The sequence below is a fragment of the Ensifer sp. YR511 genome, from assembly GCF_900103045.1.
In the GTDB taxonomy this organism is placed as follows: Bacteria; Pseudomonadota; Alphaproteobacteria; order Rhizobiales; family Rhizobiaceae; genus Ensifer; species Ensifer adhaerens.
In genome coordinates this window covers 1-54468 of the sequence record NZ_FNGR01000031.1, presented here as the reverse complement: position 1 = coordinate 54468, position 54468 = coordinate 1, and the positions used below count along the sequence as shown (strand labels likewise).

61 protein-coding genes and 2 pseudogenes are annotated in these 54468 nt (G+C 59.6%); 33 read left to right on the top strand and 30 right to left on the bottom strand.

Going from position 1 to position 54468, the window contains the following annotated elements; translation table 11 throughout:
• Positions 1 to 132 precede the first annotated feature (132 nt).
• Positions 133 to 510, bottom strand: a complete 378-nt coding sequence (locus tag BLU15_RS31580) for a hypothetical protein (protein ID WP_034800313.1) — start codon at positions 508 to 510, stop codon at positions 133 to 135.
• 678 nt (positions 511 to 1188) lie between these two features.
• On the opposite strand from BLU15_RS31580, the gene BLU15_RS39150 reads away from it, so the two are divergent.
• From BLU15_RS39150 to BLU15_RS41025, 10 genes and pseudogenes are all read left to right on the top strand, one after another.
• The gene (locus tag BLU15_RS39150) at positions 1189 to 1734 is read left to right on the top strand and encodes a nutrient deprivation-induced protein (RefSeq protein WP_162728928.1); all 546 of its coding nucleotides are present in this window, start codon (positions 1189 to 1191) and stop codon (positions 1732 to 1734) included.
• Positions 1727 to 2146, top strand: a complete 420-nt coding sequence (locus BLU15_RS31570; protein ID WP_034800315.1) for a phage holin family protein — start codon at positions 1727 to 1729, stop codon at positions 2144 to 2146. The genes BLU15_RS39150 and BLU15_RS31570 overlap by 8 nt, the downstream gene beginning before the upstream one ends.
• Positions 2143 to 3078, top strand: a complete 936-nt coding sequence (locus BLU15_RS31565) for a DUF3618 domain-containing protein (protein WP_090300822.1) — start codon at positions 2143 to 2145, stop codon at positions 3076 to 3078. The genes BLU15_RS31570 and BLU15_RS31565 overlap by 4 nt, the downstream gene beginning before the upstream one ends.
• A 497-nt stretch (positions 3079 to 3575) precedes the next feature.
• On the top strand, positions 3576 to 4544 hold the full coding sequence (gene coxB, locus BLU15_RS31555; protein WP_244546869.1) for a cytochrome c oxidase subunit II: 969 nt from the start codon (positions 3576 to 3578) through the stop codon (positions 4542 to 4544).
• Positions 4541 to 7050 (top strand): annotated as a pseudogene (gene ctaD, locus BLU15_RS31550) (cytochrome c oxidase subunit I). The gene coxB and the pseudogene ctaD overlap by 4 nt, the downstream one beginning before the upstream one ends.
• Positions 7050 to 7430, top strand: coding sequence for a hypothetical protein (locus BLU15_RS31545; protein WP_090300818.1), 381 nt, complete (start codon positions 7050 to 7052; stop codon positions 7428 to 7430). Before ctaD ends, BLU15_RS31545 begins: the two are co-directional and overlap by 1 nt.
• A complete protein-coding gene (locus BLU15_RS31540; protein ID WP_090300817.1) occupies positions 7427 to 8056 on the top strand; it encodes a cytochrome c oxidase assembly protein in 630 nt (209 codons plus the stop codon). The genes BLU15_RS31545 and BLU15_RS31540 overlap by 4 nt, the downstream gene beginning before the upstream one ends.
• Positions 8056 to 9123: a c-type cytochrome gene (locus BLU15_RS31535; protein WP_244546868.1), complete on the top strand. Its 1068-nt coding sequence runs from the start codon at positions 8056 to 8058 to the stop codon at positions 9121 to 9123. The genes BLU15_RS31540 and BLU15_RS31535 overlap by 1 nt, the downstream gene beginning before the upstream one ends.
• Before the next feature lie 48 nt (positions 9124 to 9171).
• The gene (locus BLU15_RS31530) at positions 9172 to 10506 is read left to right on the top strand and encodes a PQQ-dependent sugar dehydrogenase (protein ID WP_060520201.1); all 1335 of its coding nucleotides are present in this window, start codon (positions 9172 to 9174) and stop codon (positions 10504 to 10506) included.
• 108 nt (positions 10507 to 10614) lie between these two features.
• A complete protein-coding gene (locus BLU15_RS41025) occupies positions 10615 to 11010 on the top strand; it encodes a DUF6894 family protein (RefSeq protein ID WP_371590207.1) in 396 nt (131 codons plus the stop codon).
• A 294-nt stretch (positions 11011 to 11304) separates the two neighbouring features.
• Here BLU15_RS41025 and BLU15_RS31525 read toward each other — a convergent pair whose 3' ends face one another.
• The 3 genes from BLU15_RS31525 to BLU15_RS31515 form a co-directional block, all read right to left on the bottom strand.
• A complete protein-coding gene (locus BLU15_RS31525) occupies positions 11305 to 12282 on the bottom strand; it encodes a quinone oxidoreductase family protein (RefSeq protein WP_090300815.1) in 978 nt (325 codons plus the stop codon).
• 55 nt (positions 12283 to 12337) lie between these two features.
• Positions 12338 to 12904 carry a TetR/AcrR family transcriptional regulator gene (locus BLU15_RS31520; protein ID WP_090300813.1) on the bottom strand — a complete coding sequence of 189 codons (567 nt, stop codon included), beginning with the start codon at positions 12902 to 12904 and terminating at the stop codon, positions 12338 to 12340.
• Between the two features lie 799 nt (positions 12905 to 13703).
• Entirely contained in the window at positions 13704 to 14192 is a 489-nt protein-coding gene (locus BLU15_RS31515; protein ID WP_034800331.1) for a GNAT family N-acetyltransferase, read from the bottom strand.
• Between the two features lie 686 nt (positions 14193 to 14878).
• On the opposite strand from BLU15_RS31515, the gene BLU15_RS31510 reads away from it, so the two are divergent.
• The 3 genes from BLU15_RS31510 to BLU15_RS31500 all read left to right on the top strand — a co-directional run bounded on the left by BLU15_RS31510 (position 14879) and on the right by BLU15_RS31500 (position 16681).
• A complete protein-coding gene (locus BLU15_RS31510; RefSeq protein WP_143034301.1) occupies positions 14879 to 15193 on the top strand; it encodes a hypothetical protein in 315 nt (104 codons plus the stop codon).
• 8 nt (positions 15194 to 15201) lie between these two features.
• The gene (locus BLU15_RS31505; protein ID WP_060606875.1) at positions 15202 to 15612 is read left to right on the top strand and encodes a PAS domain-containing protein; all 411 of its coding nucleotides are present in this window, start codon (positions 15202 to 15204) and stop codon (positions 15610 to 15612) included.
• Between the two features lie 178 nt (positions 15613 to 15790).
• Positions 15791 to 16681, top strand: a complete 891-nt coding sequence (locus BLU15_RS31500; protein WP_090300810.1) for a hypothetical protein — start codon at positions 15791 to 15793, stop codon at positions 16679 to 16681.
• Here BLU15_RS31500 and BLU15_RS41020 read toward each other — a convergent pair.
• The 6 genes from BLU15_RS41020 to BLU15_RS39695 form a co-directional block, all read right to left on the bottom strand.
• Positions 16627 to 16911 carry a hypothetical protein gene (locus BLU15_RS41020; RefSeq protein WP_090300809.1) on the bottom strand — a complete coding sequence of 95 codons (285 nt, stop codon included), beginning with the start codon at positions 16909 to 16911 and terminating at the stop codon, positions 16627 to 16629. The genes BLU15_RS31500 and BLU15_RS41020 overlap by 55 nt on opposite strands.
• A gap of 48 nt (positions 16912 to 16959) precedes the next feature.
• Complete coding sequence (locus BLU15_RS39700) at positions 16960 to 17475, bottom strand: hypothetical protein (protein WP_176960410.1); 516 nt, start codon at positions 17473 to 17475, stop codon at positions 16960 to 16962.
• 64 nt (positions 17476 to 17539) lie between these two features.
• Positions 17540 to 17773 carry a DUF982 domain-containing protein gene (locus BLU15_RS31485; protein WP_034800350.1) on the bottom strand — a complete coding sequence of 78 codons (234 nt, stop codon included), beginning with the start codon at positions 17771 to 17773 and terminating at the stop codon, positions 17540 to 17542.
• Between the two features lie 87 nt (positions 17774 to 17860).
• A complete protein-coding gene (locus BLU15_RS31480) occupies positions 17861 to 18043 on the bottom strand; it encodes a hypothetical protein (protein ID WP_089046034.1) in 183 nt (60 codons plus the stop codon).
• Between the two features lie 86 nt (positions 18044 to 18129).
• Positions 18130 to 18378, bottom strand: coding sequence for a DUF982 domain-containing protein (locus BLU15_RS31475; RefSeq protein WP_034800356.1), 249 nt, complete (start codon positions 18376 to 18378; stop codon positions 18130 to 18132).
• Between the two features lie 27 nt (positions 18379 to 18405).
• Positions 18406 to 18579, bottom strand: a complete 174-nt coding sequence (locus BLU15_RS39695; protein WP_176960412.1) for a hypothetical protein — start codon at positions 18577 to 18579, stop codon at positions 18406 to 18408.
• A 235-nt stretch (positions 18580 to 18814) separates the two neighbouring features.
• On the opposite strand from BLU15_RS39695, the gene BLU15_RS31470 reads away from it, so the two are divergent.
• Positions 18815 to 19099 (top strand): hypothetical protein, encoded by a 285-nt coding sequence (locus BLU15_RS31470; protein ID WP_143034300.1) that lies wholly within the window; start codon positions 18815 to 18817, stop codon positions 19097 to 19099.
• 604 nt (positions 19100 to 19703) lie between these two features.
• Here the strand turns inward: BLU15_RS31470 and BLU15_RS31465 are convergent.
• The 10 genes from BLU15_RS31465 to BLU15_RS31440 all read right to left on the bottom strand — a co-directional run bounded on the left by BLU15_RS31465 (position 19704) and on the right by BLU15_RS31440 (position 25540).
• Positions 19704 to 19964 carry an acyl carrier protein gene (locus tag BLU15_RS31465; RefSeq protein ID WP_090300806.1) on the bottom strand — a complete coding sequence of 87 codons (261 nt, stop codon included), beginning with the start codon at positions 19962 to 19964 and terminating at the stop codon, positions 19704 to 19706.
• A gap of 35 nt (positions 19965 to 19999) precedes the next feature.
• Positions 20000 to 20185 (bottom strand): DUF3606 domain-containing protein, encoded by a 186-nt coding sequence (locus BLU15_RS31460; RefSeq protein WP_060606866.1) that lies wholly within the window; start codon positions 20183 to 20185, stop codon positions 20000 to 20002.
• A gap of 398 nt (positions 20186 to 20583) precedes the next feature.
• A complete protein-coding gene (locus BLU15_RS40720; RefSeq protein ID WP_255381443.1) occupies positions 20584 to 20709 on the bottom strand; it encodes a hypothetical protein in 126 nt (41 codons plus the stop codon).
• A 514-nt stretch (positions 20710 to 21223) separates the two neighbouring features.
• Positions 21224 to 21355 carry a hypothetical protein gene (locus BLU15_RS40715; protein WP_255381441.1) on the bottom strand — a complete coding sequence of 44 codons (132 nt, stop codon included), beginning with the start codon at positions 21353 to 21355 and terminating at the stop codon, positions 21224 to 21226.
• A gap of 67 nt (positions 21356 to 21422) precedes the next feature.
• Complete coding sequence (locus tag BLU15_RS40320; protein WP_090300846.1) at positions 21423 to 21608, bottom strand: hypothetical protein; 186 nt, start codon at positions 21606 to 21608, stop codon at positions 21423 to 21425.
• 384 nt (positions 21609 to 21992) lie between these two features.
• Entirely contained in the window at positions 21993 to 22118 is a 126-nt protein-coding gene (locus tag BLU15_RS40710) for a hypothetical protein (protein ID WP_256386711.1), read from the bottom strand.
• Positions 22119 to 22315: 197 nt separating this feature from the next.
• Positions 22316 to 22438, bottom strand: a complete 123-nt coding sequence (locus BLU15_RS40705) for a hypothetical protein (protein ID WP_256386710.1) — start codon at positions 22436 to 22438, stop codon at positions 22316 to 22318.
• Between the two features lie 291 nt (positions 22439 to 22729).
• Positions 22730 to 23041 (bottom strand): hypothetical protein, encoded by a 312-nt coding sequence (locus BLU15_RS31450; RefSeq protein WP_090300805.1) that lies wholly within the window; start codon positions 23039 to 23041, stop codon positions 22730 to 22732.
• Positions 23042 to 23622: 581 nt separating this feature from the next.
• Positions 23623 to 23856: a hypothetical protein gene (locus tag BLU15_RS41015; protein ID WP_060529252.1), complete on the bottom strand. Its 234-nt coding sequence runs from the start codon at positions 23854 to 23856 to the stop codon at positions 23623 to 23625.
• A 1447-nt stretch (positions 23857 to 25303) separates the two neighbouring features.
• Positions 25304 to 25540: a hypothetical protein gene (locus BLU15_RS31440; RefSeq protein ID WP_090300803.1), complete on the bottom strand. Its 237-nt coding sequence runs from the start codon at positions 25538 to 25540 to the stop codon at positions 25304 to 25306.
• A 1799-nt stretch (positions 25541 to 27339) separates the two neighbouring features.
• Between BLU15_RS31440 and BLU15_RS31435 the strand changes: the two genes are divergently transcribed.
• From BLU15_RS31435 to ligD, 3 genes are read left to right on the top strand one after another with little or no spacing between them, the layout of a single operon-like run.
• Complete coding sequence (locus BLU15_RS31435) at positions 27340 to 27669, top strand: hypothetical protein (RefSeq protein ID WP_034800371.1); 330 nt, start codon at positions 27340 to 27342, stop codon at positions 27667 to 27669.
• Positions 27666 to 27884, top strand: coding sequence for a hypothetical protein (locus BLU15_RS31430; RefSeq protein ID WP_051659543.1), 219 nt, complete (start codon positions 27666 to 27668; stop codon positions 27882 to 27884). Before BLU15_RS31435 ends, BLU15_RS31430 begins: the two co-directional genes overlap by 4 nt.
• A complete protein-coding gene (gene ligD, locus BLU15_RS31425; protein WP_090300802.1) occupies positions 27885 to 28859 on the top strand; it encodes a non-homologous end-joining DNA ligase in 975 nt (324 codons plus the stop codon).
• Here ligD and BLU15_RS31420 read toward each other — a convergent pair.
• Both BLU15_RS31420 and BLU15_RS40700 read right to left on the bottom strand, forming a co-directional pair.
• Positions 28856 to 29185, bottom strand: coding sequence for a hypothetical protein (locus tag BLU15_RS31420; RefSeq protein ID WP_034800375.1), 330 nt, complete (start codon positions 29183 to 29185; stop codon positions 28856 to 28858). The two genes, ligD and BLU15_RS31420, sit on opposite strands and share 4 nt — an antisense overlap.
• A 324-nt stretch (positions 29186 to 29509) precedes the next feature.
• On the bottom strand, positions 29510 to 29644 hold the full coding sequence (locus BLU15_RS40700; protein WP_112772938.1) for a DUF982 domain-containing protein: 135 nt from the start codon (positions 29642 to 29644) through the stop codon (positions 29510 to 29512).
• 421 nt (positions 29645 to 30065) lie between these two features.
• Between BLU15_RS40700 and panD the strand changes: the two genes are divergently transcribed.
• Both panD and BLU15_RS31410 read left to right on the top strand, forming a co-directional pair.
• The gene (gene panD, locus BLU15_RS31415; RefSeq protein WP_060606845.1) at positions 30066 to 30518 is read left to right on the top strand and encodes an aspartate 1-decarboxylase; all 453 of its coding nucleotides are present in this window, start codon (positions 30066 to 30068) and stop codon (positions 30516 to 30518) included.
• 411 nt (positions 30519 to 30929) lie between these two features.
• Positions 30930 to 31226, top strand: coding sequence for an antibiotic biosynthesis monooxygenase (locus tag BLU15_RS31410; RefSeq protein ID WP_060581446.1), 297 nt, complete (start codon positions 30930 to 30932; stop codon positions 31224 to 31226).
• A gap of 78 nt (positions 31227 to 31304) precedes the next feature.
• Here BLU15_RS31410 and BLU15_RS31405 read toward each other — a convergent pair whose 3' ends face one another.
• The 5 genes from BLU15_RS31405 to BLU15_RS31390 all read right to left on the bottom strand — a co-directional run bounded on the left by BLU15_RS31405 (position 31305) and on the right by BLU15_RS31390 (position 34218).
• Complete coding sequence (locus tag BLU15_RS31405) at positions 31305 to 31496, bottom strand: hypothetical protein (protein WP_034800379.1); 192 nt, start codon at positions 31494 to 31496, stop codon at positions 31305 to 31307.
• A gap of 30 nt (positions 31497 to 31526) precedes the next feature.
• The gene (locus BLU15_RS31400; RefSeq protein WP_060606839.1) at positions 31527 to 31805 is read right to left on the bottom strand and encodes a hypothetical protein; all 279 of its coding nucleotides are present in this window, start codon (positions 31803 to 31805) and stop codon (positions 31527 to 31529) included.
• A gap of 91 nt (positions 31806 to 31896) precedes the next feature.
• Positions 31897 to 32019, bottom strand: a complete 123-nt coding sequence (locus tag BLU15_RS40695) for a hypothetical protein (protein ID WP_256385321.1) — start codon at positions 32017 to 32019, stop codon at positions 31897 to 31899.
• A 418-nt stretch (positions 32020 to 32437) separates the two neighbouring features.
• Positions 32438 to 33520 carry a DNA polymerase IV gene (gene dinB, locus BLU15_RS31395; protein WP_090300801.1) on the bottom strand — a complete coding sequence of 361 codons (1083 nt, stop codon included), beginning with the start codon at positions 33518 to 33520 and terminating at the stop codon, positions 32438 to 32440.
• A complete protein-coding gene (locus tag BLU15_RS31390; protein WP_090300799.1) occupies positions 33520 to 34218 on the bottom strand; it encodes an SOS response-associated peptidase in 699 nt (232 codons plus the stop codon). The genes dinB and BLU15_RS31390 overlap by 1 nt, the downstream gene beginning before the upstream one ends.
• 233 nt (positions 34219 to 34451) lie before the next feature.
• Between BLU15_RS31390 and BLU15_RS31385 the strand changes: the two genes are divergently transcribed.
• The 3 genes from BLU15_RS31385 to BLU15_RS31375 are packed head-to-tail and all read left to right on the top strand — an operon-like array spanning position 34452 to position 39914.
• The gene (locus tag BLU15_RS31385) at positions 34452 to 35213 is read left to right on the top strand and encodes an ImuA family protein (protein WP_060529251.1); all 762 of its coding nucleotides are present in this window, start codon (positions 34452 to 34454) and stop codon (positions 35211 to 35213) included.
• The gene (locus tag BLU15_RS31380; protein ID WP_090300797.1) at positions 35128 to 36651 is read left to right on the top strand and encodes a Y-family DNA polymerase; all 1524 of its coding nucleotides are present in this window, start codon (positions 35128 to 35130) and stop codon (positions 36649 to 36651) included. The genes BLU15_RS31385 and BLU15_RS31380 overlap by 86 nt, the downstream gene beginning before the upstream one ends.
• Positions 36648 to 39914: an error-prone DNA polymerase gene (locus tag BLU15_RS31375; protein ID WP_090300795.1), complete on the top strand. Its 3267-nt coding sequence runs from the start codon at positions 36648 to 36650 to the stop codon at positions 39912 to 39914. The genes BLU15_RS31380 and BLU15_RS31375 overlap by 4 nt, the downstream gene beginning before the upstream one ends.
• 84 nt (positions 39915 to 39998) lie before the next feature.
• Here BLU15_RS31375 and BLU15_RS31370 read toward each other — a convergent pair whose 3' ends face one another.
• Positions 39999 to 41252 carry an ATP-binding protein gene (locus BLU15_RS31370; RefSeq protein ID WP_090300793.1) on the bottom strand — a complete coding sequence of 418 codons (1254 nt, stop codon included), beginning with the start codon at positions 41250 to 41252 and terminating at the stop codon, positions 39999 to 40001.
• 278 nt (positions 41253 to 41530) lie between these two features.
• Here BLU15_RS31370 and BLU15_RS31365 point away from each other — a divergent pair.
• A pseudogene (locus tag BLU15_RS31365) lies at positions 41531 to 42769 on the top strand (OB-fold nucleic acid binding domain-containing protein); the annotation flags it as partial.
• 802 nt (positions 42770 to 43571) lie between these two features.
• Here the strand turns inward: BLU15_RS31365 and BLU15_RS31360 are convergent.
• Positions 43572 to 44888 (bottom strand): aspartate aminotransferase family protein, encoded by a 1317-nt coding sequence (locus BLU15_RS31360; RefSeq protein ID WP_090300791.1) that lies wholly within the window; start codon positions 44886 to 44888, stop codon positions 43572 to 43574.
• Between the two features lie 2 nt (positions 44889 to 44890).
• Positions 44891 to 45940 carry a phosphotransferase gene (locus tag BLU15_RS31355; RefSeq protein ID WP_090300789.1) on the bottom strand — a complete coding sequence of 350 codons (1050 nt, stop codon included), beginning with the start codon at positions 45938 to 45940 and terminating at the stop codon, positions 44891 to 44893.
• Between the two features lie 181 nt (positions 45941 to 46121).
• Here BLU15_RS31355 and BLU15_RS31350 point away from each other — a divergent pair, with 181 nt between their 5' ends.
• The 10 genes from BLU15_RS31350 (at position 46122) to BLU15_RS40690 (ending at position 54068) form a co-directional block, all read left to right on the top strand.
• Entirely contained in the window at positions 46122 to 46802 is a 681-nt protein-coding gene (locus BLU15_RS31350; protein ID WP_034800404.1) for a GntR family transcriptional regulator, read from the top strand.
• 76 nt (positions 46803 to 46878) lie between these two features.
• Complete coding sequence (locus BLU15_RS31345) at positions 46879 to 47619, top strand: SDR family NAD(P)-dependent oxidoreductase (RefSeq protein WP_034800406.1); 741 nt, start codon at positions 46879 to 46881, stop codon at positions 47617 to 47619.
• A 196-nt stretch (positions 47620 to 47815) separates the two neighbouring features.
• Positions 47816 to 48868, top strand: a complete 1053-nt coding sequence (locus BLU15_RS31340; protein ID WP_034800408.1) for an ABC transporter substrate-binding protein — start codon at positions 47816 to 47818, stop codon at positions 48866 to 48868.
• A 90-nt stretch (positions 48869 to 48958) separates the two neighbouring features.
• The gene (locus tag BLU15_RS31335) at positions 48959 to 50038 is read left to right on the top strand and encodes an ABC transporter ATP-binding protein (protein WP_090300788.1); all 1080 of its coding nucleotides are present in this window, start codon (positions 48959 to 48961) and stop codon (positions 50036 to 50038) included.
• Complete coding sequence (locus BLU15_RS31330; protein WP_060585502.1) at positions 50035 to 51213, top strand: ABC transporter permease; 1179 nt, start codon at positions 50035 to 50037, stop codon at positions 51211 to 51213. The genes BLU15_RS31335 and BLU15_RS31330 overlap by 4 nt, the downstream gene beginning before the upstream one ends.
• Positions 51214 to 51215: 2 nt before the next feature.
• The gene (locus BLU15_RS31325) at positions 51216 to 51998 is read left to right on the top strand and encodes an ABC transporter permease (RefSeq protein ID WP_090300786.1); all 783 of its coding nucleotides are present in this window, start codon (positions 51216 to 51218) and stop codon (positions 51996 to 51998) included.
• A gap of 59 nt (positions 51999 to 52057) precedes the next feature.
• Positions 52058 to 52309 (top strand): helix-turn-helix domain-containing protein, encoded by a 252-nt coding sequence (locus BLU15_RS40310; RefSeq protein WP_318267004.1) that lies wholly within the window; start codon positions 52058 to 52060, stop codon positions 52307 to 52309.
• Positions 52310 to 52607: 298 nt separating this feature from the next.
• Positions 52608 to 52928 (top strand): SIS domain-containing protein, encoded by a 321-nt coding sequence (locus BLU15_RS31315; RefSeq protein ID WP_090300784.1) that lies wholly within the window; start codon positions 52608 to 52610, stop codon positions 52926 to 52928.
• Between the two features lie 22 nt (positions 52929 to 52950).
• Positions 52951 to 53535, top strand: a complete 585-nt coding sequence (locus BLU15_RS31310) for a tyrosine phosphatase family protein (RefSeq protein WP_060606803.1) — start codon at positions 52951 to 52953, stop codon at positions 53533 to 53535.
• Positions 53536 to 53936: 401 nt separating this feature from the next.
• Positions 53937 to 54068 carry a hypothetical protein gene (locus BLU15_RS40690; protein ID WP_255381413.1) on the top strand — a complete coding sequence of 44 codons (132 nt, stop codon included), beginning with the start codon at positions 53937 to 53939 and terminating at the stop codon, positions 54066 to 54068.
• The last annotated feature ends 400 nt before the right edge of the window (positions 54069 to 54468 follow it).

The following is a 54468-nucleotide window of genomic DNA, read 5'->3' as shown; positions in this document are numbered from 1 at the left end:
TGCTGCGGATAGTCGACGTGCCATCGTGAGCCGAGCCTCACTGGCACGCCCGATGTCTGGCGCCGCAAATCTCGTTTAGCGTTGGCCCTCGAACGCCGTCCGCCGAGACCCATCGGTTAGAAGGTGCCATGCTTATTTTCTGGCGCTTTTGCCTCTTTGCATCAGAAGCTGCATTTCTTCAAATCGGCGTCGGCGTTCGCCATCTTCCTGGTCGGAAGAGTAGCAAGTCCGGGAGACGCAGAAGCGTAGGAGTTTTGTGATCGGATTTGGCTGATCGAATTCGCAGTCGAACGTATCTGACATTTCGGCCTTCTTCGTATCCGATCTCTCAGAATATTTGAAGCGGACGCCAGGGGGCTTAAGCTCAGGGAACGATTGCACGACCCCGACATTCAGCGTGTCGGTCATGAAAAAATTCCTTGCGACCGACGTGCAGGCCGATTCAAGTTCGGCACTTTGGGCAAAGGCTGGGCCAGCGATAAGAACTGCGGTGACAGGAAGCCATTTCATTTTCCTCTCCATTCGCACCTGGTCCACACGAAAAGGTTGTTGCGTGAACCCGAAAAGACCGGGAAAAGTTCCAATCCATGAGCAAAATGCGGACAACCGATAGAAACCCACGCCTGGTCCAAGAAAATCTCCTACCACCACGACCTCATCGAGGTTTCAAGGAGCGAATGGAGGGACGCCGAGCTTAGTTCAAGGTGGGCCGCCAGTCGATGTCGTCATGCTGGACAAGAACCTTCAGGGGATAGCGGGCTTCCGGTAGCAGACGCCTGCAAGGAGAAATCGATAGCGTTTCTTATCTTGAGGTTCGGGAGCGCCCAAACTGCCCCAATTCTCTCCAAGCCGTTTTCGAGCTAGGCCCTCATCGAAGGGGGTTGAGGCCCTTCTTGAGCAAAGCAAAAGGAACGGCATCTTCCTCACATGGATCGGACAGTAGAGCCCTAAGCTCGCAGCACCGCAGCGTCCGTCGGAGGACGCTGCGGTGCTGTGCAGGGGCTGAGAGAGTCCCTGCGCAGGGCGGGGTTGTTCCACGAGATCGATCGCAGTCGCCCAGCGTCTTCATTGGGGCCTTCGGATCGAACAAACGCCCAGCCGAGTGGCCGTATGAGGCAGGGAACAAGATTGCGATCCGCTGGTTGGAGCGCAACGAAGGGCCCGCGTCAGAGAACCAGGAGGTTTATGATGATCGAAAACCCGGAGAACCGTAGACAACAACAACAGCAACCTATTTCGCCCTCACAAGAAGGCGGCCCTTATTCTGGGGGGGGCGAGAGCGATGCAGGTCGGCCCCGCGTCGACCAGAACGTCGCGAGTGACGATCTTTCGGGCCAGGCAAAAGCGGCAGCAGCCAAAGTCGTGGATGACGAAAAGGGGGCATTGGCGCGCCAATTGCGTGGTCTTGCTGGCGCCATGGAGAAGGTGGGATCTGAACTTCGCGATTCCGATCAACCGGGGCTTGGCCGCTACACCCAGGACCTTGGAAATTCGATCGGACGGCTGGCCCGCGAATGCGAAGACCGGGATCTCGGTGAAATCGCGTCGATTGCAGAAAACTATGGGCGGAAGCAGCCCCTTGCCTTTCTTGGCATGGCAGCGATTGCGGGACTGGCAGCGAGCCGATTTCTGATCGCTTCGGCAAAGCGAACGGCCACCAAGACATCGAACTCCTCGTCATCCCCCCGCGCAGGCGACGATTGGTCATTTGAAAAGGACTTCCGCGATGCATAACCCCCGAGACGACCGCTCTTTACCCGACCTGATGACGGGACTGGTGACCGATATAGCCGGACTGTTTCGCAAGGAGATCGACCTCGCCAAGGCCGAGGCAAGCGAGAATATTGACCGGGCGATCGGCAGCATCGAGACGCTCATGGTTGGCCTTATCTTTGCTATTGCCGCGATCGGCGTGCTTCTGAGCGCTGTGGTCGAGGGTCTGGGCGCCTTTTTGATGCAGCAGGGAATGCAAGAGGCAAATGCCCATGCGCTCTCAGCGGTCGCCGTTGGTCTTGTCGTCGGCGTCCTCGCGTGGGTTATGATTTCGCGCAGCCTTGCCAGGCTCGGAAACCGCAGCATTCGGTTTGAAAAAACGACGGCGTCGCTCCAGCGCGACCTCGACGTGGCCAAGGAGACAGTGAAATGAACGTCGACATGCATTCGTCCGCCGACCTTCAACGGGAGATCGAGACCGACCGTCAAAGGATTGAAGAAAAACTGCATGCCATTCAAGAGCGAATGTCGCCTGGCGAATTAATGGATGAATTCATCGCCTATGCCAGAAGGAGTGGAGGTGCCGACTTCCTCAACAATCTGGGTGGGGCAATGAAGGCGAACCCGATCCCGGTCGCATTGACAGGGATCGGTCTTGCATGGCTCCTTGCCGATCCCGCCTCGCGAGCGCCTCAAGCGTCGGGCGTTGAGAAGGGAGTGGATGATTACCCGCTTGCGAGAGTAAAGGGCAACTTGCGACGGGTCGGACCGATCGAGGCAAATTTTGGCGAGCGCTACAGCCATTTTGAGGATGAGGACGGCAGTCGTTTTCGCGCGAAGACCGATGCGGCCGGCCGAAGGGCCGGTCACTTCGTCGATCCAAGTGGAACCGTCTATCGCGGTTTCGCCGATACGTCGGGCCAGGCGATTGCGGAAATCCGGGATGAGGCAGGCAGTTTGTTCGATGAAACAACCGGCTGGGCATCAGCGACATGGCGTGAGGTGAAGGGGGCGGCCAGCGGTGTCTCCGGTGCCGTTTCAGATGCCGCCCGGTCAGCAGCCGACAGCATTCGGAGCGCCCATGAGAGTGCTCAGGATCACGGGGCGCAGCTGAATGCCGCCATGCTCAAGACATTTCGAGATAAGCCTCTGGTTGGCGGAGCGCTGGCCTTTGCGATCGGTGCGGCCATCGGAGCGGCACTCCCCGCAACGGACTTTGAGGATGAGACCGCTGGCGAGGTTTCGGATCGCGTTCGCGGCCAGCTTCAAGCAACGGCTGGTGCAGCTGCCGAGGGCGCGATCGAGGGTGCCAAGAGCGCCTTGGGAGAGGCCAACAAGCCTGAAAACGAAAACCCTTCTGGCTGACGGCCGGAAATTGTCACTGACCGCAACCTTGCGGACGCCCGCTGTTTGCTAGGGGCAGAGGCGATTCCCGCGCGCGCTGAGGATTTGCGATCTTGGCGTTCAGGAGAATGCCGATCGCGTCGCGAAGTCTTCTCTGCTTTTGGGAGTGGCGGCAGCCGTCCTTCGGTTCCTGCGGCAATGCGGCGCGCCTCGCTCGATCGAGCGAAACGCCGTCATGCGATGGGCAAATTCGATAATGCGCACGAATTTGTCCGCTCTTGTGCCGAGCGCACAATCGCAGATTGCATCCTTACCGCTCAGGCCGTAAGCGGCAACGAGCATCGGAACCTCCCTGTCGAGAGCGGTGCGTAGCTTCACCGTTCAACACGTACCAATCCCGAGAAGTTAAAATCGGCGCGGGAACGCTTTCTGGAACTTTGCGGGGAGGCTCGGGTTAAGCGATCAACTCTTCTGGAAAGGACAATAAAACGCCACGCCTCCGATCTCAAAGACGAAGATTGCTCCAAAGGCTGCCCTTAATCGCGATTGCTCTGCCTGGCTGCCAGGGCACTCAATCCGCGTTGAGCCCTGCGGGTTCGGAAGCAGAGGCGACGTTCACCCTGTTTGTCGTCATGTCCATCGGCGCAGCCGCGATCTGGTTCGCCGTGGTCGCCGTCGTCTGCTTTGCCGTGCGCAGTCAAAGACGAGTTTTCGCAGAGCCTGCCGCAAGCCGGCTCGTCCTGTGGGGCGGCGGCGTGTTCCCAACTGTGACGCTCTTTGCCCTTTTGACATATGCATTCTGGTTAATGCCGACGCTTAGACCTTCGCCGACTTTTCGCGATGCTACGGATTTTCGGGTCGAAGTCACCGGCAGGCAATATTGGTGGCAGGTGGTCTATGTCCATCGCAGCCTCACAATCGCAGTGGCAAACGAGATCCGCTTGCCGGTCGGTCGGCGAATAGAATTTTTACTGAAGAGCGATGACGTGATCCATTCCTTCTGGATACCCTCTCTCGGGGGCAAGATGGATATGATCCCGGGTCGCGAAAACCGCCTTTCGCTGATGGCGCAAAGAACGGGGGTATTTCGCGGCGCGTGCGCCGAATTTTGCGGGACGTCTCACGCATTCATGGCGCTCACCGCAGTGACCATGGAACCCGACGCGTTCGACGCATGGCTTGCCAGCCAGGCGAAAGCCTCGATAAACGTCGCGGGAGAGGGGCGCGCTCTCTTCTTGCGCCATGGCTGCGGCTCCTGTCATCGCGTTGCGGGCACGGAGGCCGCAGGCGCGGCTGGACCCGATCTTTCTCACCTAGGGTCTCGGCAGATGCTGGGAGCCGGGATCGTCGCCAACACCGAGGACAACATTGCTGGCTTCATCGCGAACCCGGGTGCGATCAAGCCTGGTGCAGCCATGCCCGCTTTCTCCATGCTGGCGCCGCAAGATATCCGTGCAATCGCCGCCTGGCTGAAAGGACTGAGATGACCGAGCCGGGCGCCCGCGCGAGTGAAGAGGAGCGCGCAGCGCAGAGCGAGCGGCTGCGCAAAGTATGGGAGAATCCGCACGGCTGGCGCTACTGGACGAGCGTCAACAACACGCAGGTTGGGCTGTGGTATGCGTCCACCGCCTTCATCTTTCTGCTCTTTGCCGGCGCGCTGGCATTGATTATGCGGGCGCAATTGGCCATGCCCGACAATGATCTGGTTTCGGCGGACTTCTACAATCAGCTATTCACGCTGCACGGGACCGTCATGATGTTCCTGTTTGCCGTGCCAATCTTCGAGGCAGTGGCGATTTTTCTGTTGCCGCCGATGATCGGGGCTCGAGAGTTGCCGTTTCCGCGACTGGGCGCGTTCGGGTTCTGGAGCTTTTTTCTCGGGGGCATCTTTGTGTGCGGCTCGATTTTCTTTGATGCAGCGCCTTCCTCCGGTTGGTTTATGTATCCGCCGTTGGCAACCGACGAAAAACTTTCCGGCATTGGCGCCGACATCTGGCTGCTAGGCCTCTCTTTCATCGAGGTGGCTTCGATTGCAGCGGCGGTGGAGCTCATCGTCGGGATCATGAAATGTCGCGCACCCGGCATGCGCATCAATCTGATGCCGCTCTTCGCCTGGTATCTGCTGATTGTCGCCGGCATGATCCTCTTTGCATTTCCGCCGCTGATTGCCGGCGATATCCTCTTTGAAATGCAGCGCATGTCCGACTGGCCCTTCTTCGATCCGGCACGCGGCGGCGATCCGCTGCTGTGGCAGCACCTTTTCTGGATCTTCGGCCATCCGGAGGTCTACATCATCTTCCTGCCGGCGATTGCCTTGATGGCGATGATCGTTCCGACCTTTTCGGGGCGTCCGATCGTGGGTTACTCCTGGATCGTGCTTGCCGCGGTCGGCACCGGCTTCCTGTCATTCGGCTTGTGGGTACACCACATGTTCGCGACAGGACTGCCCCAGATATCGCTTGCCTTCTTTTCGGCCGCTTCCGAGGCAGTGGCAATCCCAACGGCGGTTCAAGTCTTCGTCTTCATTGCCACCATGCTTGCTGGCCGCGTCATCCTTTCTACTCCAATGCTGTTCGGGGCAGGCGGCATCGCCATTTTCGTCATCGGCGGGCTAACCGGCGTCATGGTGGCAATTGCGCCCTTCGACTGGCAAGCGCACGACACTTACTTCGTGGTTGCCCACCTCCACTATGTCTTGATTGGAGGGATGCTGTTCCCGGTCGTTGCGGGGATCTACTACTATTACCCCCTTATCGATGCAAAACGCCTGTCCAATACGTTCGGACGCATTGCCTTCTGGCTGATGTTTGTCGGTTTCAACGTCACCTTCTTTCCAATGCATCTGACCGGCCTTTTCGGCATGCCGCGTCGGGTTTTTACCTATCCGGCCGACCTTGGGTGGAACCTCTTGAACCTTGTGTCGTCTGTCGGCGCCATCGTGTTTGCCTTCGGCGTTTTGATCGTGGTGTGGGATGTCCTGCGCCCTAAGCACCGGGAGCCTCGCGCCGAACAAAACCCGTGGAATGCCGGAACGCTTGAATGGGTCAGCGAGCCTGAGGAAAACTGGGGTGTGCGCTCCGTTCCCTTCGTTTCGAGCCGCTATCCACTTTGGGATCAACCGTCGCTTGCCCGCGAGATCAGCGAGGGGCGATGGTATCTTCCCGACGCCAAGGAAGGGCGTCGCGAAGGCCTGGTCACCTCCGTGCTCGATGCACGGCCGGAACAGGTCTTGCGCGTTGGCGGCACCTCAAAGGTCACCATCCTCTCGGCCTTCTCGCTCGGTGCCGTGTTCATCGCCTTGACGTTTAAGTGGTGGATCGCAGGGGCAATCGCCGCCTTCACCTGTTTCTGTGCGATCCTCTATTGGCTCTGGACGGGGACCGGGGAAATTCCCGAGAAGCCGCAGAAGGACGTCGGCGTTGGGCTCGCCTTGCCGCTTTACGCATCCGGTCCGTCCTCAGTCGGCTGGTGGGCCATGTTCATCACGATGGTGGGCGACAGCACCGCCTTTGCGAGCCTGATCTTCGGCTATTTTTTCTATTGGACGATACACGAAGACTTCACGGCGGGATCAGCTGGTCCCGGAATGATGTGGCCACTGGTTTCGGCAGCGCTCTTTGTCTTTGCGTGGCTCGCCACCTTAGCTGCAAGACATTTCAACGCCCTCGCGCGTACGGCGTTCGCGCGTGCCGCTTTGATCGTGGCGCTCGCCCTGACGGTCGTCGCATCCGCGGCTGGCATCGCGGGGCCCTGGTTGCACGCCATGAACCCGACCGCCCATGTTTACCCGGCCATCGTCTGGGTGCTGGTTTGCTGGACAGTCGCTCATGCTTGTGTCGGCGCTGTCATGCTTGCTTATTGTCTTGCGCGAAGCCTTGCCGGGCGCCTTACCACGACATGGACCTGCGCAACGTGGCCCTCTACTGGCATTTCCTGGCAATTACGGCGCTCATCACCTTCTTCGTGATCGGTCTTTTCCCGGAGGCACTTTAATGCGTCTGCTGCCAAGGGAAATCGAAACGTTCTGGACGCTGTTCACGGGGCCGGCCATCTGGGCCGGGCACTTCCTGATATGCTACGCCAGCGCGGCGATTTTCTGTGCCAAACCAGCGTTGTTCGCGATGGAGTTCAAATCCTTGCGCCTAGGCATCGCCGTCATCACGGTTTTTGCGCTGGCAGCCATTGGGCTTTCGGCGTTCCTTGCGTGGCGCCAGTGGGGCTTCGGCGCGCACGATCCTCCGCATAACGATCCGACGCGCCACGATCGCCTTCTGTTTCAGGGGTTTGCAACCTTGCTGCTTGCCGGCTTGAGTTTCGTCGCCGTCCTGATGACGGCACTGCCGACGATCTTTGTTTCGGAGTGCTTGCGATGAGGGTGCTCGGGCTTGCGAATGGTTGCCTCCTTTTGGCCGTTATCTGGCTTGGCCCGCTTTTGAGTGCGTGGCGCGGCTCGGTTACCGCCCACATGCTCGCGCATATGGGGGTCGTAGCAGTCGCAGCACCTCTGATCGCTATAGGTGTTGCTCCCCGTCTCGCCAGCTGTCGCCGGCCCGTGCTCACCGGGTTGCCGATCGTCGCCTCGCTCGTCGAACTCCTGGTGGTCTGGGGTTGGCATGCACCGGCTGCACGTCGGTTGGCGGAGAGTTCGCTTTGGGGCACCGCCCTTGAGCAGGCCTGCTTTCTAGCCGCCGGGTTGTTCCTATGGTCCACGTGTCTTGCGGCCGGGAGCACGAACAGGTCTTCAAGCAATGCGGCAGGCGCCTTCGGTTTGCTGCTGACGACCGTTCATATGACGCTCCTCGGCGCCCTCTTGGCGCTCAGCCCACGCACGCTCTATCAATTTGGCGATGTTACCTGTTTCGGCACGACCTTGACGGCGGCTCAGGATCAGCAACTCGGCGCCGTTGTCATGCTGATGGTTGGCGCCGCAGCCTATCTCGCAGGTGGGGTCGCCTTGCTTTCCGGTCTGCTTGCAGAGCCAAACCGGAGGGTCGCCTGATGCATGTTCGATGGAAGCACCTGGCCGTCGGGCTCGCCATCCTGCCGATCGTCGTCCTTTTTGCCACCTGGATCGGCTTCTTCAACGTCGGTGCGTCTTCCGGCCATTGGAGGATAACCGAGTGGTTTTTGCATTTTGCCATGCGTTCGGCCGTTCGCACCTATGCGCTCGCCGTTGATGCCCCGGAGAGGCTACCTGATAACGGCATCCCACCGGCAGCCGGTCACTTTGCCCGCGGCTGTGCTACCTGCCACGGTGCGCCGGGCGAACCGCGGTCCCCCGCAGCACTTGCGATGTTGCCGCAACCGCCGGATCTTTCCGCTGTAGTCGAGCAATGGGAGGACGCAGAACTGTTTCGCATCGTGAAGCACGGGGTTCGCTTCACCGGCATGCCGGCGTGGCCGACCCAGGCGCGCGACGACGAAATCTGGAGCATGGTTGCGTTCCTGCGAAAGCTTCCGGCTATGGATGCGGCCACCTATCGTTTGCTCGCCTATCGCGAGAGGCCACAGCCACCCATGCATGCGTTCCGATTTGAAGATGCATTAGCAGAATGTACCCGCTGCCATGGGACCGATGGGATGGGCTTTAGCCCGCTCACGCCTGTTCTTGCAGGACAGAAGGAGGCCTATCTGCTCGAAAGCCTCAACGCCTATCTCGAGGGAGGTAGACCAAGCGGCATGATGCAACTTCCCGTGCAGTCGGTGGATCCGGGGCATCTTCGCGCTCTTGCCAGCCATTTCGCAGCTTTGAAGCGCAATGCGGTCGTGCAACCACTAAAAGACGATCGGGTGGGGCAGGGCGAGCAGATTGCGCAGCACGGCCGTCCCGCCCAAAAAGTTCCGGCATGCTTGGGCTGCCACCAAAATTCGCAACGTAACCCCTCCTACCCAAGGCTTGACGGTCAGCCCGAGGCATTTCTCGCGGCACAACTGAAGCTCTTTCGCGAAGGCTCGCGATCGGGAACTCCGTTCAGCCATTTGATGGAGAGTGCGGCAGAATACCTGTCTGACGCAGATATCGAGAATGTTTCGGCATATTTTTCGAGTTTGCCTCGTGAGGATTGAAACACCTTCGTGCCGAAATCGTTTGGCTCGGTCATTGAGGAGCCGGTCATGAAAAAGCTGCTGATCACCGTTCTTGTTGTCGCTGCGCTTGTGGTTGCCGCGGGTGGGGGCTTAGTTGCGCTGTCCCGGCATGAAGCCACGGTGCCGATCGAGCAGACCTATGGACCGGATCCGGTTCTCGTTGAACCGAAAGCGGAGTGGTTGCCTTCCGTGAACGTCGCCGAGGCCACGCCCTGGCCCAATGGGCAAATGCCCGTCGCGGCGCAAGGGCTTGAAGTCAAGGAATACGCCGGCGATCTGGAGCATCCACGCTGGCTCCATGTGCTGCCCAATGGCGATGTTCTGGTGGCCGAAAGCAATGCGCCGCCGAAGCCCGACGCGGGCTTTTCGATCCGGGCCTTCTTCATGGGCCTCTTCCAGGCTAGAGCCGGTGCCGAGACGAAGAGCGCCAACCGCATATCGCTTCTGCGTGATTCAGATGGTGACGGCGTGGCGGAAACCAAGACACCGTTCATCACTGGGCTCTACTCCCCCTTTGGAATGTCATTGCTCGACAGCACACTCTATGTCGCCAATGCCGACGCCATCGTGGCCTTTCCCTATCAGGAAGGTGCAACGCAAATCACCGGGGCGCCTGACAAGATCGTCGACCTGCCTTCAGGTCGCAACCATCACTGGACAAAGGATGTCATCGCCAGCCGCGACGGAACAAAGCTCTATGCAACCGTGGGCTCCAATTCCAACGTAGCCGAGAATGGCATGGATGAGGAGAAAGGACGAGCCGCGGTCCACGAGATCGACCTCGCCAGCCGACAGACGCGGCTGTTCGCATCCGGTCTTCGCAACCCCAATGGGTTGTCCTGGCAGCCTGATTCAGGCCAGCTCTGGGTCGTCGTCAATGAGCGCGATGAGATCGGCCCTGACCTCGTGCCCGACTATATGACGTCCGTACAAGATGGTGCCTTCTACGGCTGGCCCTATAGCTGGTATGGCCAACATGTTGATGATCGCGTCGAACCCCAGAACCAGGAGCTTGTGGCCGTCGCTATCAAGCCTGACTACGCGCTCGGGCCTCACACGGCGTCACTCGGCCTGACTTTCAACACCGGCGATCTGTTCGGGCCGGAGATGAAAAGCGGTGCCTTTGTCGGTCAACACGGCTCATGGAACCGCATCCCGCGCAGCGGCTACAAGGTCATTTTCGTGCCTTTTGCCGCCGGCCGGCCGTCCGGCCCGCCGCGCGATATCCTCACGGGTTTCCTAAGCGCCGAAGGTAAGGCTTTGGGTCGGCCGGTGGGCGTTGCGATTGCTCGCGACGGCGCGTTGCTGGTCGCCGATGATGTCGGAAACAAGGTGTGGCGCGTAGCACCCCACGCCAATTGAGTGTCGGGATCACCGCAGCGTTCGGCTGACCTTGCCCCTGGGCTGGAGGAATGCGGCGTTGCACGGTGGTCACCGCTTTTCCAGTGCACCATGGCCCGATAGCCGTAAATGTCACCGTCACGCTCCTGTCACGCGACAAGGCGGTCAGGGCCCGATAAGTTGCGCGCTCATGTCAAGCCTCGAATTGTCGCTGGCAGCGCGCTTTGTTTCATCAGCGCAGCGGCGTCACGTACGGAGTGGGATCTCATGCGCCGCTATCTATTTAATATCCATACAGCAGGCGTCGTTAGCCGCGACGAAGTCGGTCGAAAGTATTCATCGGATGGGGCTGCCGTCGCTTACGGTCAACGGGTCGTAGATGAGCTGACCAAGGATGAGGAATATTACGACGCCATAATAGATGTGGTCACGGCATCTGGACGGTTGGTTGCGCGACTTATATCGCGCAACGCTCCGCCCATGCGTCCCGTGAGCCAGCCGACGCGCCAAGTTTCATTGCATTGAGCATTATCTCAGTGAGAATCTCTCCCGATCGCTAAGGGACAAGATGGAGTTTTCGCAGCATCTCCGGGGAGATCATCGATATTGCTCGTTCACCGGTGTGTCAAAGAATGTGGGCTGTGCGCGGCGGCGGTACCTAACCTGGCGACCCCGCCCGAGGAGCGATGCTCGCAGTCCGCTTGGTTCCCGTCGCGACCTGTTGGATGTAACTCTCAGGATATCGCGGCCAATTTACAAACAAGCGACACGGAAGAATGGTTGTCGGGGCTGTCGACTGCTCATCCAAACGTGGGTTGTTCACGACCCTCCTGGAATCAGGAGCAGCTTGCCAGTTGTCTTGCGGCTGGCCATGTCCTTATGTGCCTGCGCAGCATCCTTGAGAGGGTAGCTTCCCCCTGCAGTGACCTTCAACGACCCGTCCGCGATCCAATCGAAAAGCCGGCCGGCGCGCTCGCGAAAGAGTTCGGGTGAGTGGATATGGTCGAAGAAGACGCCATAGCCGATCTTGACGCTTTTCGGCAGGCTCATGATGTCGAGCGGGCCCGGCCCACCCAGCACCGGGCCATACCAACAGAGCGTTCCTGACCGCCGCAGTACTTCGAGAGACGCTTTGAATGTCTTGGGACCGGAGCCATCATAAACCACGTCCACTCCCCGACCACCGGTGAAGTGGAGCACCTCGTTGACAAACTCTCCTTCTGTATCGACGATCACGTGCTCGGCGCCGGAATTTTGCGCGATGGCGACCTTGTCTTTCGATGACACGCGCCCGATGACGCGCCCGCCTCGGAGCTTTATGATCTGCGTCAGGAGCAGTCCTACGCCGCCCGCTGCAGCATGAACGAGCGCGATGTCCCCAGGTTGGACGGCATAGAAATCGGTGGCAAAGTGGCTGGCGGTCAGGCCCTGCATCATGATTGATGCGGCCGTTCGGTCATCAATGAAGTCGGGGACCTTGACGAGCGACGTTGCCGGGATCGACAGGCGCTCGGAGTAGCTTCCGGGGGCATAGACCCAGGCGACGTGATCGCCCACGTCAAGATCCGTAACGCCGTCGCCAACAGTGAGCACGCGGCCGGCGCCCTCGACGCCAAGCACTTTCGGGTTCGGGGTTTCCGTCCACGCCATGCCCTGCCGAACGCCGATATCCATGAAATTCACACCTGCCACGCGGACCTCAACGATAACGTGTCCGGGCGTTGCCACAGGCTCTGGGCGCTCGACGAATTCCATAACGTCGCTATCGCCCACGCCGTTCATGACCACAGCTTTCATAGTCAGTTCCTTTCTTGACTGATTGTTCCAGAATTGTGCAAATTTTTTTGGGGTGCTACCGGATTGCACGGATTGCCAGTTCTCCGAGGGATTCCAATTCCGAGCGAGGGCTACCTCCACGGGCCGCGATACGAATGCCAGCGATGCTGGTAATGAGGAAAGAGGCAACAGCCTCTGCCGACAGCGATTTTTCGACATCGTTTTCGGTTTGGGCTTGCTTGATGCATTCCACTGCCGCTTTCCTCAAGCGATTGTCGGCAGCATGATGGAGCGCGTTAAGTTCCGGCCGGCTCTGGCCAAATTCACAAATCGAATTGACGCCGAGGCAGGCGCAATGGGCGCGCTCCACCACTCGTTCTATCATTGCCGCGATCCCGTCGACGGCCCGTCGCTGGCTGCGCAACATCGTCACGTGGGCTTCAGTTTCTTCGAATGCATAACGTTCCACTGCTAATCGGTAGAGCGCCCATTTGTCTCCAAAGGTGTCGTAGAGGCTTTGTCGTCCGATCTTCATCGCGCGCACCAGCATCTCAGTCGATGTGCCCTCGAAGCCGTGTTCGCGAAACACGTCGATTGCGGCACCCACCGCCTTGTCTTTGTCGAATTCCTTTTTTCGCGCCATCGCCGTGAAATAGCTATTCTGGAACGATCTGTCAAGAAATGACATTGTGATCTGTAGTCTATGCGGCAACGCACAGGCGATCTTGATTTCGAGGAGTCGAGCGCGTCGCGGGACAACGTCATCGATATCGCTCGACGGCGAGGCCCCTAGTAGGTGAGGGGCGGGCCTTTCTCGTTGGCGATCGGCGGAATGCCACGGCCAAGATACCTCGCCTTTCCCCGCCTTTGGCTATGATCCTTTGGCTTGGGGGGCAAATTTTCTGAGCGAGGTCTAGGTCACCTCTTATCGCCGTCGCATCGACCAGATCTTGCGTGAAGGGCAGCCTGCCGCCTGGCAGCGCCAGCCCTCACGGACATGCGCCAGAAGATCGACCGTTATGGTCCCCTCGCGCGGCTCGGCGCCGAATTCGTTCATCAACCCGATTGCCGCAAACCAGAGAGCGTTGACTGCCGCGTGCCATCTTTGGCGTAGTGCCCGCCGGCGACGCTTCAGCCAGAGAGACTTCAAAATCCTTGGTTGCTGCTGATGGTGATACCGGTCGCGGTCGGCCAGATGTCGACCGAAAGGCTGCTGACGAGCGGACCCAGCTCCAATCAGCCGGCAACGTCTTCTGCCGACTAAAGTTCAATCCCTTCACGGTCACCGACGGCGACAGTGTTCGCATCAGCATGGTACGAGCGTTCGGCTTGTCGGCTTCAACACTCCGGAAAAGTTCGAGCCCAGATGTTCGCGCATCGCCGACATGTCCGGTCGCTGGTGGCTGGCCAGGTGACGTGTCGGCGCCCTGGATGCCGAGAAATTAAGCTTTCACGTCGAGTGTCATCTCGACCATCGTCGGGCGAAAGCCCGCTGCGGCAAAGAGCCGTTGAGCAGCTTCGTTTCTGTGCGCCGTGGAAAGCACGATAAGGTTTGCTCCTCGCTCTTTAAGCGCTGCAACAGCTGCCTCGAGCAGCATCCGGCCGATGCCTTGGCTGCGCTTTTCGGGCTCGACGAAAAGATCGTGAATGACGCCCGCCGGTCCTCGGAGCGCCATGTAGTCATGGCCCTCAACAGATGCATAGGCGTAACCGACGATCATTTCATCTTGCTCAGCGGCGAGGACCACGACCTCGGACTTTTCAAGCTGACTTCCCAACCATCTGGCATAAGATGCCTCCGTGCCGGTTCCCGTCGGGATGAAGCGCTCGGGGTCCCATTGATGATGAAGCGCCATCAGGTCAGCCCCGTACTTTCCGAGTACAGGCACATCTTCATCGCGGGCGGCTTTAATCGTGATGGTTGATAGCATTTTACGGCATGATCCGTCGTTGGTGTTATCCGGCCATCACCTTCGATATGCCCGGCCGAAGAACCTTGCATCGTAAATGAACTTCGTCGTGGCTCAACGGCTCGGAGGCAAACAAAAGGCGCTCTATCTTTGCCGCCAGGCTCTGTTCGCCAAATTTAACGGCGCGGTCGCAGACACGCCGCGCCGCTTGCCTTCGGACTTGGGGAATTGGGCGGTTTAGCGTAGAGAGTTTGCGGGGACAGCGTCCGGTCAATCCGCAATAGCAGCAATGTTTCCAAGTTATTCTATTGCCGCTTTCCGCGACCGCTCGCTGCTTTCGTCGAGATCGATAGCGTCGCCGAGCGGGGTAGCCGCGATTGATTTGATTTGTTGCGCGAGAGCCGAAAGCTTGCTCGCTATATCCTGCAGCTCCGACGCTGAGTTTGAGCCCGGGCGGAAGCCGTTACCTTGACGCACAACCGGCCATTTGGATCTGAGTGCCGGTCCAAGCGGGGCCTCACCTGGAGTTGGATTGCGAAACAATGCTGCTTATCGGCCACGCTCGCGCGCCGTTCGTTACAAGAAATGCTGCGCGCGCGAAAGAATCTGACGTGGCGGGTAGCGGTGCGGGTAGTCGTGTCTGTTAGTGCGTGCTAATGAGAATTCAACGATCTGACACGAACACCGCTACGAGCGTCGCAGACCTCGTGATCCAATTTAAAACGGCCCAGTGCCAACTGGATGAGACGGTTTACGGGTATGATATTGAGCGCTTCCGCTCACTCGAAGAGACGATTAAGCAGTTGTTTCAATCGATCGAACGACGCGTGCCGCGCGACGCAGCCGAATTCGGGACGATCGCGACATTCTATCTCGATCTGCTCGAGGACTGTGATGGCGGCTTCAACAAACGGCTTCATGATGGCTTGCGCCAGCTGTTCGATCGGCACACCCCGCGTGGGCACCCGAAGGGAATTGGGTTTGCGACGAGTGGCCAACGGCAATTGATGGCAGGGGGTTAGGCGGAGCAATGAAGGAGGACGGAGAGCGCACGATTATTGTCGAACTCACAGATGCGGATGCGACGGACTCCGGGATCTTCACCTGGGATATCGTTCGCGACCTTGTCTATGGAGATTCGGCCCTGGCTGCGCTCTTCGGTCTCGCCGCGAGCGAGACGAGCCAGGGACTGCCGCTGAAACTTTATCTCGACCGGGTCCATCCGGAGGATCGACCAGGGTTGGCAAAGACAATTACGGAAAAGATCGTGAGCGGACGAGCCCAGCAGTCGTTCTACCGCGTCAGGACGCGGGCTGGCTTGTATGTCTCGGTCGTTGCTTTTGGTCGGTGTTTCCAGGATCGCGATGGAACACCGGTCCTCTATTCCGGCATCGTTGTCCTGGAAAGCGCAACATCGACCAACGACAACCGGCGGCATTAGCGCCGGAGCGGGATTTTCCCGGCGATGTTGGTGGGCCTGGCCGGACCTTCGCCGGATCGTTGCCGGTTGACCGGTGGACCTCGAGCTCCGATCTAAGGCTCCTGACGCTGTACAACCTGGCGCAACAACTGGTCGGCGGAATTCCTGCTCTAAGCGGAAGAAACGAGAGAGCCAAACAGTGAGACTGATCATCCGCCCGAACGACCGGTATCCGCATCTCGGATTGGACCGTCGTCCTTTGGCGATTGCGTGCGGCGAAGGTTGGCTGGGCATCCTGCACGCATTCTTCACCGAGGCCGACAAAGTGATGGCTGTAGGAGGCTCGTTCACGGTGCTCGAGGTGATGGAGAAGAAGGGCGTTCTGCACATGCATTATGCCATCGCACAGATCGCACCTGATGCTCGCCGCGCGATCGACGATGCCTGCCGCCTAGCCGCCGCGCGATCCTTTCACATCTGCGAGGTCTGCGGACGCCGTGGGCGTCTGCACACCTTCGGCGACCTCCGTAAGGTCGTCTGCAGCGAGCACGCTGACGGCGAACTCGGCAAGGGCGTACCATTCGAAGACCCTCTCAATGCTCCCGATCCCTATTTCCCTGACGTGGATCCGTTCATAGCAGCTCGGCCGACCGTTACGGAGTTCGATGCTGCTCCGATCATTGAAGGGTGGCTTATCGAGGAGGACAGCGAAGGCGGCCGGCGCCCGTGGCTATACGGCTGGTTCTTCAGCGAGCCTGTGACCCGCGACGGGGAGCATGGGCACACGTCTCCCATCGTCCAAATGGACGATATGGTGCCCCCACGATGGGTTCGAACAGACACTCGGCTTTACCGCCTCGGCATGTGTTACCCGCCGGCCGAGCGCGAGATCCGTTACTGGGCGCAGAAGCTGTCTCGACGCCCTGTGCCCTACGGCGAGCGTCCCGGTGGCAGCGATGACATGGAGGCGATGCTGGCCTTCCTCCGTTCCAGCGGCCGCCTGCGATCAACGAAGATTGACCGCCTGGAACAAGCCTACCGCGAAGAGCAGGGACACGTAAACGAAGTCGGAAAAGTTCGCACGACGTAAGGCTGTGCCGATCGTGGTGCATCGGCTCCAACGCCGGAGTTCCGCTGACTTGGAGCCCGGCTTTCCTGCTCGTCGGTGTGTTGCGGTTTTCGTGCGCAGCGGGTCATTCCAAGTATGGGCGCCGGTGCGCTGACGCGCGCGGTTGCCCCATTGTACCTTGTGTAACCGTTGTCCATCAGCGCTTCGGCGTAGCAGCCGTCGCATGCCGGACTGACCTTGGTGCAGCTCATCCATGGGTTCCAAGTGTGGGTAATACGGGAGATCGGAATTCTCGGCCATCATTCGGCGCTACCTGCGTTTCGGTGCGCGTTGCCGCGCTCAACCCCGATCAGGTCGTCGAAGAAGTCGAGCATCGCCACCTTGCTCTGTTGGAATTCCCGCTTGTCCATCTCGCCACGTACCGGGTGACGGTCGCCTCTTGTCGGGCGAAATGAAAAACTGATCCCCTGGAGGTGCGGACGAATTCTTGGACTGCTTATGCTGCAATTCCTCAGTTCGCTTGACACCTCTTTGAAATCGACGATGGAAAAGCCGTCGATCGGCCGGATGCAGGCCGCCAAGGGCGAACCCAGAAGCAATGGACGGAATGCCCTCTCAAAGCTTGGTGGAACAACGAAACCGACGTCGTTCGCTACTCGGAGATGAAGGAAGCCAACGCGGCTGAGAAAGCCGCGACCTCCGCGAAGAGATCTCGAAGCCCAGATCTTCCGCATCAAAAATCCATGAACAGCGCCGACAACGGCGTGCGAGACTATAAACTCGCAGTGATCCCCCGTCTTCGTGATGGGTGCCATCGGTCACTCGCTGCCCTTGAAGAGCGCGCGGCGGCAGCCTACCTCGGGCCGGGCGACACCAACGTTATCGGAGAATCCCGGCTTCTTTCGCAGCAGCTTCAAAGGCGGCCCTGGCTTCCGCGCCAGGAATTGTTCCCTCGGCAGCATCCAGGCACGCTTTCCGGGCCGCTGCGTAACTCGCGCTCTTCGTCTCTGGCCAGGATTTCATAAGGAATGCGACCGCCTCTCGGGCATTCCTGATGACGTGAAAATGATTATCAAACGTCACTTCAACGTTCGCATCCCAGATGTTTATCATCGCGGCCTCCGTAGGGTTGGCCTTTCCGAAACGTATATTAGGGAATTCTGTTCCAACGGAGAGATCGGGCTGGGAAGCTTAGCAAGTTTAACCGCTCATCTTAGCCGGTATTTCCTCACCTGGCACAGGGGTGACGTCTGGCGCCTCTTCCGGGACGTCGTCCGGTCCGGGCTCCTCAATGGGGCGATCCGGATTGTCTGGCATGGGATCGGGTGTCTCGCCGGGCGGGACCTCCACGGGCTTTCTCGGCTCTTTGGGGTCGTCGGTCATATCGGTCTCCCTTCTTGCAGGCCTAATGGAGCCGCATAAGTTTTGTTCCGCGAACCGGGAGGTGCGGCAGCATAAGACGAATGGATTCAGCGCAACCTTGTGACCTTTGCCTCGGCGATCGCTTCAATGAACGCGGCGCGAGCTTGCTCCCAGGGATACGTGCCCATCGCCGCGTCGGTGCATTTGTAAAGCGCGTCCGAGTACGCGACGCCAAAGTCTATGGGCCAGTTCTCGCTCAGGAGCTTAGCCGCTCGACCCGGGGTCCATACGATTTGCACCCCGTCGAGCTCCGGAAGCTGGATAATCACGCATTTGCTCCAACTCTGGATTTCCACCGGCCTCTCCTTATCTTGCGGTCGCGCCTACATTTTCGGCGGAATAATTGCGCCGGGCACAGGGCTAATAGGAGGTACGTCGGGACCGACGTCGGGCTCCGGCTCCTCGATCGGGGGCTCCGGCAGATCTGGTGGAGCATCCGGCGGCAGGTCCGGCGGGAATTCGGGATCTGGAATGGTCGGGATTGGGGACTTGGGCATGGAGGCCTCCTCTTTAGTGGTGCAACCGCGACCGAGCGGTGTTTGTTCCAAGAGCTCGGGCCGGGGCGCCCCGGCGAGGTGGCGGCATGACCGAGCACGTGTCCGCGAAACAGTAACAGGCCGCCATCGCCATGCCGAAGCGTGGGAACAAGTACCAGGCGCAGCGCACCGCCTCTCGACGGCATTTGGCGTCGACGAGGTCGGCAAATGCATCGCCTCACTGATGGACGCCGGCATGATGATCCCCGCATCGATCCAGTCCGAAGATCCGACCGAGGAATATCGGATCGCTCTCACGGGCATGCTGATCCACGGTCGGCGCACCGTGTTCGTCGGCCTGAAGCGTAGGGAATACAAACTTCAGAACAGGTCCTTCCTGCCGATCTCATCAGAAATGGCGGCTATGGCCAACCTCGAATGCCGAAGCCTCCGCGAAGAGCGGATGCGCCTCGGAGATGATCAAGGCTGGCCGCCAAAACGCTGCGCTCGGTGGCCCGCGCAGGTCCCGCTACGGGCTTAAGGACCTGCGCATCACGCAGGAGAAGAGGCGAGTTCGCCGCCCAGGGCTTCGTCGTCGTCGCCGAATGCCAATCGCACGACGAGTTCGCCAACGGCTGCAAGGAGCGCCGGTGGCGTCTCGGCGCAAAGCATCTTTGGGCAATCAATCAGGTATAGGCTCCTGGCGCCGCAAAGCAGGTCCTACCGGAGGCGCAAGCCTCTGCTGCATAAGCATCGGCTCGGCCCAGACACCAACCGATCACGTCATCGCCGTCCGCGTCCACCAGCTGCGCACGCTCGCCTACCTGACGCCCACCGACTATGTCCGGCTTCGGAGTCTCGAACTGCGGATTCTGTCAAAGGTCATGCTCGGCCCGTCGCACTTCATATTGCTCGCGAAGGCTGTCCTCTATCTCTTAACGGACCCCCGGCGAGAGGAGGACATTGCGACAGTTCGAAGACGTTCTCGCGGCTCTCGAATTCGCCTCGTAGGTCACCCAAGAACGCGGACCGTGTTTCGTCCCTACCGCCCCAATGTCAGGTGGAAGTGCCAACTACAAGTTAATTTACAGTTTGGCAGTGGCCGTCGAGGCGAATGTATAATGTCGCGTTTTTACTCGGCTTTCTTATTGGCCATACAAGCGTTTGGATCCCCAAACAAAATCGATAACATCCCCAACTGTCACGAGTTGCTCCATTGACTCCTCGGCGATGAATATCCCAAACTCCTCTTCGATCAACATCGATAACTGGGATATTTTCAACGGGTCAGTTCCAAGATCGTCCACGATTGCAGCGGTGTCGGCAAGGTCCGCGGCTTTGACGCCGAGTATTTCGATGAAAATCATCTTGACGCGGGCGGAGATACCGGCTCGTGTGGTAGCCATACGTCGCTCCCGTTTTTGTGTTCGCGACGCCGACTTTAGCCCTTCTTTCGTTTCTCGGCTAATGCGTTCGCCTTCTCTCGCGAGTTGCCTGCTTCTTTGATGATCTTGCGGGCCTGGTCATCGGTGAGGCCGTGCTTCCGCTTGAAGTAATTGAGTTCGTAAGCCTGTCCGGCGGCAACTCGTCCGCGATCGCGACCCACGTTCTTCTTGTCGTCTGCCATAGGGTTCCTCCCGGGTTGTGACTGTTCACAACCGTGGTAGCCGCAGGAATGTTCCGCGACAAACTGAAATCCCATAATCTAGTGGGGTGAGTTGTTCCGCTTTTGCCACATAAGTTGTTCCCGGATCGTTCTGGTGCGTATTAGTGGCCGAACCAAGCAAATGTTCTACGTGAAAGATATCAACCACCGAGCTACCAACAGGCCGACGCGGTGGTGGCAGCTGAGGGATCCGGCAACAAATCGATGGAGGCTGGCTAGCGGCGAAAACCGAATAGGATTCGCGTTACTGTCGCTCGTCTTTATCGCCGCGTCAGTTCTACTTTTTTGGCCTTGACGACGAACCAGTGCGTAAGGCGCGGTGTCCGTTAACGCAGCCCGCTCGAATGTCGGCGTTGGCGTTACTTCTTATTGGTGTCCTTCACCTGAGATCCGAACGTCGGCGCAGCGGGTTTCGCGGCAGCCTTGTCCTTGTCCTTCTTGGGCTTTCTGGCTTCCTTGTTGCTTCGTACTTGACCCTTGGCCATTGGCGCGTCTCCTGTTGACGAAAAAAAGCTAGCCGCTAACGGCGGGAGATAGCAACCGAATTCGGTCATCTTGAATGCATTCCCACTCTCCAAGGTTGGATCAATACCAGTCCTGAAAAGCGCGCGATACGAGAAGTTCGCGCAGGCACTCGCCAAAGGCAAGACAGCAGATGACGCATATGCGGCTCGATCAGAGGGAACACTCGCTGGATCTTAGCGAGGACTTCACCGCCTCACGCCTGCGTCTATCACTGCTAATATTTCAGAAATCCGGCCGCCGCTGGTAACCGATGGGCAACGTGGCGCGGCGCCTGTTAGTCTTCAGCTAGTTGCTCCGCAGTCGCGACGACCTCGGAGTGCCGAACGTCCCGTCGACATACTTGAAAAAAGTATGCTCATGATCCAGGCGACGATTGCGATGACGACTATCTTCATGAGGCACTTCCGGTTCGTCACGATCTACAGCAACACCCCGGACGCCCCATTATTCCGTCGCAGAGCAATCGGGGGGTCCCTAATTGGTGGGGACCATCGCCGGCGGCTCCGGTGGTGCCGTCTCGACCCCCGGTTCGAACATTAGGATGCTCAATACCAGGGCAACGAGAATGCAGATGAGCACCAGGAAGGCGACGCCGGCTTTATCCATGCCCCACTTCAGCCCCCGAATGTGGGCATAAGGAGGCAGACAAGCGCGACGACCCAAGGACCGCGGTTTATGCGGTAGGGGCGGCAAGCAAGAGAACAATCGCGATAGCGATCAGCAGCGGCCCCATCCATCGAAAGTGCCTCGTGAGTTGAGCGAGCCATGGTACCTGAGTGTTGGTCTGAACGTAGCCAAACCCTGCTGCCGTCATCCAGAGGCCGGCGCAAAGCATGATGATCTGATCAACATAGGCCAACACTTCCAATTCCTTTGCCTGCAGCCGGAGAGGTGGATGACGCGGGTAGCCAAATCGGGATACGGGGGAAATCGCAGCGGCCTTCAGTTTACCGAATGATGAACCATTCCATGGGATCGGCGGCTCGCTTGTAGCTCAGCCCCGCTTTCTCCAAGCTCTGCTTTAGGTCAACCGGACACAAACAGAGGTCCATTCGGCGCCAGTCCTCGCCGGGAGGCCATTTGGAAAACGGGTTGTGATCCTGCCACACAAGGTTTCGGCGCCGCTGAAGTCAACGAGTTCGCCAGGAGGTTGGATCATCGCCTACGGCCCGATTTGAGCACGGATCCTGGAATCGCGGCGTCATTGATGCCCAGATTAATGCAGCCCGCGCGACCGCGGGCGTTACTTCTTATTGGTGTCCTTCACCTGAGATCCTAACGTCGGCGCAGCGGGTTTCGCGGCAGCCTTGTCCTTGTCCTTCTTGGGCTTTCTGGCTTCCTTATTGCTTCGTACCTGACCTTTGGCCATTTGCGCGTCTCCTGTTGACGAAAGAGCTAGCCGCCAACGGCGAGGGAATAGCAAGCGAATTCGGTCATCTTGAATGCCATCCCCACTCTCCGAGGTTGGATCGATGCCAGTCCTAAAAAACGCGCGCCATGAGAAGTTCGCGCAGGCACTCGCCGACAAAGGCAAGACAGCCGATGTTTTAGGGAGGACGGCGCCTGTTAGTCTTCAGATAGTTGCTCCGCAGTCGCGACCACCTCGGAAGTCCCGAACGTCCCGTCGACATACTTGAAAACAAGTATGCTCATGATCGAGGCGACAATTGCGATGACGACTATCTTCATGAGGCGCTCCCGGTTCGTTGCGATCTACAGCAACACCCCGGACGCCCCGTTGTTCCGTCGCAGACCAAGCGGAGGGCCCTAATTGGCGAGGACCATCGCCGGCAGATCTGGTTGTGCCGTCTCGACCCCCGGGTCGAACATTAGGATCCTTAATACCAGGGCAAGGAGAATGCAGATGAGCACGAGGAAGGCGACGCCGGCTTTTTCCACAACCAACTTCAGGCTTCGAATGTGGGCAGAAGTAGGCGGGCGAGCACGCGAAGAACGCCGGTGGTCGCTTCCAGCACTATGTTAACCGCCGCAATAGAGTTTCAGTGAGGCTGCGCGCTTGCCAATCTCAACAGATCTCGCAACGGCGGAAGGGCTTTGCGTTGGGAGCTTGCCGCCGCTTGATTGCATCATGACTTCGAGGGCTTGCTCGAATTCTGTCAGATCAACGGTCTTCTTCTGCGCAAGAAACCAATCTGACGTTTTTTGCCGTATCATATTGCGAAATCCTGCCTCTACGGCGCCCTTGTACTTAAGTGGGGCAACCACGCGCATACGCGCCGGTTTCCCGTCGGACGTGCAACCGTAGACGAAAATGCCGTTCTTCGCGGCCATCGCGTTCTCGCTTCAAAACGAGAGCACCCCGGCTATTAGCAATGTAGCAGTCAGCGTGGGTTTCACAATTGCCCCTCGAAATTTCCCCAAGTATACGTTCACTCAACGGCGCTAAATGCAAGTTGTGCCCCTGGAATGCGCGACCATGCAATGACCGCCGCCTATGCGGGAGGGTGGCCGCCTTCTTTCGCGGTCTATTGGCCGTCCGATTCCCTCAACGAGGTACGGCGTCTATGCGGTCGGTTTTGGCTGCGCTAGGCGGTGTTTCATAACCAGTGAAGATCGTCGGCGCGGGTCTGAAGGCCCAAACCATAAGGATGCCCACGGAAGCGATGAGTAGCGAGAAAACGAGACGACTTGACATGGTGCTTTCCTCCTAGTTGGAGCGCTGTGAATGCTGATGCATTCGTCGCCATTGTCAGCTCGTCATTTCTGGCAAAGAGACGCGCAAGCGCCGTTTGAGCCTCGCGGTCCGTGCGGTTAGGGAGGGGTCGGTTGTGTCCGGTCGCCGCATGGCAACCCCAGAACAATAGCACAGTTATCGCCGTGTGGTCGCAATTAGATAAGCGCCGAAGTCTTCGTCAAATTACCAACTGCACGATATGAGCAAAGGGCGTCATTGCCCACTTGCCGCTGTTATCCTTCGCAGTTTTGTAGATGATGAAGTCGCGCCCAATAGTAAAGGGTCCGTGCATCGTAATCTCATTGCCGGTTGAGAGTATTGCCCGAAATTCGTTTGTGTGGCGCTGCTCAATTTGGCCCCTGATCAAATCGGATAGGTCCTGGTCCAAAATTCTGGACTGCGTGTCTATCATTGGATTCCCCCGAATTGTTGCCGCCTAGATTTTGATGGCGCCACAAATCACGACCGTAGGCAAGGGGCAGCCGTCAATGTCTCCGAGCGGTGGAGCGGCCGGCACGAGTTCGCAAAGAGTGAGCACCGGCAACGATGAGATAACAGCGTTCGAGCACCAGTCGGTCTGGTCGTGTGGGCATGACAGGAGCGACTGGCGGCGAACCAGGACGGGCAGTTGAGAAAACACGCTCAACAATCTCAGTTACGATATCCGGCTTGTGCGGGAGATCCTCCAGTGCCTGGAAGAGAACGGTCGTGGTTCAAAGATCCGCTCGCCCAAAGCGTGAGGAAAAGAGCGTCAAATGGCGCGCTCGCCTGTTGTGGACTGTTGCTCAAACTTGCAAGCATTGTTCGGGCCCGATGCCTGCAAATGCAATCGTTGATAGCGAGCATATACACACTTATCCCGGTTTTTAGGCAGGTCGCTGAAGCGGCGGCCTCGATGCGCGCCGTGGAGGCAGGCCGACCAGGCCACCGACGCCCCCGGCAACTGCGCCAATCAGACCGACAAGTTCGGTGCCAAAGGATTGCCTCGAAGGACGCCTGACGGGGCCATAAGTTTCGAGGTCATCGACGGGTCCGGAGGGGATTGCCAATCCAGACCCGGTACGTAACAGATAGGATAGGGGCCCTGGACCGCTTGATTGTCAGCCGTGTCCGATCACATTGAGTGCATGACCGAGCCACCGCTACTCGGTGTGCAGCAATAGATGGCTTAGCGCTTGCGGAAGAGCTGTCCGGACCCTCCACGTTGGAATATAACTCGAATGTAGTACGCAGGACGCCCGTTTGGGTGAATTGCCTTGCATTTCTCAGATTGGCAAACTGCGCCTGCATTTACACAAACCGCTACCGATTTCGACGCTATCCACCTGCGTTCGCGGTTTATATTGGCGTGTAGATGCTTGATATAACATATATAATTATGCGCGCATGAGCCTCCGCTCGGTGTCCCAGCGGAGGCTCACCCTCTCAGGCGCGCCGTAGGTAAGCTCGGATTTGAAAACAAGAAACGGCGTCGCGGGCGAGGGGTTCTAATTGGGACTCATCGGTTTAGGGATCCGACTAAGAGAAATGGCCCCGATGGCGTGGTGGGGGGGAAGCCTTGGGTCGTCGCCGAACTCGACGCTGTCGCGGCGATGGCCCCCGGCGTGAGCTTCTGGGCTATCAGACGGATCGTGTCCGTGATCAGTTGCGATCTGGGTAAACAAAAAGGCCTCGTCGTTCGGGCGCGACGAGGCCAGTTGGCTTCATAATCATGAAGCACGGGCGCGCTTTCAATCCCCGGAGGGCGGGGAGCGATATGCGCGTTATCTAATATAGGGCGCAGACGTTCCAGTGCGAGGGCTCCGGCGAGAAGAAATCGCCCGGCAATACAGCGCTGATGATTGGCGTCAATGTGAGCGCTAGTGCCGCGTCGTCTCGGCCGCAAGCTCTATGTATCGGCCGATCGACCAGAGGTAGGCGACGATCTCCAGCCTAAGAGAATCTCGGTCCCGGTATTTCTCCGTTATCCGACGTACCTCTTCGGTTGCAGAACCCTTCACCTCGCCGATCACGTACATCTCATGTCCAATGGCCGTGATATCGCACCCAGCCGCGATCAACTCATTCACGAAATCCGGGATTTCATTCGAGGTCATCTGAGATCGTTGCATGCAGTTTACCACTCAACCAGTAAAGGCGGAGGATCTTGGGTCTGACAACGGATTAGGACCTTTGCGGGAAAAGTATCAGACTAAAGTCCGGTGCGCCATCATTGCTGGCTCACATGCACATGGGCTTCGCCACAAAGAACGAATTGGCCCACTGGGCGTCGGGGACCAATTCCTCTCGCGCAGCAGAGGAAGGAAAACCTGGGAGCCAGGTACTAACCGCTGCGTCTGGAAACGGTTTAGTAACCCACCGACTCCTCGGAGGCGCTCCTCAGGTCGCTGCCGATTGACCCGACGTAGCTGATTATCTGCAGCCTCAGTGGATACGGTCGCCGTCCTTAGGGTTCCCCTTCGTAAAAAGAGAAGGCCCCGTCCGGGAGAGCGGGGCCTGAGGTCGGCGTAGTGCCAATAGGCTCCATTCCGGGGACTATCGATGGAGCTCGGCCTAGATCCGCGGGGGTAATGGATCATAGGCAACAGGAAACGCCCGGAGGCGCCGAACGTTCCTGACGCCCAAAAAAATGGCCCCAAAAGTGCAACCAACGGGGCCAAGAGGTTCAGTGTCCAATGAGCCCTCGCAGGGGAAGTGGATAGCTTGGGCTCGTTGTCGAAACCGCATTCCAGGGGACTTGTTCCGCGCCACCATGTCGAATCCTACAAATTGCGCACTGGGGAAGCCTGATCTGATACAGGCATGGGGGTTTTCAGAAAAGAGGCCGGGGCGCACCTTCATAGGTGCCCCACATGCACGTGCGGGCTGCGCAGAACAGAAAGAATTGGCCCCCTGGAGCTATCGGGGGCCAATTCCTCTCTCCGCAGGGCAATGGGAAAACCTGGGAGCAGACTACAAACTGCTGTCTTTGGAAACGGTTCCGTCGTGACGAGACATCTAGGACGAACTCTTCAGGTGTCTGCCGACACCGTTGGGGTGCCCATCACGTTTAAAGGACTTGGAACTTAATTGATCTACGATCCGCTGCGTGAGCACGGAGTCTTCCCGCTTGACGGGCAAGGTACGCAAAGTTGTCCATCGTCTTGTCGCTTTTGCGCTTCTTAGGCTTTTCGAAGCCGATCAGTGTTGACGGTCTTTGGATCCGGGCTTTCTGTGGGGGAAATCAGGGTGAGCGTACAAAGTGCGTTGGCAAAGCCCATGATCTTAACCGAAACAAACGCGCAATTGCATCATTCGACCGAATTTGGGTGAGCTATCTGTTTGGGGCCGTTGGACAATACGTCCCCGAACTGAGGAGATGCCAACTCGAGCCAGGGTTTTTCCTGTCCTTACCGACTGAAACTATTGCAGCGACGATTGTTCATAAGGCGGCACATGCCCGGTTTATCAACGTCGGCATTCCTTACAAAAAGCTTGCATCCGACAAGGGTTCCCCCACCCACGTCGAACCAGGGTTACTGCGACACCGCCCGCGAGCGCACTTGGAAAACAGGCGAGATCGCTAGTGTCGCCATTCGGCAAGCAAAATGGCCCCGTCATTCTCGACGGGGCCTAGAGCGCGCGTGCTATACCAACCGTGCTACACAAAAGGGGTCTCCATTCTTAAAAATTTCGATGAAGGCCCGCCTTGATCCGTTGGGCAGTGGATCATCAGCAATGCAAACAACGGCCGCGGATGCGGAATGTTCCTCTGCGCTGACCGATTGCGAATGAGATCGCTTGGTACGCCAATCGAATCGAATCAATTGTGGCGTTTAACTGTCTGTCGATAGTAAAGTGAACCTATCCACGAGTATTGCGTTAGGGCCAAGCGGTGCGTTGAGGAGGCGGTGCTGTGAACACGAAGCTCCATATCGACGGGTCATTTCAGGCCATGCGTCAGGCGATTGACGATGCGCGCCAGGCGTTCGCGAGCGGAGGCGCCGATCATCATCGCGACGCCCTACAATACCTCGGTCGCGTGGTAATGAACTCATTGGCCGAGATCATTGAAACTGACGGCGGCACAGATGGTTACCTCTACGACGCCGACGGCATCGCGCAGGATATCGAGGATTGCTACCAAAAGCTGGTAGAGGAGGAAGAGGCCGCGGAACCGGACAACGAAGCGCGGCAACCTACTCATGGAACTATGAACCTTCGACAGCAGGGAGTGGGGCGATGATCACTGGCTCGGATCTGCTGCAGATTTCCTTGGCACGCATCAACATGGAGCGCTCTGAACTCGAAGAGGCCGGGGTAATCGACAAGGGGATTGACGGCGATAGAGCGTGGTCCAACTTCGGACGGGACATCGATACTTTCATTATAAAGCTGCCCCAAAGTCGGCTCGCTGCGTTAGCCGCGATGATCCAGAGACGAGCAAATCGTCAACGTTGAATGGCTAGAACCCTTAGAAAGAAACCAACCTCCACGCCGCTGCCCGAACCGATGCCGCGGCGCGTCGAGCCATGCGTCGCTACCCTCGTCGATCACCCGCCGAAAGGTCCGGAGTGGACCTTTGAGGTGAAGTGGGACGGGTATCGGCTGGCGATCCATGTCGAGCCAGGCGAGGTGAGGGCGATCACTCGCGGCGGATATGACTGGGCTAAGAAGTTCGGTTCCGTCGTCGCCGATGCGCGCGAGCTCGGCCATGCGACCATGATCATAGACGGCGAGGCGGTTGTTCTCGACGACCGGGGACGCTCGGATTTCGGGTTGGTGCAACGCGTGGTCGGGAGAAGGCCGAGCCTGCGCGATGCCGGAGAGATCATCTTCTTTGCCTTCGATCTTCTCTATCTAGACGGCCAGGACCTTCGGATGATGCCCTTGGGCGAGCGCCGGCAACTGCTCGAGCCGATCGTCGCCGGTAGGGCTGGCGCGATACGTTTCTCCGAGGAAGTCCAGGCTGACGGCGCCGAGTTCTTCCGCGCAGCTTGCGAACTCGGCCTTGAGGGCATCATCGCGAAGCGGCGGGACGCGCCCTATCGATCCGGGCGCCGGCCGGAATGGCTTAAGGTTAAATGTGCTTGGCGCGATTGGTTCGTGATCGTCGGATATGAGCCCTCGACGATGCCGGGCGCGATCGGCCGCCTGCTTCTGGCGGCGAGGAAGGGGGACGAGCTCGTCTACGTCGGCGGGTGCGGAACGGGATGGAGCAACAACGAGTCGGTGCAGCTTCGCGAACTGCTCGACGCGATCCCGGCTAAGCGGCCACCGGTGGCACTCAAGCGCAGGGGCGCGATCTTCTCCGAACCGCTGCTAGTCGCCGAGGTCGAGTATCGGGCGTGGACGCAGGACGCGAAACTGCGCCATCCCTCATTTAAGAGGGTCGGCGAGCGGGCGGAGAAGGTCGAAGTTTACCATCTCGATTAAACGTCTGATCTTTTGGTCGCCGTGCTTGGTGAGGCAGTCAGTGCTCTTGCCCATGCCGACAAGTCGGGCAACAAATCTCCGACGGTTCCACCTCCACCGGCCGCCATCCCATAGTCGATCGGGTCGCAGAATTCCTTTAAGCGCGCTTCGAGGTCCAACTCATTACGCGTGCCGGTCATGTACAGTTCCAGCGCATATCGGGCCAAGCGTTCAGCCTCCTCGCTCTCGCGGCTTATTGCTCGCGCAATTGCGACCTTATCAAAGACCGATGAGACGACCGTAAAATCTTGAGGAAGAATGTATCCAGATTGGCGTGGAGAAAGCATAGCGCAATCCCTCCCTTAGGGCGAAAGCGCATATGATCTCCCAGCCGCCGGAGCCCTTCTTAAAGTCCAGCGATAGTCTCATAATGCGCCGTTGGAGGCGCATTGGAAATTAACTTTGACATGTGGAGCGGAATTCTCGTTTTTCCGCTCTTGGCTGTCAAATTTTCGGAAAATTGCGGCGCGGAGCATCCACTCTTCAGCATTGATGCGGATGCAAACTCGCGTCGCGGAATCCCGGAATAGTTCCCGAAGTCGGTGTGTCGACACCGCGCAAACGCTCTACGCTGGGCCGGATAGCCCCACGCTCCTAGGGACCTCGACACGTCATGATTGCTCGCTCATAGCTGCGTGCCGTATCGGCCATTCATGTTCGAGAAAATCCGGCGCGTCGTAAAACGATGCGAAAATGCGGTTTGTTCCTGGCTGCAGGCGAACCGATAGCGGAACCGTCGAAGGTATCTCAAGAAGCGCTAAATATCCTCCTTCGGCAAGCTAACGGGCTGAAAAATAAACTGAATTAGTCGTGTCGGGGGGCGGGCTAGTACATACGCCGTACGGATTGCGACAACGCGGGAGGGGAAAAGCGGTGCCGACACGATTAGGATCGTCATTCGAGCCGGTTGATATATTAGCAAAGCCGTACCGGAATTGTCGAAAGCGACCTTCCTTGCGGGCGGCTTTGTTCGTATCTGAGCGCATCGGCTTGGCCGATGGAGTTTTTCTTCCCCGCGTTCAGAGAGCCATCTGGGTGCGAACCTTGCCCCGCCTTCCCCGGCGGGGCCTTCTCTCTGCTTGGCGATTGGCCGTGCGCGAAGATTTCTGCCTCGTCGGCAGCGCCAGGGCGCGACGAAACCTGATCAACCGCGAGGTGTGAAAAAGCATGAGAAAGCTGGTCGCAGGGAAGCTCCATGGCATTTATGTCACCGAGGCGAACCTCAACTATCATGGGTCGATCACTCTTGACCCGGACCACTGTGAGGAGGCCGGCATCTTGCCGATGGAGTTCGTCGAGATCTGGAACAAGAATTCCGGGGCGCGCATCTCCACCTACGTCATCCTCGGTGAACGCGGTTCTAGGTGCTGCATCCTCAATGGTGCGGCCGCACGCACATGCCAGCCGGGCGACCAGATCATTATATGCAACTCGGTTTACCTCGACGAAAGCCGGCTTACTTCCTTGAAGCCGAAGGTACTGACCTTCGACGAAAACAACCGCGTGCAGGATCGCCTCAGCTACTCGGTTGAGGTCGATGCATCTGGCAAGTTCACTTTCGAAATCCTCGACGAGGCCGAGACGGCATTGCCGATACCGCTTATGGTGTCCGGCAGCTGATTGGATTTGGCCAAGAGGCAAGCCTGACGGCTGTGTCGTCGCCAAGGACAGAAACGCAGCGGTCGCGGCCTCGCCAGCAACACGGCGTTCGTTGTTGCTGAACCAGTTGCCGACGACCTTGCCGCACTGGAAGAAGAGAACCGCAGACTGCTGGCATATCGCCTTCGGCAAGAAAATACACAGCTACGAGCTATGCTTGAGCGGTTTGGAGCAACTAGCTGGCGCGCCGAGGCGGCGTCCGCACTCACTCAGAAGCTTTCCGATCCCGGACTAGTTTCCTCGAACTTTGGCCATATATCTCCGATTGGCGAGCCCGTTCTTGAGGCTTTCTCGGTCGGGTGCAGGCTCTAGCCAAAAGCGCAATTTGGACGGCAGATTATCAGAGGCAGAACAAGGCTCAGGGAGGCGCTCATGACCGCATTCAATGTCGTCCGCTTCAAGGTCAAGCCGGGGATGGCTGAGGCTTTTCTCGGCGCTCACCGGGACATAGCTCAAAGCTGGTCGGGTCTGCGTCATGCCAACATCATCGAGGCTGGCGAGGGACGATACTGCATTATCGCGGAATGGGAGAGCATGGAAGCATTGGCGGCGAGCCGGCCGCAGATGGTCGCCACGCTTGACAGCTTTCGTGAGACGCTCGAGGACCTCGGAGGAGGGCTCGGCGTAACCGACCCAATTGCAGGCCTGGTCGTCCTATCAGTGAAATAAACCGGAAGCGGGTTTGCCGTGGCGATGCGTCGTTGGGCTCAACATTAGCCGGCGATGCCACAAGACGTGTCTCGTCGTTTAATTGCGCTTTGCCGTTCGGGCACGTTCGCGCAGCATTTTCAGGTGCCTCCGCCGGATGTCATCGATGGAAATGTCACCCGCAATCCAGAGTCTGAGCAGAGCCTGGAACTCGGCGGTGTGGTCAATTGCAATGCCCCTTGCTTGCCACTTGGCAATCACACGATCGGCGATTTCTTTGCGGGTGGCCACGTCCTTTCCCCTTCCTGGTCTGCCCACTCATTATGGCGCGGGGCGCCCCTGCGACGTCAGTAGCAAGGATTGGTCTGGGCGCTCGCTCGCCGTCGAGGACTGCCGATAAGTGTTCGTCAGCCTTTCCGCAATTTGCATTGCTTGCTGCGCGGTCAATCTGAACTGCAGCGCCGACACGTTTTCGAGATCCGGATCGGCGCTGAATTCGATCCTCAGGAAAAGCTCGCCCGTCTCGTCGATTGCAGTGTTCCAGCAGACGACCGTTGATGCCCTTATGTTGCCGTGACCGTCCGTATTCCAGTCGATCATATTCGAACCTTTCCTCTTCGGGAAACAAGGACGCAGAGTTGGCCATCGTATCGATGAGCCGAACTCATCCGTTCACGGCGATTGCGTCGCTCTAGAGCGCACTTCCCATGACCTGGACTACAACGGCAACGACGGTGGCCGCCACAGTGAGCGCGGCGCCAAGACGTGCAACCTTCATCCGGCGATGCCGCGCGCCGCTCCAGTCATAACTCATCGCTTAACCTTGCGCTTGTGGTTGAGAGGTGCCTGGCTTTATGGGCAAAACCGCAACCCGTGGGCGGGGTTACGGTTCTGAGTTGCCGCTGTACGCTACAATTTGATTGGCGACTGAACAAAGTCTGCAAGGTTATGGTTAATTAAGAGTTTACTGAATAAGGTTCCCTGCAAAGGCCGCCCGTTCGGTGATCACGATTTCCATGATTTATACGAGTGAATGGAGTGAGCCTTGGTGGGTGCGGCTCGCGCTGCTGCATTCTCAATGGGCTGCACGGACGTGCCGTCATTTGCAACTCGGTCTGTCACGGCGAGGGGAAGCTGGCCGCATGACCCATCCCACTTTTGGTAGCCGGCGCATAGTTGATCCGCCAACCCTCATTCGGTCGTTCGGTGTCCTGGCAGACGAGTAAGCTGTTTTAGAGCGCGAAGGCAAGCTGTGGCTTGCTTTCGATCGTTGCTTCATCGAGTGACGACAGTGTCACGCCCAGCAACCGAATGCCTTTTGGGGCAGGGAAGAGTGGAGACAACAGCATCGTCATGACCGCGGCAAGCTCTGCGGCACTTGCGATAGGTGCCGCTGTTGTCTTGCTCCTAGTGATCTGAGTGAAATCCGCCCATTTCACCTTGAGCGTCGCGGTCTTGGCGCGAATGCCGTTCGCTTCGCAGTAGCGCCAGACCTTTTCGATCAGCGGTTCGAGGCCAGCCCTGGCGGTCTCGAAATCATGGACGTCTACGGAGAACGTGTCTTCCGCGCCGATGGACTTGCGCACCCGGTCGGCCTTCACTTGACGTTCGTCGACGCCGCGGGCGATCCAGTAGAAGTAAGGTCCCGATTTTCCGAAGTGTTGCTGCAAGAAGGCGATATCGTGATCCTTCAGATCGGCGCCCGTTTCAATCCCGAGCTTGTGCATGCGCTCGGCGGTTGCCGGACCGACGCCATGGAATTTCTTGACGGGCAGCGCCTCGACGAAGGCCGGACCGTTCTTTGGCGTGATGACGAAGAGGCCATCCGGTTTCCTCTGGTCGGACGCCATCTTGGCGAGGAACTTGTTATAGGAAACGCCGGCCGAAGCGGTCAGGCCTGTCCTTGCCTTGATCTTGGCGCGGATCTCCTCGGCGATCTCCGTCGCAAGTTCCATTCCCTTGAGGTTATCGGTGACATCAAGATAGGCCTCGTCGAGCGAGAGCGGTTCGATGAGCGGCGTGTATTCGGCAAAGATCGCGTGGATCTGCTGTGAGACTGCGCGGTAAGCATCGAAGCGCGGCGTCACAAAAATCAGCTCCGGGCATTTCCGCTTGGCGGTGACCGACGGCATGGCCGAATGGACGCCGTATTTGCGCGCCTCGTAGCTTGCGGCAGCCACGACGCCGCGCGCCTCGCCAAAGCCAACGGCAATCGGAAGCCCGCGAAGTACGGGATTGTCCCGCTGCTCCACCGAGGCGTAGAAGGCATCCATGTCGACATGGATGATCTTTCGCGTGCGCTCAGAGCGTTCCATCACCGATCACGCGACCCAACGACTGGTCGTAGCAGCAGGTCTTCTTCGGGCAGGGCGGCAGGAGGCTCGACGACAACAAGCATGTTGCCCGGAAGCGGCCGCTGCAGGTGCTTCACCTCGTCCCAGGATCCGGTGAGCCACAGATCGACCTCGTCAGGTGTGGTCAGGATCACCGGCATGGCCTTTTGATGGATTGGCGAGACGATCTCGTTCGGGGATGTGGTGAGGAAGCCGAAGAGCTCGTATTCGCGCTCACCATCGCGCACGCGCCTGACACCCTTCCATGGCGTCCAGAAGCCGGCGAAGAACATCAGCGGCCGCTCCTTAGTTCCGGCAAACCAGGCATTGGGGATTTTACCGCCGGGAACCTTGGCCGCCGGATCCGGCTCGGCGAAGGAGTTGAAGGGGACGACGCAGCGACTGGTCGCCCCGAGCCAGCGTCTCCAGTGCGGAGAGGCGACGTTTCGGATGTTGGTGACGCCGGGATCGTAGTTCTTCACGAAAGCGGGCGGCGAGGGCATGCCCCAGGTGACACGCGCGATCTCTCGCTCTCCGTCTTCGCCGACGCGGACTACGGGCGCCTGATAGCCGGGATAGACGTCATAGGATGGCTGGTTCCAGCCTGCCTTGTCGCGGAATGCCTTGGTGAATGCGATCACGGCATCACGTGTCGTCGTGATGTTGTAGAGATTGCACAAAGTTCAGTCTCCCTTTCTCACCTAGCTTCATATCAACGACTGCTCGCTTCTGTCCCCGTTCCCCGGCATTCGATCTGTTCATTGCACCAAGCAGCGTGTCCGTGCTGGCGTCTCGATCGCAATCAACAGTCTCTTTTCTGAACTTCGTTGACTCGCAACTCAAATAGGAACAAATAGAGAACATATCAACAGGAAGCGCTAATGCATAGCCCTAAGGAGTTGTTCCTTCCAAAATGCCCCGTCCAGTCGACAATACCGTCGTCTCAGAACTTCGCGAGCGCATCCAGCGCCTTGAAGGCGCAAGCGGCCGTGGACGACAGGTGCTGCCGTTTGGTGTCACCGAGATTGATCGGCGATTGCCGGGTGGGGGGCTTGTACTCGGCTCGTTGCATGAGGTCGCCGGCGGCGGCAACGGTGCGATCGACGGCGCGGCGGCGGCTCTCTTTTGCGCGGGCATTGCCGCCCGCTCGAAAGGCAAGGTGCTCTGGTGTGTGACGCGGCCCGATCTCTTCGCGCCGGCGCTGGCTCAAGTCGGTCTTTCGCCGAGCCGCGTCATCTATGTGGAGGCCGGCGACGAAAAGGCGCTTCTTTCCTGCATGGAAGAGGGGCTTCGCCACGGCGGCCTCGGTGCCGTCGTCGGCGAGCTCGCGCGCCTTTCGATGACCGCCTCGCGCCGCTTGCAGCTTGCAGCCGAGAGTTCCGGCACGTTGGGCATTGCGATCCGCCGCTGGCGACGACAGGCCGAAGCCTCGGATTTCGGGCAGCCGACGGCATCGGTCACGCGCTGGCGCGTGTCCGTCCTGCCATCCGTCCCCTTGCCGGTTCCAGGCGTCGGCCGCGCGCGCTGGCTCGTCGAACTCATCCGCTGCCGTGCCGGCGAAAGTGCAGATTTCGAAGTGGAGGCCCCAGATGCCAAGGGTCGTATCGCTCTTCCTTCCGAGCTGGCCCACGGATCGCCTGAGGCGCAAGCTCGGCGACGCAGCTCCGCCGGCTGAAACGCCTCTCGTCCTCGTCGGTCGCGAACAGCGAAGGCGTGTGGTGCTCTCGGTAAATGCCGCGGCGATTGCCGCAGGCCTGAGACCCCGCATGGCCGCCACGAAAGCCCAGGCGCTCGTCGCAGGTCTTGTCGTCATGGACGCCGATCCGGCCGCCGATCAAGAAGCGCTCGAACGCCTGGCGCTCTGGGCGCTGCAGCGCTATGCGCCGATCGTAGCCGCCGATCCGCCCGATGGCCTGGTGATCGATACGACCGGTGCCGATCACCTGCATGGCGGCGAGGACTTGATGCTGTCAGGCATGGTCAACCGGTTCTTCGGATCCGGCATCGAGGCGCGGGCTGCGGTTGCCGATACCTGGGGGGCGGCCCATGCCGGCGCCCGGTTTCTCGCTCATCCGACGCTGGTTGTCGCTCCGGGGGCGCAGCAGGAAACCATCCGTGACCTGCCCGTCGCAGCGCTTCGCCTCGATCCTGCAATCGTCCATGGCCTTCGCGTGCTGGGCTTCAACACGATCGGTGAGGTGGCCGGCGTGCCGCGGGCGCCGCTTGCCCTTCGATTTGGACCCGAACTTGGCCGTCGCATCGACCAGGCCATGGGAGAGGTTGCCGAGCCGATCGATCCGGTCCGCACGCCTGAACTTATCGAAGTTCGCCGTTCCTTCGGTGAACCGATTGCGGCCGCCGAGACGATTGCGCGCTATGCCGCGAAGCTTGTGGGCGCGCTCTGTCTGGTACTGGAAGAAAGAGGCCTCGGCGCGCGGCGCGTCGACCTTCTCTTCCATCGCGTTGATAACACCTACCAGGCGATCCGCGCAGGCACCGCGACGCCCGTTCGCGACGCCAAGCGCCTGATCCGGCTCATCACTGATAGGATCGAGACGATCGATCCGGGCTTCGGGATCGAAATCATGTCGCTGACGGCAACCCACGCCGAGCCGCTGGTGGCAAGACAGGTCGTTTCCTCGCTGGTCGAGGAACCGGAGGCCGATGTTTCCGGCCTGATCGACATCCTGGGAAACCGCATCGGCGCACGCCGGCTGTATCGTTTTCAACCGGTCGCCAGCGACGTGCCCGAACGCTCCATCAACCGCATCGCGCCGATGGCGCCGGACGAAGGTCTCGCCTGGCCCGGCTATTGGCCAAGACCGGTGCGCTTGCTTCTCCATCCTGAAGCGATCGAGACGATGGCGCTTCTGCCCGATCATCCGCCGGTCAGTTTCACATGGCGTGGCGTGCGCCGACGGGTGAAACGTGCCGACGGCCCCGAACGCGTCTTCGGCGAATGGTGGAAGCGCGATGCCGAGCTCGTCGCCGTACGCGACTATTTCCAGGTCGAGGATGACGCCGGCGAGCGCTACTGGATTTATCGCGCCGGCGACGGCGAACACAGCGAGACCGGCAGCCACCAATGGTTCCTGCACGGGATTTTCGGATGACGACGCCGCTTTATGCCGAGCTGCAGGTGACCTCGCATTTCTCCTTCCTGCGCGGCGCATCCTCCTGCGAAGAGCTATTCCAACGTGCCGCCGAACTTAGGCTCGAGGCGCTGGCCATTGCCGATCGCAACAGCCTCGCCGGCATCGTGCGAGCGCACCAGGCGGCCAAGGATGTCGGCGTGCGGCTGGTCGTCGGCTGCCGCCTCGATCTTGAAGGCGATCTATCGGTCCTCGTCTTTCCGACTGACCGGCCGGCCTATGCGCGGCTTTGCCGGCTGCTGTCGCTCGGCAAGAAGCGCGGCGGCAAGGCGAAATGCCGGCTTGCCTGGTCCGATCTCGTTGCCTATGGCGAGGGACTGATCGCGGTTCTCCTTCCCGATGCCGCTGACGAGGACTGCGCGCGGGAGCTGCGCCGTCTGAGGCAAGAATTCGGCGACCGCGCCTACCTGGCGCTGACACTCCGGCGCCGGCCGAACGACCAGCTGCGCCTTCATCAACTCTCCAACCTGGCAGCTTCAATCGGCGTGCCGACGGTCGTCACCAACGACGTGCTGTTTCATGTGCCGGACCGGCGCATCCTGCAGGATGTCGTCACCTGCATTCGCCACAACATCATGATCGACGAGGCCGGTTTCCGCCGCGAGCGCCACGCCGACCGCTACCTGAAGCCGCCCGAGGAAATGGCGCGGCTCTTTGCGCGCTACCCCGAAGCGCTTACCCGCACCATCGAGATCCTGGAGCGATGCCGGTTTTCGCTCGACGAGCTCGCCTATCAATATCCGGAGGAGCGATCCAATCCTGCACTGACAGCCCAACAGACACTGGCGCAACTGACCTGGGAAGGTGCAGCCTGGCGTTACCCAGAAGGGTTGCCGGAAAAAGTCCGCAAGAACCTCGAGCACGAACTGCGGCTGATCGAGAAGCTTCAATATGCGTCCTACTTCCTGACAGTGAATTCGATCGTGCGTTTTGCCCGTTCAAGGGACATTCTATGCCAGGGCAGAGGATCGGCCGCCAATTCGTCTGTCTGTTATGTGCTCGGCATCACCTCGATCGACCCTGAAATCAACGACCTCCTGTTCGAGCGCTTCGTCTCCGAGGAACGGCGCGAGCCGCCTGACATTGACGTCGACTTCGAGCACGAGCGCCGCGAGATCGTCATGCAATGGGTCTTCGAGACCTATGGCCGTGATCATGCGGCCCTTTGCTCCACGGTCATCCGCTATCGGTCGAAAGGCGCCATCCGCGATGTCGGCAAGGCGCTTGGGCTGCCCGAGGACATGACGAAGATGCTGTCGTCGCAGGTCTGGGGCTGGGGCGAGGACATCGGCGAAAAACATGCCGAGGGGCTCAATCTCAACCTGTCCGATCGGCGCCTGCGCCTCACGCTCGATCTGGCCCGGCAGCTGATGGGGGCGCCGCGTCACCTGTCGCAGCATCCGGGCGGCTTCGTCCTGACGAACGATCGCCTCGACGAGCTCGTCCCGATCGAACCGGCGGCCATGGCCGACCGGCAGGTGATCGAATGGGACAAGGACGATATCGATATCCTGAAGTTCATGAAGGTCGATTGCCTGGCGCTCGGTATGCTCTCGTGCATGAAGCGCGGCTTTGATCTGCTGGCCGAACACAAGGGCATCAATCTTGATCTCGCGAGCATCCCGGCCGAAGATCCGCGCACTTACGCCATGATCCGCCGGGCCGACACACTCGGTACCTTTCAGATCGAAAGCCGCGCGCAGATGTCGATGCTGCCGAGGATCAAGCCGCGTACCTTCTATGACCTCGTCATCGAGGTGGCGATCGTGCGCCCCGGCCCGATCCAGGGCGACATGGTGCATCCCTATCTTCGCCGGCGCGAGGGCAAGGAGGCGGTGATTTACCCGAAGCCGGAACTGGAGCAGGTGCTTGGAAAGACGCTCGGTGTGCCGCTCTTCCAGGAACAGGCGATGCGGGTCGCCATCGAATGCGCCGGGTTCACGCCGGGCGAAGCCGATCAATTGCGCCGCGCCATGGCGACCTTCAAGCATACCGGCGGTGTTTCGAAGTTCGGCGAGAAGCTCGTCCGGGGCATGGTCGCAAACGGCTATGAGCCGGACTTTGCGATTAAGACCTTCAAGCAGCTCGAAGGTTTCGGCAGCTACGGGTTTCCGGAAAGCCATGCCGCGTCCTTCGCGCTGATTGCCTATGCCTCCTCCTGGCTCAAATGCTGGCATCCGGATGTCTTCTGCGCAGCACTTCTGAATGCCCAACCGATGGGCTTTTACGCCCCGGCCCAGATCGTGCGGGACGCGCGCGACCATGGCGTCGAGGTCCGGCCTGTGTGTGTGAACGCCAGCCGCTGGGATTGCACGCTCGAGGCAACGGGGGATGAAAGCCGCTTTGCCGTTCGCCTTGGTCTTCGCATGGTCAAGGCGCTGGCGAACGCTGACGCCGCGGCAATCGTTGCCTCGCGCGACGAAAGGCCTTTCGAGACCGTCGACGAACTCTGGCGCCGGGCAGGCGTTCCGGCCGCCTCTTTGGTCCAGCTTGCCGAAGCCGATGCCTTCCAACCTTCGCTCAAGCTTGCGCGACGCGAGGCACTCTGGGCGATCAAGGCGCTGCGCGACGAGCCGCTGCCGCTCTTTGCCGCGGCCTCTGAGCGTGAAAGCCGGACGGTCGCGGAACTGGATGAGCCATCAGTGGCGCTAAGGCCGATGACTGCGGGCGGCGAAGTGGTTGAGGACTATGGGCATGTCGGCTTGACGCTACGCAGCCATCCCCTCTCGTTCCTGCGCGCCGATCTGACGAAGCGTCGCATCGTCACGTGCAAGGAGGCGATGCAGACCCGGGATGGAAAATGGCTCGAAGCCGCAGGTCTGGTGCTCGTGCGCCAGCGGCCGGGTTCTGCCAAGGGCGTGATGTTCATCACCATCGAAGACGAAACCGGCATCGCCAATCTCGTCGTCTGGGCAAAGACCTTCGAGACGTTTCGCCGCGTTGTGCTCGGCGCCGGCATGCTCGGCGTCTATGGGCGCATTCAACGGGAAGGCGAGGTCGTTCACCTCGTTGCCCATCGGCTGACCGACCTATCCGGCGAACTTGCAAGCGTGGGCGATCGGGACGCCAGTTTTCCGCTTCCGCATGGAAGAGGTGACGAGTTCCATCGTGGGGCGCCGGCGCCCGATCCGCGCGGTATCCCGAAGGGACCGCGGCCGCGCGATATCGTCGATCCCTATCTGCATCTCGATCAGATCAAGGTGAAGACGCGGGATTTTCGGTGAGGGCCAACTTCGCATTGAACGGCCGGGTGTCGTGAACCCGACGAGTTTTGAGGATTCAAGTTCCATAATAAGTATCTCGTGATTTTACATCGTCCACAGGACCGAAAGCGGAGCGGCGTGCAATTTTTCGCCAAATGGCGTCACGCGGTCGTGATCGTGCAAAACGATGCCGTGCAGGAAGCGGTCGCCTACCGCCTCCTGTAACTGACGAAGCCCTTTGAAGTCTTCAGCCTTGACCGTCGACGATGCCTTGACCTCGATGCCGACGACGCGACCGCGCCGGTCCTCGACAACAACATCGACCTCGATCTGATCCTTCGTCCGATAGTGAGAGAACGAAAGTCGGCGTTCGGACCAAGATGCAAGCTTTAGGAGTTCTGATGCGACGAAGCTTTCGAGCAAAGGACCGAAACGCGTCTTGTTTTCACGGATACTGTTGACATCGTCTTCGCGCAGGGTTGCGAGCAGGCCAGTGTCGAGAAAATGCAACTTTGGTGTTTTTACCAGGCGACTAAGCCGGTTGTTGGACCATGGCGCGAGGGTTCGGACAAGGAAGAGTCGCTCAAGGATTGCTACATACTTTTGAGCGGTGACACTGGATAGTCCGAGGGCCGAGCCGGATCCGCTATGATTGACCAACTGTCCCGCATGCTCTGCAAGAACATTAAGGAGGCGCGGCAACCTGCCCAACTGATCGATGTTGGCAATGTCGCGCACGTCTCTGTCAAGGATAAGCGCCACGTAGTCTTCAAGCCACGCGGTGCGCCGGCCGGGCTGCGTCCTGCGTACGACCTCAGGGTACCCTCCACGTACAACCGTCTCAACAAGGTCGTCGCCGAGCACAAGTCCGTCCGCGATCGCGGGCACCTCTCCCGCAAAAATGCGATCAAGAAAGCGGCCTGGGGTCGATCGGATTTCAGCCTGTGCAAACGGCAGCAACGAAATTAGGGCCATGCGGCCGGCAAGAGAGTCTGCCACCGCCGGCACGGTGGCGAGGTTTGCTGAACCTGTGAGCAGGAAGCGGCCCGGCTCATCGCTGCGATCTACGCTTTCCTTTATCGCAAGCATTAACTCAGGCGCACGCTGAACTTCATCAATTACCGCTCGGTCGAGGCCGCGAACGAAGCCTACAGGGTCGGATTTGGCGGCGCTGAGTGTGCCGGCGTCATCAAGGGTGTAGTACGGCCGCTCTGTTCCAGAGAACTGTCGCGCAAGGGTGGTCTTTCCTGCCTGCCTTGGTCCGGCGACGAGAACGACGCGCGTGTCCGACAGCGCCGTCTCGACCATGGAGCGGGCCTTGCGTTGGATGAGTGCGTTCGGGCGATTTGTATTGGTCATGCGGCCGATGTTAACTCCATTGGCGTCCAATTTAAAGCAGAATTCCGTCCAATTTAAAATGTAACTTGCTTTATCGCGCGGCCAGTCGCTCGAAAACAAAGAGTGTACACGGAACGCGACGGACGGGGGCAGTCGATCCCTCTTCCCCTTCGGGCCACTATGTTGAAGCTCCTGCGGCGGCCCTTTTTCCGCCCGTCGCGTGACGCGAATTCCCGCTTTCCCGCTGAGGCGGCGCTTTGCTGAAAGCTCCGATACGCTTCATTCTTGACGGACCGATCAAGCATACCGGCGGTGTGTCGAAGTTCGGTGAGAAGCTTGTCCGGGGCATGGTCGCAAACGGCTACGAGCCGGACTTTGCGATTAAGACCTTCAAGCAGCTCGAAGGCTTCGGCAGCTACGGCTTTCCTGAAAGCCATGCGGCGTCCTTCGCGCTGATCGCCTACGCCTCCTCGTGGCTCAAATGCTGGCACCCGGACGTCTTCTGCGCGGCGCTTCTGAACGCGCAGCCGTTGGGTTTTTACGCCCCGGCCCAGATCGTGCGGGATGCGCGCGATCATCGGGTCGAGGTTCGGCCAGTTTGTGTGAACGCCAGCCGCTGGGATTGCACGCTTGAGGCAACAGCGGATGAAAGTCGCTTTGCCGTCCGTCTTGGTCTTCGCATGGCCAAGGGGCTGGCCAATGTCGACGCTGCGGCGATTGTCGTTGTGCGCGATGAACGACCTTTCGAGACCGTCGACGATCTCTGGCGTCGGGCAGGGGTTCCGGCAGCCTCGCTCGTCCAGCTTGCCGAGGCCGATGCGTTTCAGCCTTCGCTCGGGCTTGCTCGGCGCGAGGCACTTTGGGCGATCAAGGCATTGCGCGACGAGCCGCTGCCGCTCTTTGCCGCGGCATCTGCCCGGGAAAGTCGGACCGTCGCCGAACTCGATGAGCCATCAGTGGCGCTAAGGCCGATGACTGCGGGCGGCGAAGTGGTTGAGGACTATGGGCATGTCGGGCTGACGCTGCGCGACCATCCGCTCTCGTTCCTGCGCGCGGATCTGACGAAGCGCCGTATCGTCACCTGCCGGGAGGCGATGCGGACGCGTGATGGCAGATGGTTGGAGGCGGCCGGCCTGGTGCTTGTCCGACAGCGGCCGGGCTCGGCCAAAGGCGTGATGTTCATCACCATCGAGGACGAAACGGGCATAGCCAATCTGGTTGTCTGGGCCAAGACCTTCGAAAACTATCGCCGCGTGGTCCTCGGCGCCGGCATGCTCTGCGTTTATGGCCGGATTCAGCGCGAAGGCGAGGTTGTACACCTCGTTGCCCATCGCCTTACCGACCTATCCGCCGAACTTGCAAGTGTCAGCGAGCGGGATGCCAGTTTTCCACTTCCGCATGGCAGGGGGGACGAGTTTCATCATGGGGCGCCGGCGCCCGATCCGCGCGGCCTGCCGAAGGGGCCGCGTCCGCGCGATATCGTCGATCCCTATCTGCATCTCGATCAGATCAAGGTGAAGACGCGCGATTTCCGGTGAGAAGTGTTTTCTTGGAATCCTCGAAAGCCGGTTTACTGCTTCGTGCGGCCCGAAGTGCCGACGCTCGGCGAGGCGTGGGATGAGGTATCGCCCCACTCGGGGCGGTTCCCCCATGCCGCACCAAGCTCTGGCTAACGTTTGCCTAGCCTCGTCCGCCCCGCAGCCCGAATTGAGAGAGATGAGTCAGACGAGAGTCCGATAAGTCCAGAGCCAATGGCCACTTCGAGGGTCTGGCTGTATTCACTTCCCGCGAGCCCTTGTTTCTTGGCATGATTTTCAGCGGCGCCGCGTAAGACGGATGGCGACACGCCATACCGCACACTGTGGAAGGCGCCCAGAATAATAAGAAGTTTTTCGTCCAAGCTCTTCATAGTTTACCTTCAATCTATCTTGTGATGGAGGCGGCAATGGCGACCACTGGTGGACGGCATTGGACTCACCCGCGTGCTGCGGTTCCTTGGCTGCGTAATGGTTAGCCGCGCTTATCGCGCAGGCGTTGGTAAGGCGCTTTTCTTCGACGAGATTGCTCCATCGACACCTGCTTGTCAGGTGTGATGAAACCATGCCTTTGTTGGAAGCACTTAGAGGTGCCGTGGCCGTGACGGGTCCTTCCAAAGCAAAAGTAAGGCCCCGGCCCTAGGCATGGGTTCTGACCGCGATTTTGAAAGGAAGGTTTGTTAGAGCGCGATGCCAATCGCGCAACAATCAAAGCTAGCGAGCAAACTCGAGAGACCGTTCTACCTGTGTCTTCGCCTAAGCGTCAATCGGTAGTAAAACCCGACTGCGGCGCGAAGCCTCCTATTCAGAGAGACCGCAACACGTCGCCAAATGCATCCAACAGCATGTCCGCATTCTCGCGAGAAAAGACGAGAGGTGGCCGTATTTTCAGAACATTGGCATTGGGACCGGAGGCGCTGATGAGGATGCGGCGATCTCGCAGACCATTTACGATCCGAGTCGTTAGCGCGGCATCAGGGCTCTTGGCGGCAGGGTCGGCAACGATCTCGACGCCGATGAAGAGACCGGAACCGCGCACGTCCCCGAGAGCGTGGTATCGATCCGAAAGGCTCTTGAGGCCACCCATCAGGTAGGAGCCGACCTCCAGCGCATTTTGCTGCAGCCCCTCAATGCAGATAGTGTCGAGCACTGCCTTGCCGGCCGCGGCGGCGACCGGATTGCCGCCGAACGTGTTGAAATAGCGCGCCTTTGGGCCGAACTCAGCGATAACCTCGGGGCGCAGCACGATACCCGCCATCGGATAGCCGTTACCCATTGGTTTGCCGATCGTCACCATGTCGGGTGCAACGCCGTGGCGTTCGAAACCCCACATCGTTTCGCCCGTTCGACCGAAGCCGGGCTGCACCTCGTCGGCGATGAAGAGGCCGCCAGCCTCGTGGATCGCGTCCACCGCAGGCTTGAGAAAACCTCTCGGCCCTTCGAAGATGCCGTCGCTGGAAAAGATCGTATCGGTGATCAGCATGGCCGGCTTGATGCCGTGACGTTTGAGATCGGCGATTGCGGCGCGCACGTCGTGGCCGAATTTTACCGCCAACTGTTCGGGCGAGTGACGGTAGCTGTCCGGCGCGGGCACCGTGCGCACATGCGGGCCGAGCGTCACGGATTCGCCGAGCGAGGGCGAGAATTCGGCAACCGCGCTCGTCAGGCCGTGATAGGCGAGGTTCGTCGCGATGATGCCGGTGCCCCCAGTGACGAAGCGGGCGATGCGAACGGCGAGATCGTTCGCTTCACTGCCGGTGCAGGTGAACATGGCCTGGCTGAGCGCCTCGGGGAAGGTGGCCGTCAGTGCCTCGGCATAGGCGACGATCCCTTCGTGCAGGTAGCGTGTGTGAGTGTTGAGCACGGCCGTCTGCTTCGTGATTGCCTCCACCACGCGCGGATGGCAATGGCCGAGCGAGGCGACGTTGTTGTAAGCGTCGAGATACCGCTCGCCGGCCGTGTCGTACAGAAAAACGCCTTCGCCGCGGACAAGATGCAGCGGTTTTTCGTAAAACAGGCGGTAGGCGGGACCGAGCACTTTTTCTCGGCGCGCGATAAGCGCCCTCTCGCTCTCGTCTAGTCGGTCGAAATCTGCACGCGAAAAAGCATTCACCATCGACATGATCAAGCCTCGGAAAGGTTGGGCGCGAGCCGTTTCAGCCCGGCCGGAGTGAGATCGACTATGTTCTGCAGGCCGCGGCATGCGGTCGCGTGGTTACGCATGATATAGGCCCGGTTCTCAGGAAAACGTGCGGAACGCCACTCCGCGATGATGATGGACATGGCGAGGCGGGAACGGGCGAGAAGCGGTAGCAGCTCGATTTCGGCCGGCTCCAGCGCGCGCGCCGACAGGAAGCCTTCGAGGAAGGCGCCGGTGCGGGCGGCCCAATTGTCGGTCGCAAGGTGATAGGAGAGGGCGACGGCAAGGTCATTGATCAAGGGCGCATGCACCATGTCGCCGAAGTCGATGATACCAACAACTTTGGTCGGCTCTGCCGGATCAAGCAGGATGTTGTGCGGATTGAAATCGTTATGGATGATCTGCCGGCGCTTGATCGCGGCGATCGCCGGCATCGAGCGTTCGAACTCGGCGAGTACGGCCTCAACCTGCGCTCGGCGCTCGATGCCGACATGGTCGAGCAGGGCGACAAGGTCGAGTGTATGAGAAATGTCCCACATCAACTTTCCGGCGGGCGGGCGCCCTTTGTAGTCTTCGAGACCCAGCCCAAGTTGTGCGAGCGCCCGGCCGACGTTGCGGCTCTGCGTCTCTGAGGCCGAGGTGCGGTACTGCAGTTCGCCGCCGAGGAAGGTCAACAGGCGCATGACGCGGGGGCCATCGGAGGTGGAAAGCGTATGGCTCGGCGCTCCGGTTTTCGTGAGCATGAGCCTTGGCACCGGTACATTGGGGGCCGCAGCCTCCAGATGCATTAGCGCACCATCCTGGAACTCAAGCGAGGCCGGGTCTTCGGCGGGATTGGCAATCTTGAGGATGAAGTCCTTTCCATCCGAGCGGGTAAAAAGAAAGGTCTCGTCCCTTTCGCTTGAGAGCCGCCTGATCGAGCCGCTCGCGCCATAGACCTGCTTCACCGCCGCCTCCGCATCGGAAAGCGATGTCGCGCTCCATGTTGCCGACATGGAATCGGCGTTCTTGGCGGTGGGCGATGGCTCCGTCATGCTTGCTCCGTTGGCGCGGTCGCCCGCATTTCCGTCAATCTCTGCCCGTCAGCTGACCACGACGACGACGACATTGTCGCGCCAAGCCGTTCGGTGAATGATGTCTGCGACACGCCATACTTGAAACACAGCGAAAAAGATGCATCAAGTATCTTGTTATTCCATTTTTCGGACGAATTCCATGCCTCAATTCACGTCACTGGATCATGAGAACCTCAACAGCGTCGTCTATGGTGCGTTGTGCGATGCGCTGATCCAGGGACGGTTCCAACCCGGCGATCGGCTGAAGATCCGGGACCTGGCAGAGCAATTCGGCACAAGCGTTACGCCGATCCGCGACGCAATCCTTCGGCTTGCCAATGACGAGGCGATCATCTTCCGCTCGCCGCGCGACATCCGCATCCCGGGCTTGAGCGAAAACCGCTACCGCGAGATCCGCGCAATACGGGTGCGCCTGGAAGGACTGGCGGCGGAGACTGCGGCTCAGGTGGCGACGAGCGCGGATATCGAAGCGTTGGAGCGAATCTTGCGCGAAAACGAACAAGCAATCGAGGCCGGCGACCGACTGAAGGGTACGCAACTCAACCAAGCCTTCCACTTCCTGCTGCCGCAGATCGCCGGGCTGCCGGTGCTGAACAGCATCCTGCGGCGGCTCTGGCTGCGGATGGGGCCACACATTTCCGATGCTTACATAGAGGGCGGAAGGGCTATGATTGACCACCACTACCCGGTCGTCGAAGCCCTAAAGCGGCACGATCCCGCCGCCGCTTCGATGGCAATCGTCGACGACATCCTGCTCGGCGGCAAGCCGATCCTCGAGCGCATCGAACGGGGCAGCGAGCCGGAGGCGCGCCGGGCTTAACGTCGCTTGGAATAGGAGACTTGCAATTCATGGGCAGCCTATTACGATGCATCAAACATCAAAAGGAAGCGCTCCGATGACCGATGATTGCCGGTACATGTTGCTGACGGGGGCGAGCCGGGGGATCGGGCACGCAACGGTCAAGCTCTTTCAGTCGAAGGGCTGGCGTATTCTCACCGTTTCTCGCCAGTCCTTTTCCGAGGAATGTGCCTGGCCGTCCGCACGCGAGAGCCATATCCAGGCCGACCTTGCCGATCTCACGCAGATTGACCGCCTGGCTGCGACCGTGCGCGAGCGCCTACCGAACGGGCGCCTGCATGCACTCGTGAACAATGCGGGCATTTCGCCGAAGGGACCGGGCAAGAGTCGCCTCGGTGTGCTGGATACCGATGCCGATGTCTGGACGCAGGTGCTCAACGTAAATCTTGTGTCGACCGCTTTGATCGCCCGCGCGCTCATGCCGGAACTGGAAGCGGCGAAGGGCTCGATCGTCAATGTTACGTCCATCGCAGGCTCTCGCGTCCACCCTTTTGCAGGCGTTGCCTATGCGGCGTCCAAAGCGGCGCTGGCCTCACTGACCCGCGAAATGGCGCACGAATTCGGCCAACGCGGCGTCAGGGCGAACGCCATCGCGCCGGGCGAGATCGAAACGTCTATCCTGTCGCCCGGAACCGATGAACTGGTGGCGGCGGAAGTGCCGATGCGAAGACTGGGCGAACCGCGCGAAGTCGCGGAGACCATCTACTTCCTTTGCACCGAGCCATCGTCCTACATCAACGGCGCGGAAATCCACATCAACGGAGGGCAGCACGTCTGACAACGGTCAAATCGGGAAAACCCGTTGGCCTGCAATGACTAGAATGCATCCATCGGTTGAAACGTCCAAGGGAGAATGGGCGCAAAGACCGGTGAGGCCGCAGCCACCGCCGCAAACAGGACGGGGACAACGGTCTGCATGGGATCGTCATCGGAGCCGCAGCGGCTCTTTCACCAACGAAGAAAAGGGGAATGCCATGAAGACAATCTTTCAATCGGGTGTCCTGGCGGCGGCTGCCGTCGTTCTGTCGGCGGGCCTTGCTGTGCCGGTTTTCGCGCGAGATCTAACAGTCGTTTCATGGGGTGGAAACTATCAGGATGCCCAGCGCAACATCTACTTCAAACCGTTCTCCGAAAAGTCCGGCAAGCCAGTGCTCGACGAAGCCTGGGACGGCGGGATCGGCGTCATCCAGTCGAAGGTCAAGGCCGGCGCACCGAACTGGGATGCGGTGCAGGTGGAAGCCGAAGAACTGGCGCTCGGTTGTGCCGACGGTCTTTATGAAAAGATCGACTGGGACAAGATGGGCGGTAAGGACAAATTCCTCGATTCTGCGGTCAATGACTGTGGTGTCGGCGCCATCGTCTGGTCGACGGCCATCGCCTATGACGGCGACAAGCTGAAGGAAGGCCCGACTTCCTGGGCGGACTTCTGGAACGTCGAAAAGTTCCCCGGCAAGCGCTCGCTGCGCAAGGGCCCAAAATACACGCTGGAATTCGCGCTACTCGCCGATGGTGTCTCCAAGGATGAGATCTATGACGTTCTCGGTACAGAGGAGGGGGTCGCCCGCGCCTTCAAGAAACTCGACGAATTGAAGCCTAACATCGTCTGGTGGGAATCGGGCGCACAGCCGTTGCAGTTTCTCGCATCGGGCGAAGTCGCCATGACTTCGGCATACAACGGCCGCATCACCGGCATCAATCGGTCGGAAGGCAAGAACTTCAAGGTCGTCTTTCCCGGCAGCATTTATGCCGTCGATAGCTGGGTCGTGTTGAAGGATGCGGAGAACAAGGAGGCTGCGCAGGACTTCATCGCTTTTGCGAGCCTGCCGGAAAACCAGGCGAAACTGCCGGAATTCGTGGCATACGGTCTGCCGAACAAGGAGGCTGCGTCCAAAGTACCGGCGGAATTCTCCAAGGACCTGCCAACCGATCCTGCCAACATGACAGATGCCATCTCGCTCAATGTCGATTTCTGGATCGACAATGCCGAGACGCTGACGCAGCGCTTCAACGCCTGGCTCGCCCAGTAAGAACATCCGTGGTGAAGGGCGCTCCACCGGGAGCGCCCGTTCCTGGATGGCTGGGTGCGTTTCTTGAGGACGCATCCTTCGCCTTTAGCGATGGAGTCTTCCGTGGCCGAATACATTCGATTTGACCGCATTACGAAATTCTACGGCCCGCTTTGCGTGGTTGAACATCTCGATCTCGGCATCGGGAAGGGGGAGTTCGTCAGCCTGCTCGGCCCGTCCGGCTCGGGCAAAACGACGCTTCTTATGATGCTCGCTGGCTTCGAGCAGCCGACCGCGGGCGAGATCCTTCTCGACGGAACTGCCATCAATAAGGTGCCCACCTACAAGCGGGACATGGGTGTTGTCTTCCAGAGCTACGCGCTCTTCCCGCACATGTCAGTCGGCGAAAACATCGCTTTTCCGCTCCAGATGCGGGGCATTGGCAAGGCGGGGATCGATGAGCGCGTCAAACGTGCACTCGACATGGTGCAGCTTTCAACCCTTTCCGACCGACGGCCCTCGCAGCTCTCGGGTGGCCAGCAGCAGCGCGTGGCGCTTGCCCGGGCGCTTGTCTTCGAACCGCGTGTCGTGCTGATGGACGAGCCACTCGGCGCGCTTGACAAGCAGTTGCGCGAGCAGATGCAACTCGACATCCGCGATCTGCACCGCCGCCTCGGCCTAACAATCGTTTTCGTTACGCATGACCAGTCCGAAGCGCTTACGATGTCGGATCGCGTCGCCGTCTTCAACAAGGGCAAGATCGAGCAGATCGGGACACCCCGCCAGGTCTACGACGAGCCGGCGACGCGCTTCGTCGCCGAATTCATCGGCGAGACCAATCTCGTCGAAGGTGTCGTGGAAACCGTGCAAGGCGCGGAAGCGACTGTGCGTCTTCGTTCCGGGGCACAAATTGTGTCGGCGGTTTCCGGCAGCGTCGCTTCCGGCCAATCCGTCTTTCTCTCCATCCGTCCGGAACGGGTAGATCTCAGCGAGACGCGCAGTGAGGGTCGAAACGTCTTGGAAACGGAAGTTGCAGATTCCGTTTATCAGGGCGATCATTTGCGCGTGCAGTTGCAGAACGCCACTCACCCGCTGATCGCCAAACTCGGCAGAAGGTCGCGCGAGTTTCCGCCAGGCACCAAAGTCTTTGCGGCGTTTTCGGCCGGCGATTGTCGGGTCATTGCGCCATGAGTGGAGTCTCCTCCCGCACTGGACGATCGCTGCTTCTTCTGGCGCCGCTGCTCTTTTTCCTCATCGGCTTCTTCGTTTGGCCGCTCTTCAGCATGATGGCGCAGTCCGTGTCGGATCCGGCCGTGTTGCGGCTGCTGCCACGCAGCGCGGAAGTTCTGGCCGATTGGGACCGTAAGTCTCCACCCACCACACCCATGCAGATGGCGCTGATGGAGGACCTGAAGTCCGTCGACGACGATCAGGCGCTTGGTGACATGGTGCGCCGTCTCAACAGCGCCCGCTCCGGTTTTCGCACGCTGATGGGGAAGACGACGAGTGCATTGAAAGATACGGCGAACCCACCCGCCGACCTCGTTTCCATCGATAAACGCTGGGAGAAGCCGGAGTTCTGGCTGGCGATCGCAGATGCGCTCTCGCCCTATACCGACCGCAACCTGCTTGCCGCCGTCGATCTTGGTCGCAATGCGGCTGGTGATATCGAGCATTTGCCGCCAGACCAGTCCGTCAACGCCGTGATCCTCATGCGCACCTTCTGGATAGCCGCGCTCGTCACCTTCGCATGCGCCTGTATCGGCTTTCCGTACGCAATCATCGCCGCTTCGCTCGACGGTTGGAAGCGTGATCTGATGCTTGGCGCCGTGTTGTTGCCGCTGTGGACGTCGCTTCTGGTGCGCACCGCGGCCTGGTTCATCCTGTTGCAGGAGCAGGGTCTCATCAATGATCTCCTGCGCGCCATCGGCCTCATAGATGCGCCGCTGACGCTGATCTTCAACCGCACCGGCGTCATCATCGCCATGACCCATGTGTTGTTGCCGTTCATGGTGCTCCCGATCTATTCCGTGCTCATCACCATCCCGAAGAACTTGATGCCGGCCGCCGCCTCGCTCGGCGCGCGCCCGCTGCGCGCTTTCCTGCGAGTGTTGCTGCCGCTAAGCCTCAGGGGTGTGGCGTCCGGCGCTCTGCTAGTGTTCATCTCTGCGATTGGCTATTACATAACGCCGGCGCTGATTGGCGGACCGGGCGACCAGATGATCTCCTCGATCATCGCCTTTTACGCCACGGGATCGGCGAATTGGGGCATGGCCGGTGCGCTCGGGGTCGTACTCCTGGTCGCAACTCTACTGCTCTACAGCGTCTACTCACGGCTCTCCAGCGACGAAGTTGGGGGGCGGTGACCATGCCGATGAAAATCGCCAAGGCCACCTTCGCCACGCTGACGATCCTCTTCCTCGTCGCGCCACTCATTGCCATCCTGCCGCTCGCCTTCACCTCGAGCGTGATCCTCACCTATCCGATCCCGTCGTGGTCCCTACGCTGGTTTGAGGAACTCTTCTTCGCGGACGCCTGGCGGCGGGCAATCGTCAACAGCCTGATCATCGGCACGGGCACGACCTTGCTCGCAACCGCGCTTGGTACGGCCGCGTCGCTCGGCCTGCGCAACCGCCTTCTTCTCTTTCGCGGTTCGATGCGCACAGTTTTCCTGCTGCCCATGGTGGTGCCGGCCGTCGTGCTGGGGGTCGGCATGCAAGTGCTGCTGGCGGGTTTTGGCCTTACCAACAGTTACATGGGCGTGATCATCGCCCACACGGTCGTTGCGGTGCCCTTTGTGGTCGTGAGCGTCACCGGCGCGCTTGCCGGCATTGACCAGCGCGTCGAGCTTGCGGCCCAGAGCCTCGGTGCTTCGCCAACGACGGTGTTCCGCCGGGTCACCCTGCCGCTCGCCATGCCGGGCGTACTCTCTGGCGCGGTGCTCGCCTTTGCGACGTCGTTGGACGAAGTCGTCCTCACGCTCTTCGTCGCAGGCCCGAACCAGCGGACGTTGGCGCGGCAGATGTTTTCCAGCATCCGTGAAAACATCAGCCCTGCGATCGCTGCAGCGGCCTTTCTCTTCATCGCGGGGACGGTGTTGATCGGCCTCGCTGTGGTTGTGTCGCGGTCTTTGATAGCGAAGCGGCGCTAGGAGACGGGAAGCACAGCGCTTGCGGCTCCTAGCATGTCACCGCAGACGGAGTCGAACATCTGCAGGATGGCGGTGCGGCGGCTTGCATCTCCCGGACGCAGCGTGACCTCCGCAGAGGCATAGGTCTCAGCCAGCAGGAGTTTGCCAAGATCGTCGGCCTCACTCGTCGGCAGATCGCTGAAATAGAAGTCGGCGGCGCGAACCCAAGGTTGGAGACACTGGAGAAAGTCGGTCGGGGGGCTTGGTCGTTGGCTTCGTGGCGAAGCCAGAGCCGGACCCCTAGTCTGCTATCCTCGGAATACACGGTTTGAATTCCGTCCGATTAAAAGTGAAATCTCGTCTAAATCAAAGTGGGGCTCACCCACGTTCACAACCTTCACATTCGCCGGATTAAATTGATTCTCAAGCGGAACGCTAAGTACGGGGCATCCGGTCCCATCCCCTTTCGGATGTTGAAGGTCCTGCCACGGCCCTTTTTCCGCACTTCCCGTGACGCGAATTCCTATTTTCCCCCACAGCGCGGCGCTATGCTGAAAGCTCTGATACGCTTCATCCCCGGCTCGTTTGCAATGCTGTCACAGCTTCGCCGTCCTACCCATCTTCACTGACATGAATTCCGATCCAACCTTGCAGATGGTTTCCGCACCGCGCCTGACGGGAGAAGACGTGCTTTTCGTGCTCTCCTTCTCGGGCCGAACGAGCTATCTTATTTCGAACATCGAGATTGCCAAGAAGGCCGGCGCACGTATAGTTTCCATCTCTCCGGGCGGCTCCGTCGTCGCCTCCCTCGCCGATGGAAGCATCAATCTCAACGCCTACCGCGCCTCGACCCATCCCCTCATCGTGCCGACCGGCCGCGCCCCGATGTATGTGATGCTCGACGTGCTTTTTGCCCTGGTCGCGCGCAAGTGCGAGGCAGACACGCTATGAACCGGATGCAAGGACAATCGACATGGAAACGACCTTTTCGCCAGTGCTGACCGTTTGTGGGATCGACGAACTACCGGGCCAGAGCGACAGGAAGGTGACCCACGTCCTGTCGATCGTCGATCCGGAGCTGCCGGAACTTGAGGCGTTTGGCGGTTACGGCGCCCATCACCGCACGACCTTGCGCTTCCACGACATCATTGCAGCCGTACCTAACCGGGTGATGCCGCGCCCCGACCATGTCGAGGCGATCCTTCGCTTCGGCAACGACTTCCTGGAGCGCGCAGATAAGCAGGCGTCGAGCCACGTTCTGGTGCATTGCCATATGGGCGTGTCGCGATCGACCGCCGCGATGCTGACCCTGATGGCGCAGGCAAACCCGGACGAGCCGGGCGAGAGCCTGTTTGCCCGTCTTGTCGCCATCCGTCCGCAGGCCTGGCCGAACTCGCAGATGATCGGCTTTGCCGATGAACAGCTCGGCCGCGGAAGCGACCTCACCACGGCGCTGCGCCGCCATTACGGACGACAGATCAAAAGCCGCCCCGAGTTCACCGAATGGATGACCTCCCTCGGCCGCGAGGCGGAGTTGAAGATGGCCATGCTCGGCTGACGTCGACCGCTGACTCGTAGACCTTTTGTTCGCGGCCGTTCGATGATCATGCGATCGCCGAGCTTGAAGGCGGCCCCGCCCTCTGCGGCCGCGACCTCAGTTGCGTCGCGCACCGTGGGCCTAGGCGTCTCGCTGACGCCGCCACATACCCAGGCATCGACTAGTCGCATGTTCTCGATCAGATCAGGCGAGCAATCGACGCTGACGAGAGGGCGCGTTTAGAAAGGGAAGGGGCTCTTTTCGGGAGCCACCATTGGGTCGGGGAGCACGGCTCCCACATCGTCAGCGCCGCCCACACTTTCGCCCGCGTGTATAACGTCATGGTGAAGCGGGCGGCTTGCGGTTGGGATGCTCGCATCGTTTGATGCAGTTTATCGTCTCTGACGCGGTGACCGCTTCTTTTGCGCGACTCCTTAGCGAAATCGACCTTCTTCGGAACGTCGGTCGCCGTGCCATCAGCCCTTCGAGGCGAGATCGAGCAACGTCGCTCGCAGAAGATGATCACCTTCTCCTGCCAGAACCTCGGCCTGTAGCGAGCCCATTTTTTCAGAGATGTTCGAGACCCATGCTGTCGGCAACATCCACATCGGCCGCCTGCTGGAGAGGCAGGCAAATGGGAGGCGGCTCATCACCAGGATCAGTACCCCGTATTTGAGCGGAGCTGCTTGCCGGGGGCGTGGGCCCGGTTGCTGAATAATCGCCGGCGCCTGCCGAACCTCCTTGGTCGATCGATTTCCGCCCGTTTAAGCGGGCGGAAAGTGGCTGCTGCTGTCTGTGGATAGAAATACCGTTTAATTTCAATGTGTTGTGAGATTTATGTCGGGCCCATGAAAATCCCTGTTGACGTCTGTGAGGATGGGGGTCTATAAGCCCGATCACTGACGAGGGCGGCGGCGCTGCTGGCGACGACGACCTTCGCTCTAGAGTTTCCTG

Coding starts and splice junctions, on each gene's coding strand:
- BLU15_RS31410 (WP_060581446.1), top strand. CDS start 30,930: ATGACCGCATTCAATGTCGTCCGCTTCAAGGTCAAGCCGGGGATGGCT.
- BLU15_RS31580 (WP_034800313.1), bottom strand. CDS start 510: ATGAAATGGCTTCCTGTCACCGCAGTTCTTATCGCTGGCCCAGCCTTT.
- BLU15_RS31335 (WP_090300788.1), top strand. CDS start 48,959: ATGGAGTCTTCCGTGGCCGAATACATTCGATTTGACCGCATTACGAAA.
- BLU15_RS40710 (WP_256386711.1), bottom strand. CDS start 22,118: ATGGCCAAAGGTCAGGTACGAAGCAATAAGGAAGCCAGAAAGCCCAAG.
- BLU15_RS31470 (WP_143034300.1), top strand. CDS start 18,815: ATGATGATCCCCGCATCGATCCAGTCCGAAGATCCGACCGAGGAATAT.
- BLU15_RS31530 (WP_060520201.1), top strand. CDS start 9,172: ATGAAAAAGCTGCTGATCACCGTTCTTGTTGTCGCTGCGCTTGTGGTT.
- BLU15_RS31345 (WP_034800406.1), top strand. CDS start 46,879: ATGACCGATGATTGCCGGTACATGTTGCTGACGGGGGCGAGCCGGGGG.
- BLU15_RS31310 (WP_060606803.1), top strand. CDS start 52,951: ATGGAAACGACCTTTTCGCCAGTGCTGACCGTTTGTGGGATCGACGAA.
- BLU15_RS31570 (WP_034800315.1), top strand. CDS start 1,727: ATGCATAACCCCCGAGACGACCGCTCTTTACCCGACCTGATGACGGGA.
- BLU15_RS31450 (WP_090300805.1), bottom strand. CDS start 23,041: ATGGCCGCGAAGAACGGCATTTTCGTCTACGGTTGCACGTCCGACGGG.
- BLU15_RS31545 (WP_090300818.1), top strand. CDS start 7,050: ATGCGTCTGCTGCCAAGGGAAATCGAAACGTTCTGGACGCTGTTCACG.
- BLU15_RS39700 (WP_176960410.1), bottom strand. CDS start 17,475: ATGGCACCCATCACGAAGACGGGGGATCACTGCGAGTTTATAGTCTCG.
- BLU15_RS31535 (WP_244546868.1), top strand. CDS start 8,056: ATGCATGTTCGATGGAAGCACCTGGCCGTCGGGCTCGCCATCCTGCCG.
- BLU15_RS31400 (WP_060606839.1), bottom strand. CDS start 31,805: ATGATCGACTGGAATACGGACGGTCACGGCAACATAAGGGCATCAACG.
- BLU15_RS40695 (WP_256385321.1), bottom strand. CDS start 32,019: ATGAGTTATGACTGGAGCGGCGCGCGGCATCGCCGGATGAAGGTTGCA.
- BLU15_RS40705 (WP_256386710.1), bottom strand. CDS start 22,438: ATGAAGATAGTCGTCATCGCAATTGTCGCCTCGATCATGAGCATACTT.
- BLU15_RS31505 (WP_060606875.1), top strand. CDS start 15,202: ATGAAGGAGGACGGAGAGCGCACGATTATTGTCGAACTCACAGATGCG.
- BLU15_RS31515 (WP_034800331.1), bottom strand. CDS start 14,192: ATGCTATCAACCATCACGATTAAAGCCGCCCGCGATGAAGATGTGCCT.
- BLU15_RS31330 (WP_060585502.1), top strand. CDS start 50,035: ATGAGTGGAGTCTCCTCCCGCACTGGACGATCGCTGCTTCTTCTGGCG.
- BLU15_RS31430 (WP_051659543.1), top strand. CDS start 27,666: ATGATCACTGGCTCGGATCTGCTGCAGATTTCCTTGGCACGCATCAAC.
- BLU15_RS41015 (WP_060529252.1), bottom strand. CDS start 23,856: ATGATAGACACGCAGTCCAGAATTTTGGACCAGGACCTATCCGATTTG.
- BLU15_RS40715 (WP_255381441.1), bottom strand. CDS start 21,355: ATGGATAAAGCCGGCGTCGCCTTCCTGGTGCTCATCTGCATTCTCGTT.
- BLU15_RS40720 (WP_255381443.1), bottom strand. CDS start 20,709: ATGGCCAAGGGTCAAGTACGAAGCAACAAGGAAGCCAGAAAGCCCAAG.
- BLU15_RS31360 (WP_090300791.1), bottom strand. CDS start 44,888: ATGTCGATGGTGAATGCTTTTTCGCGTGCAGATTTCGACCGACTAGAC.
- BLU15_RS31440 (WP_090300803.1), bottom strand. CDS start 25,540: ATGACCTCGAATGAAATCCCGGATTTCGTGAATGAGTTGATCGCGGCT.
- BLU15_RS31465 (WP_090300806.1), bottom strand. CDS start 19,964: ATGGCTACCACACGAGCCGGTATCTCCGCCCGCGTCAAGATGATTTTC.
- BLU15_RS39150 (WP_162728928.1), top strand. CDS start 1,189: ATGATCGAAAACCCGGAGAACCGTAGACAACAACAACAGCAACCTATT.
- BLU15_RS31355 (WP_090300789.1), bottom strand. CDS start 45,940: ATGACGGAGCCATCGCCCACCGCCAAGAACGCCGATTCCATGTCGGCA.
- BLU15_RS31325 (WP_090300786.1), top strand. CDS start 51,216: ATGCCGATGAAAATCGCCAAGGCCACCTTCGCCACGCTGACGATCCTC.
- panD (WP_060606845.1), top strand. CDS start 30,066: ATGAGAAAGCTGGTCGCAGGGAAGCTCCATGGCATTTATGTCACCGAG.
- BLU15_RS41020 (WP_090300809.1), bottom strand. CDS start 16,911: ATGAGCTGCACCAAGGTCAGTCCGGCATGCGACGGCTGCTACGCCGAA.
- BLU15_RS31370 (WP_090300793.1), bottom strand. CDS start 41,252: ATGACCAATACAAATCGCCCGAACGCACTCATCCAACGCAAGGCCCGC.
- ligD (WP_090300802.1), top strand. CDS start 27,885: ATGGCTAGAACCCTTAGAAAGAAACCAACCTCCACGCCGCTGCCCGAA.
- BLU15_RS31340 (WP_034800408.1), top strand. CDS start 47,816: ATGAAGACAATCTTTCAATCGGGTGTCCTGGCGGCGGCTGCCGTCGTT.
- BLU15_RS31375 (WP_090300795.1), top strand. CDS start 36,648: ATGACGACGCCGCTTTATGCCGAGCTGCAGGTGACCTCGCATTTCTCC.
- BLU15_RS31565 (WP_090300822.1), top strand. CDS start 2,143: ATGAACGTCGACATGCATTCGTCCGCCGACCTTCAACGGGAGATCGAG.
- BLU15_RS41025 (WP_371590207.1), top strand. CDS start 10,615: ATGTCACCGTCACGCTCCTGTCACGCGACAAGGCGGTCAGGGCCCGAT.
- BLU15_RS31460 (WP_060606866.1), bottom strand. CDS start 20,185: ATGGCAGACGACAAGAAGAACGTGGGTCGCGATCGCGGACGAGTTGCC.
- BLU15_RS31350 (WP_034800404.1), top strand. CDS start 46,122: ATGCCTCAATTCACGTCACTGGATCATGAGAACCTCAACAGCGTCGTC.
- dinB (WP_090300801.1), bottom strand. CDS start 33,520: ATGGAACGCTCTGAGCGCACGCGAAAGATCATCCATGTCGACATGGAT.
- BLU15_RS31540 (WP_090300817.1), top strand. CDS start 7,427: ATGAGGGTGCTCGGGCTTGCGAATGGTTGCCTCCTTTTGGCCGTTATC.
- BLU15_RS31520 (WP_090300813.1), bottom strand. CDS start 12,904: ATGGCGCGAAAAAAGGAATTCGACAAAGACAAGGCGGTGGGTGCCGCA.
- BLU15_RS31385 (WP_060529251.1), top strand. CDS start 34,452: ATGCCCCGTCCAGTCGACAATACCGTCGTCTCAGAACTTCGCGAGCGC.
- BLU15_RS31315 (WP_090300784.1), top strand. CDS start 52,608: ATGAATTCCGATCCAACCTTGCAGATGGTTTCCGCACCGCGCCTGACG.
- BLU15_RS31480 (WP_089046034.1), bottom strand. CDS start 18,043: ATGACCGACGACCCCAAAGAGCCGAGAAAGCCCGTGGAGGTCCCGCCC.
- BLU15_RS39695 (WP_176960412.1), bottom strand. CDS start 18,579: ATGCCCAAGTCCCCAATCCCGACCATTCCAGATCCCGAATTCCCGCCG.
- BLU15_RS31380 (WP_090300797.1), top strand. CDS start 35,128: ATGCCAAGGGTCGTATCGCTCTTCCTTCCGAGCTGGCCCACGGATCGC.
- BLU15_RS31525 (WP_090300815.1), bottom strand. CDS start 12,282: ATGAAAGCTGTGGTCATGAACGGCGTGGGCGATAGCGACGTTATGGAA.
- BLU15_RS31485 (WP_034800350.1), bottom strand. CDS start 17,773: ATGATAAACATCTGGGATGCGAACGTTGAAGTGACGTTTGATAATCAT.
- BLU15_RS31420 (WP_034800375.1), bottom strand. CDS start 29,185: ATGCTTTCTCCACGCCAATCTGGATACATTCTTCCTCAAGATTTTACG.